The sequence below is a fragment of the Roseburia sp. CLA-AA-H209 genome, assembly GCF_020687575.1.
GTDB lineage: Bacteria > Bacillota > Clostridia > Lachnospirales > Lachnospiraceae > Roseburia_C > Roseburia_C amylophila.
Genome location: NZ_JAJEQU010000005.1, coordinates 57672 through 111751, shown reverse-complemented (window position 1 = coordinate 111751; position 54080 = coordinate 57672). Strand labels below are relative to the sequence as shown.

Below are 54080 nucleotides of genomic sequence, written 5' to 3'. Positions count from 1 at the left end.
CGGAAATAAGTATGAAGTCTTTGACGAGCCGCCGAAGAAAGGCAAGGACTATAACGATTACCTCTGCATACAGCTTGGAATCTACAAATCCAAAGAAAGGAGCTATGAGCGTTGAATGTACGAATTTATCAGATCAATATGAAGCGTGACGCCAACAATGTCGCCTTTATGAATTACGAGAGCCTTCCAAAATTTCAGGGCAGCTCAGAAATCGACAGCAGCCTCTATGATAAGGTGTTCGAGGGAGAAGTAAACTGCTTCACGCTGGAAAAACTCTATGAGATTTTCAATCTTAAACACCCCGCAGGATATAAAGGGCGGTCGATGTCCGTATCCGATGTGGTGGAGATCATTGACGGGAATACCGGAAAAAGCTACTTCCACTTTTGCGACAGCTTCGGTTTTCAGAAGGTCGATTTTGATCCGGAAAAGACGCAGGTCAGCGACCGCTTCCTATCGCTTGCCGAGCAGGAGAAAATCTCTGTCCTGCTCGTTCCGGTCGGCAAATCTCCGATTGTGAAAGAGATACCGAACACCTATGAAGCGATGAAAGAACTGGTCGGCGGGGGCGGTTTAGACGAGTATATGCCCTTTGAAGATGACGCCGCTATCGTCTGCAACCGTGACGGGAAGCAGGAAAAGCTGCCGATGAATCGGGCGGTCTACCAGCCGCCGAAGCGCACACAGATGAGTTACAGCGACCTGAAATCCCTTTTTCGGGAAGCGGAAAACAACAGACAGCACCTTACCGCACATATCGTTTTTACCGCCGATACCTTCAAAAAACCGTACAGCGAATTTGAACGGACTTATGAAGTAAGCTCGGACAACAAGGCATTCCAGTCCCGTATGGGCGGCTATTCCATCTACGGCGCTTCTTTGGACGGTGTTGATCCGTGCCTGAGAATGGAGGGATTGATGGCGGACGAAATGGGCGGTAAGGACGGTTGGAAAATTGAAAAATGCTTCTTAATGGAAGATTCAAGAGAGGTCGCCGACATCATTCACGGCGATTTTTTTATTGCCCGTTCCAATGTCGTCGATGAGAAATACAGCAGCTTATCGAGCGAACAACTACTGAAATACAAACGGCTTTTTCGGTATCCTGAGCGATTCCACGAAACCGCACACGGGATTGAGATCGAGCCGTTTAAGCCCAACAGGGCGGACAAAGAACGATAAATATCAGGAAAAACGGGGCAGCCCGACAGGTCTGCGTTAGCTTAGCGAGCAGACTGTTTTTACTCCTATCGGGCAAAAACAGTAAAAGCTCGTTAGGGGCTGCCCCTAATACCCCAATACAGGAAAGGATTTTGACTATGCACGAATTTCTATTCTTTATGATAGGCTTCCTGCTCGGTGGCGTTATCGGCGTAATGATTATGTGTCTTATGCAGATCAACCGAATCAGCCGCACACCAAATATCCGAAAGGAGGACGAGGAACTGTGAAACGAACAGTCAAAAAACAGTTTTGGTTTTCAAAGGCGGAAGCACAGGACTTGCAGAAGAAAGCAAAGAAAGCCTGCCTGACCGAAGCGGCGCTGATTCGACTGCTGCTTCGTGGCTATGAGCCGAGAGAAAAACCGGACGAGAGATTTTATGACGCTATGCGGGAGCTTTCCGCTATCGGCAACAACATCAATCAGCTCGCCATTAAAGCGAACGCCCTCGGCTTTGTGGATTCGCAAATGCTGAAGAACGAGGCGCTGAGGTGGCACAAGTTTCAGGCGGCGATTGAGCGTGAATTTCTGCGCCCTGAAAAAAGCGGATTGAAATGGCAGTAACAAAGCTTTGGAAGGTAAGCGTCCGGCTCGGTCAGGTACTGGACTATACGACCAATCCTGAAAAGACCGCCAACCCCGAATATTCTGCCGAAGATTATCAGGCGCTCAAAGATGTGCTTGCCTATGCGAAGGACGAGGAGAAAACGGAACACGAGTTTTTCTGTGACGGGATCAACTGCAATGTGGCGATGGCTCGTGACCAGTTCATTACCGTCAAGGAACAGTTCGGCAAGACGGACGGGATTCAGGCGTATCACGGGTATCTAAGCTTTAAGGAAAACGAGGTCACGCCCGAACAGGCGCAGCAGATCGGAATGGAGTTTGCAAGAAAGATGTGGGGCAAGCGGTTTCAGGTGGTCGTTACTACCCATCTGAACACGAAACATCTCCACTGCCATTTTGTCATCAACTCCGTTTCCTTTGCCGATGGGAAGCGGCTGAAAGACAAAGAAAAGTCTTGGTACTACTTCCGCCATATCGCCGATGAGATCTGCTTGGAACATAAGCTGTCCATTGTAGAAAAGCCGGAGCTGCACAGATCGCCCGCCTATCTTACGATGAAGGACGAGGCGGGTATGCCTACCCGATACAACAACGCAAAAAAAGCGATTGACGAGGCGATTGCGATGAGCCGCAACCTGCGGCAGTTCCAATATGAACTGGGCGTGATGGGCTACCACTCAAATTTCAGTCCCAACCGCAAGTATGCGACGGTTACACCCAAGGGCAGCGAAAAGCCGATACGGACTTACCGGCTCGGCGAGGAATACACCAAAGAGAAAATCCTTGAAAGGCTGATTGCTAATCGGGATAATATTGTGTTCAAGCCGTTCCAGCCAAAGACCTATATTGTCCGGCAGTACCGCCTGCCCACAAGAGAAAGCAAAATCCAAAAGGTCGGCGGTCTGTATGGCTTGTATCTCTACTACTGCTATCGGCTCGGCTACCTTCCGAAGCACAATCAGAAACAACAGAATACGGCGAGGCTTCACTATCTTCTCAAAGACGATCTGATGAAGATGGACGAACTCACCAAACAGGTAACGCTGCTCGGCAAGCACCAGATCGGTACGGACGAGCAGCTTTTTTCATATAAGCGGTCGGTTGAGGACGAAATCAAAACCCTTACCGCCGACAGAACACATCTCCGAAATGAAATACGAAAGGTAGATATATCAGATGAACGGCTGTCGGCGGCAAAGATGAAAATTTCAGCTATCTCCGAACGCTTGAAAGAGCTTCGCAAAGAAGTAAAGCTCTGCGACGGGATTGCGAAGCGGTCAGGCGTAATTGCCGATACCCTTTCGCAAGTGAAAGCAGAGGAAGAAAAATCTCAAAGAAAGGAGTCCCGAAACTATGAACAACGGCGGTGACGCAGCAGAACAAATCGTCAGGCTGTCGCTTGAAGGATTTGAAGTGGCTGTCCGGCTCACAGGCTCGGCGGCGAAGAATATCGCTATTCTGTTAGCTTCCGTGCTGAAGCAGGAGATCAGCCAGTCGAATAAGACACGGGGGAAAGCACGGCTTACCAATATGATTAAGTCCGGCAAGGAACTGAAGGTCTTTTCGTTCCAGCAGAAAGACCTGCCGAAGTTTACCGAACAGGCAAAACGATACGGCGTCCTTTACTGCGTTCTGCGTGATAAAAATACCAAGAGCGATACGGCGATGGTCGATATTATCGCCCGTGCGGAGGACGCTGCGAAAATCCAGCGTATTTCCGACCGCTTTGAACTTGGTAAAGTCGATAAGGCTTCCATTGTTTCCGAAGCGGAAAAAGATGTGGCAGACCGTGAAGCGGTTGCCAATGAAGTGCCTACGAAATCAAGGGGCGAGATCATCGTGGAGGAAGCGATGGGAAAGCCAATGCAGAAGGAGGGAAATTCCCACCAAAACCCCTCGGTCGCAAAGACGGACAAAAGCCCTCTGTCCGAGCGAGACTTAGAAACGACAGGTACGCACACTGATAAGGGTGTCGCAAAGGCAGCGGATAAGAAGCCTTCGGTCAAGGAAAAGCTCGACCGATACAAGGCGGCTGCCAAAGCGGAAAAGGAAGCAGAGCGTACTGTGCCGGAGGCTTCCAAAGAGAAGCCGAAAACCCCTGAAGCCAATCGGCAAACCGTTCACAGGCAGCCGAAGAAATCCAAGAAGTCGAAAGAGAGGTGAGCGAAATGGATCAACTAAAGGAACACCCGCAGATCGTGGAACTTTTAGACACGCTCGATAAAAACGGCTTGATGAAAGAGAAAAACGAGGTGCAGTCGCTGGTAAGTTATATCGGCGGTATGGAAGAAACGCTGACAGGAATGCTCGGCGAGCTTCAGGATATGCGCCGTGAAATCAATCTGATCCACAACAACACGCTGCGGAGCAAGTGCCATACCCTTGTGGAAAAAACGGAGAGCAAAATCCGTCAGGGATTTTCCGCAGTCAAAAAGATGAAGGATAATCTGATCCAGTCAGCCGGAAACGCTGTGCGGGCGTTCCGGGAAAAAGGCAGGGAAGCCATTGCTGAGTCGGTCAGGGCAATGAAAATCCCCGAAGCGCTGGATAAGCTGTCCTCGATGTTCGGTAAACTGTCAAAGGATATGGCGCAGGATACAAGAAAACTGTCCGCTATGCAGACGGAGCTTCAGGGCGCAAAGGGGCATTTGAAAAATATGGGGCTGCTGTTTATGGGAAAAGCCGCAAAGGAAGCGGAACATTCCAAGAGTGATAAAGGCGTATTATCAAGGTTGTCCCGTTTATTTGAAAAAGCGCAGAAAGGATTTGCGTCTTTGGAGCAAAAGGCGATGGATACGGCGGATAAGCTCAGAGTTTCCCGTGTGAAATCGTCTGTAAAAGAAAATCTCAGCAGATATAGGGCGGCGGCGAAAGCAGAAAAAGGAACAGAGCGCAGCGAGCCGACCGCTTCCAAAGAAGAAAACCGCACAGCACAGGCGTTGGGGCAGATTAGCGTCCCGCACCCGCAAAAATCAAATCTATCAAAAGAGAGGTAAAAAGATATGACCAACGATTTTAAGAATAAGCAAAGCAGCGGCGCAAGACCGCCGAGACTTTCGCCGGAGGAATACGCCGCCAAGAAAAAGGCGGAGAAAGAAGCCATTTATCAACTGCTCGACAATACCGCTTCGGAAGTGGTGCAGTCGCCGGAAAAATTCAAAGCCTACCTTGATGTGCAGAGCCGTATGGACAGGTACACAGCGAACAATGCGTTGCTGATGTATAAGCAATTCCCGCAGGCAAGTCAAATCAAGGAATTTGGCGATTGGACGGCGGACGGTGTAAAGGTCAATAAAGGCTCCAAGACCTTTATTATCCTTGATCCCTACGAGTACACCAAGAAGGACGGGACAATCGGCATTGATTTCAATTTGAAAAGAGTGCTGGATGTTTCACAGACCAACGGCAAGCGCCCTGCCGCCCCGACCGCTAACCGTGATCCGAGAAAGTTGGTGGCGGTTATGCTCGACAGCGCCCCAATCAATATTGAAAGCACCAATGAGCTGCCTTATCCCGATATGGGCGCTTTCTATAAAAATGAAGATCAGACGCTTTATGTGAAGCGGGACATCGGCGACAGCGTTGCCCTCTGCCAGTGCGTCGCTCAGGAACTCGGTCACGCCGAGCTTTCTATGAACAGCGAGGTATACAGCCGCAGGGATATGGGATTTCAGGCGGTGTGCATTGGGTATATGCTCTGCAAGAAATACGGAGTCGATACGCAGAATTTCGCTATCGACCGTATCCCCGACGAACTGAAAAACAAAGAGCCGAAAGAAATTAAAGCTGAACTCGGCAAGACGCAGAAGGCGTTTAAGGAAATTACCGCCCGTGTTTCCGACGAGCTGTACCGCCAGCGGGCGGAGCGCTCAAAGGAACAGGAGAGATAACCGGAGGTAGCTGCGATGAAAGAAGAACTCTACCATATCGCTTTGGACGATTATGAACACGGCGTTGTGATCCGTTCCCTGAACGATAAAAAGACCGACCTCAAAAAAGAGGGCAAGTCCACCGACGCCGTAGACGATCTGATTATTAAAATCGGTCACGCCCCAAGACGCAAGTTCAAAGTGGTAGAAAAGGAATCCTGCCGTGAATCGAGATAGCAACAAGCAGTCTGCGATTATCCTTGCGGTTATTGGGATTCTTCCCGTTGTGTGGCTCGGCTTATTGATAGCGCCGTCCGTCAAGGGCGGTCTGCCGGAGATACTGCCGAGCCTTTTGACGGCATTCAATGATCCGTTCCATATCGAGCTTTGCGGGGACAGCTTAAAAACTGTCCTCGTTTTGCTTTTGCTCTACGGAATGGGGATTGGAATTTATTTGTCCACACGGAGGAACTACCGCAGGCGTGAGGAACACGGCTCAGCGAAATGGGGCAGCGCAAAAGCCATTGATAAAAAGTACCGTCAAAGCCCGCCCTCGGAAAATAAGCTGATGACGCAGAATGTCCGAATCGGACTCAATGCGAAAAAGCACCGGAGGAATCTGAATACTCTGGTGTGCGGCGGCTCCGGCGCAGGCAAGACAAGATTCTATTGCAAGCCGAATTTAATGCAGACAAGCAATTCCTCTCAGGTAATTTTAGATCCAAAAGGGGAAATTCTGCGTGATGTCGGCAATCTGCTTGAAAAAGCAGGCTATGAGATCAAGGTGCTGGACTTGATTTCAATGGAGAAAAGCCATTGCTACAACCCGTTTGTCTATCTCAGGAACGACAACGATATTCAGCGCCTTGTGACCAATCTTTTTAAGAGTACCACCCCGAAAGGCTCACAGTCCAACGATCCTTTTTGGGATACTGCGGCGAGTATGCTTTTACTCGCCCTTATTTTTTATTTGCACTACGAAGCGCCGGAGGAGGAACAGAATTTTGCGATGGTAATGGAAATGCTCAGGGCGGCGGCGATTGAGGACGAGGAGGACAACCGCCCTTCTCCCCTCGACAATCTGTTTGCCGATTTGGAAATGGATAATCCCGACCATATTGCATTGAAATACTATCGTTCCTACCACTCCGGCTCGGCAAAGACCTTGAAATCCATTCAGATTACCCTTGCCGCAAGATTGGAGAAATTCAATCTTGAAAGCTTAGCGGCGCTGACTTCCGCTGATGAGCTTGACCTTGCTTCAATGGGCGAGAAGAAAACGGCGCTGTTTGCGCTGATACCGGATAATGATTCGAGCTTCAATTTCCTCGTCAGTATCCTCTACACACAGCTTTTCCAGCAGCTTTTTTACTCCGCCGACCATATCCACGGCGGCAGTCTGCCGATACCTGTCCATTTTTTGATGGACGAATTTGCGAATGTTTCGCTGCCTGACGATTTTGACAAGATACTTTCCGTTATGCGTTCAAGAGGCGTATCAGTATCCATTATCCTGCAAAATCTGGCACAGCTCAAAGCCCTTTTTGAAAAGCAATGGGAATCCATCGTAGGCAACTGCGATGAATTTCTCTATCTCGGCGGCAATGAGCAGAGTACGCACAAGTATGTGTCCGAGCTTTTAGGCAAGGAAACGATTGATACGAACACCTACGGGAAAAGCGAGGGGCGGAGCGGAAACTACTCGACCAATTATCAGATTTCCGGTCGTGAGCTGCTTACCCCTGATGAAGTGAGAATGCTCGACAACCGCTACGCTATTTTGTTTATCCGTGGCGAGCTTCCGGTAATGGATTTGAAGTACGACATTTTGAAGCACCCGAATGTGGCGTATACCGCAGACGGGAAAGGCGGCGTGTATCAGCACGGCGAAGTCACAAAAAATGTGGCGACCATTGAAACCCTGTATGTTGATCTCGACAGCGTTCCCGAAATGGAGCTTTCGGAAACGACTTACGAGCTGTTGTCCGATGAGGACTTTGAGAACTTATCAAATTGATTGGAGGAAAACAGAATGAATATTTTTCATAAGACGCAGAAGAAAGAAACCCGCAAACTGCCGATGACCGGAAAGGTAAAGAAAGGCTTTCGTTATTACTGTGCGGCGGTTTTAAGCCTGACTGCTGTTTTTGCGATGTCTACAACGGCTTTCGCCGCAGGCGATCCGCTTACCGTTGTCAACAACCTGTCCGATTTCATCTTCGGCTTTATCCGTGCGATTGGTCTGATCCTGCTCGGTTTTGGTATCGTTCAGGTAGGACTTTCCCTGAAATCCCACGATCCTTCGCAGCGTGCAAACGGATTTCTGACGCTGGCGGGCGGTATCATTATCGTTTTTGCGAAAGAAATCCTCACTCTGATTACGGGCTAATCCTTTACGCAAACGACGCTCAGGGGCGTTCCTGAAAAACAATTCAGGGACGCCCCATTTTTCTTTTTAAGGAGGTGCTACGAAATTGAGTGATAACTGGGTAGTTCAGAATCTCCAGAATGCCCTCGAAACTTGGAATGAAAAACTCGCTGAGATATGGCAGCTCATCACAACTACGCCGCAGAGCTTCAAAGGCGGTGGGATATGGGCGGTCATTGTCAATATCAACGGCGCTGTGCAGGCGATTGGTCTTGCGCTTTTGGTGCTGTTTTTTGTGGTCGGTATGGTACGCACCTGCGGCAGCTTCAGTGATGTCAAGAAACCGGAACACGCTGTCAAGCTCTTTATCCGATTTGCGCTTGCAAAGGCGGGTATCACTTACGGTATGGAGCTAATGCTTGCCCTGTTCAATATCGTGCAGGGTACAATCGGCACGATTATGACCGCCGCAGGCTTTACTTCCGCACAGCAGACCACTCTGCCGCAGGAAATGATTGACACCATAGAAAGCTGCGGCTTTTTCGAGAGTATCCCGTTATGGGCGGTTACGCTCATCGGCGGCTTGTTTATCACAGTAATGTCATTCCTGCTCATAATGACGGTGTACGGGAGATTTTTTAAGTTATATATGTATACGGCGCTCGCCCCGATTCCGCTTTCCACTTTTGCGGGAGAGCCGAGTCAGAATGTGGGGAAATCATTTATCAAAAGCTACTGCGCCGTATGTTTGGAAGGTGCAGTGATTGTTTTAGCCTGCATTATCTTCTCGCTGTTCGCTTCTTCCCCGCCTGTGGTCGATCCCAATGCGGCGGCAGTCACGCAGGTTTGGTCATATATCGGCGAGCTGCTCTTTAATATGCTCGTTTTGGTCGGCTCGGTGCGGATGTCTGACCGGATAATCCGTGAGATGATGGGACTGTAAGGAGAACAGAATGAAACGAATATACAACAAATTCAAGGGCTACACCCTTGCGGACTGCGATTGCAGATATTGCCTGTATTACGGAGGGCGGCGAAAAGGCAAAGTTATCTGTCTTGCAGACGAGTGCGTCTGCGCCGATGAAATCCGGCAGGCACAAAAACGAAAAGAAAGGAGTTCCTAAATGGAAGTCAAAATCAACAGAGAAATCAGGAATTACACGGAAGCGATGTTTTTCGGACTGTCACTGCGGCAGTTCATTTTTTCTGCCTGCGCCTGCGTGGTGGCGGTGGGTATCTATTTTCTGCTCAAGCCCTATGTCGGCACGGAAACCGTATCGTGGATGTGCATTTTGGGAGCCGCACCCTTTGCGGCTCTTGGTTTTGTTAAATACAACGGAATGACCGCCGAGAAATTTATCTATGCGTGGATCAAGTCGGAGTTTTTAATGCCGAAAAAGCTCACTTTCCGTTCAACGAATACCTACTACGAGCTGTTCAAGCCGAGTATCGAAGCAAAAGCAAAGGAGGCTATGAAATCGAATGATTAAAACACTTACCAATCTCCGCAAGCAGGAAAAGGAAAAGTTTGTCGTGCCGAAGGGCGTTCAGGATGTGATCCCCATTACCGCCATTTATGACGACGGTATTTTTCAGATCGGGAAAGACAAGTTTTCCAAGACCTATAAATTTTCAGATATTAACTACGCTGTTGCCAGCCGTGAGGACAAGGAAGCGATGTTCCTTGAATACTCGGAGCTGCTCAATTCCCTCGACTCCGGCGCAACGACAAAAATCACGATCAACAACCGCCGCTTAAACCGATTGGACTTTGAGAACAACATCCTTATCCCGATGAAAGGCGACAGCCTTGATGAATACCGTGAGGAGTATAACAAAATCCTTTTGGAAAAAGCCACAGGCGCAAACGCTATCGTGCAGGATAAGTATATGACGATTTCCGTCAACAAGAAGAATATTGAGGACGCAAGGAATTATTTTGCCCGTGTGGGCGCTGACCTGATCGCCCACTTCGGCAGGCTCGGCAGCAAGTGCTTGGAGCTGGAAACCGATGAAAGGCTGCGTATCTTCCACGACTTTTACCGTGTGGGCGAGGAATCCTCTTTCCACTTTGATATAAAGGAAACCCGCAAAAAGGGACACAGCTTCAAGGACTATATCTGCCCTGATTCAATGGAATTTGAAAAGGACTACTTCAAAATGGGCGACCGTTATGGGAGAGTCCTTTTTTTGCGTGAGTACGCATCCTATATCAAGGACAGTATGGTGGCGGAGCTGACCGATCTCAACCGCAATCTGATGATGTCGATTGATGTTGTACCCGTGCCGACTGATGAAGCGGTACGGGAAGCGGAAAATCGTCTGCTTGGTGTGGAAACGAATATTACCAACTGGCAGAGGCGGCAGAACTCCAATAATAACTTTTCGGCGACCGTTCCCTATGATATGGAACAGCAGAAAAAGGAAATGAAGGAATTTCTCGATGATTTAACGACGAGAGATCAGAGAATGATGTTCGCCGTGATTACCTTTGTGCATACGGCGGATTCCAAAGAACAGCTTGATAACGACACGGAAGCGCTGCTTACCACGGCGAGAAAGCACCTTTGTCAGTTCGGCGTGTTGAAATTCCAGCAGGTGGACGGGCTGAATACGGTTATGCCGTTTGGCGTGCGGAAGATTGATACCTTCCGTACCCTCACAACCGAAAGTCTCGCCGTGTTTATCCCGTTTCGGGTGCAGGATATTTTTCACGAGAACGGTATCTACTACGGGCAGAATGTTATCAGCAAGAATATGATTATTGCCGACCGCAAACAGCTTTTGAACGGTAATTCCTTTATCCTCGGCGTATCCGGCGGCGGCAAGTCCTTTGCTGCAAAGGGAGAAATCGAGAATGTAATCCTTTCTTCGGAATCAGATGTTATCATCATTGATCCGGAGCGAGAATATTCACAGCTTGTTAAGGCGCTCGGCGGCGAGGTAATCCATATTTCCGCCACTTCGCAAAATCACATCAACGCTATGGATATGACGAAGGAGTACGGCGACGGGGCGAATCCGGTTATTTTGAAGTCGGAGTTTATTATGTCCCTGTGCGAGCAGCTCATCGGCGGCAGCAACCTCGGCGCAAAGCAGAAGTCCATTATCGACCGCTGCACCGCCAGCGTGTACCGCACCTATCAGCAGAATAACTATCAGGGCGAAGTGCCGACCTTGCAGGATTTCAGGGCGGAGCTTCTGAAACAGGACGAGCCGGAGGCGAAGGAAATCGCCCTTGCCATCGAGCTGTTTACAAGCGGCAGCTTGAACACCTTTGCGAAGCATACGAATGTGGATACCAATAACCGTCTGATCTGCTATGACATTTTAGACCTCGGCAAACAGCTTATGCCTATCGGTATGCTGGTCGTTCTCGACTCTATCTTAAACCGCATTACGCAGAACAGGGCGAAAGGCAGAAATACCTTCATCTTTATTGATGAGATTTATCTGCTGTTCCAGCACGAGTATTCCGCTAACTTCCTTTTTACCCTTTGGAAGCGTGTGCGTAAATACGGTGCTTATGCGACGGGTATTACGCAGAATGTGGACGACCTTTTGCAGAGCCATACGGCAAGGACAATGCTCGCAAACTCTGAGTTTATCATTATGCTCAATCAGGCTTCCACGGACAGGCTGGAGCTGGCGAAGCTCTTAAATATCTCCGACCTTCAGATGTCGTATATTACGAATGTGGAAGCCGGACACGGGCTTATCAAGGTGGGCAGTTCCCTTGTGCCGTTCGCAAATAAATTCCCGAAAAATACGAAGCTGTATAAGCTGATGACAACAAAACCGGGCGAGAGCGCATAAGCTCCCGCCCCTTGTTTCAGAAAGGATATGGCAATGAGAAAAAAGATTTGTATTGCGTTGATGACGGCGTTTACCGTCCTGCTCGGCGTCAGCAGTTATTTCATTATTGACCATTACAGGGAGGCGGAACATCAGGAACAGCTGTACGATTCCCTCGTACAGCTCGTAGAGGACAGCGAAACCGAGCCTGCCGAGCCGATCATCTATTCGGAAGATAAGACGATACTGCCGGAGCTTACCGAGTTGTACCGTCAAAACAATGATTTGGTCGGTTGGATTTGCGTGGAGGATACGAACATCAATTATCCAGTTATGCAGACGGTGGATAACCCGAACTACTATCTAAAGCGTGGATTTGATAAAGAATACAGTTCTTACGGCTGCCCGTATGTGCAGGAGGATTGTGATGTCCTAAAGCCTTCGGACAATTTAGTGATCTACGGTCATCATATGAACAACGGCTCGATGTTCGCCGACTTTGAAAAATTCAAGGACGAGGATTTCTGGCGGGGACATAAAACGATTGCCTTTAACACCCTGACAGAGAAAAATGAGTATGAAATCCTTGCGGTTTTCAAAACCGTTGTCTACACCGACAGCCCTGAAGCCTTCAAATATTACCGCTTTACGGACGCTCAGTCGCCGGAGGAGTTTGACGCTTATATTGATAAGTGCAAAGAGCTTTCCCTTTACGACACGGGCGTATCGGCGGAGTACGGCGACAAGCTGATCACGCTTTCCACCTGTGAATACTCCCGTACAAACGGAAGGATTGTCGTTGTGGCGAAAAAAGTAACAGAAAGCAGTGGTGCAAATGCTCCCGCAAATGACGGGGCGGCAGAGATACCGAGCTAATGCCCTGATAAAGAAGCTGTGCGCTAATTATGATGACGGGAACTGCCTGCTTCTTGATGAAGGGGAAGGCTGCGTCTGCGTACAGAGTATATCCTACTCGTTTTTATGCAGGTATTTCCGCAATGCGGTACTTCCGGCAGATCCGGCGCTGGAAGCGGAGATACTTGGAACGCACCCTGACAGGTGCGTTTCCTGCGGCGCTCCGATTATCAAGCGTGGCAACAGGAAAAAGTATTGTGAGAAATGCGCCGGTATCGCATACAAAAGGCAGCAGGCAGAGTACGCAAGGAAAAAGCGCACAGAATCGAAAAATAGAGGGTAAAAAGTCCTTGATTTAAGCGGCTTTTCAGCCCTCGTACTTTGAGGGGCAAGGTGTTGATACCTTTTCCCCTCTTTTTTTACTTCAAAGCGTCCACAGGCGCTTGGAAAGGAGGTTTTCTATGCCGGATATTAAGACAAGGGATATAGCGAAAGGCACGATCAAAACGATTGACAAATCGGCGGTTGCCGCCGAGCGTATGAAATCCACCTTTATCCAGACTAAAGAAAAAGCGGAACACTCCGTTGATGTCCCTGAAAGCAGTGCGGAGGAATACGCTTCCAACCGTTTGGAAAGCGGTACCGACCGAGTTTCCCACGAAGCCGTACACCAATTTGACAAGCAGGGGCGCAAGGGCGTTCAGGCGACAAAGCAGAATATCGTCAAGGCAAAGGACGGTATTCAGAAATTCAAGGAAAAGCGGGCGGCGCAGTCGCTTCAAAAACAGGCGCAGGCGGCAACTCCACGAAAAGGCGTCGGTCAGGGTATCAAGGCGGTGGAACAGCCGAAGAAGGCAGTAAAAGAGTCTGTCCGTTCCGCAGGAAAAAAGACGATTAAGACGGTTGGGAAAGGCTCGGCGAAAACAGCGCAGAAAACGGTAAAAACCGCAGAGCGCACCGCTAAAACGACCGTCAAGACAGCACAGCGTACCGCAAAGGCGGCGCAGAAAACAGCGCAGGCTACGGTCAAGGCTTCTCAAAGGGCAGTTCAGGCGGCACGGGCGGCGGCTCGTGCCGCCGTTATTACGGCGAAAGCAATCGCAAAAGCGATAGCGCTTGCGGTCAAGGCGATTATCGCCGGAACAAAAGCGTTGATCGCCGCAATCGCCGCAGGCGGCTGGATAGCGGTTTTGGTCATTATTGTGATTTGCCTGATCGGTATGCTTCTCGGATCAGTGTTCGGTATCTTTTTCTCAGGCGAGGATTCCGGCACGGGTATGAGTATGCAGACCGTTGTGCAGGAAATCAATACCGAATACAATACCAAACTGCAAGAGGAGAAAAGCTCGGTATCCTATGATGTCCTTGAAATGAGCGGTAGCCGTGCCGTTTGGAAAGAGGTGCTTGCGGTATACTCGGTCAAGGTCAACACCGATCCGGATAATCCCCAAGAGGTCGCAACGATGGACGAATCGAAAAAGCAGCTTCTCACGGACATCTTTTGGGAGATGAACGAAATAAGCTCCAGCACCGACACCAAAACCGAGACGGTCATTACCGAAACCGATGACGGTCACGGAAATATCGTGGAGACGGAAAGCACGGTCACGCAAACCTATCTGTATATCACGGTCAGCCATAAGACCGCCGATGAGATGGCGGCGCAGTATGGATTTAACGAGGAACAGAAAGAGTATCTTGCAGAGCTGCTTGCCGATGAAAACAATTCGCTGTGGTCGCAGGTGCTTTACGGGATTACGGGGACAGACGATCAGATCGTAACCGTTGCGCTTTCCCAAATCGGAACAATGGGCGGCGATCCGTACTGGTCTTGGTACGGTTTTAATTCCCGTGTAGAGTGGTGCGCTTGCTTCGTTTCGTGGTGCGCTAATGAATGCGGGTATATTGACGCTGGTGTAATTCCGAAATACGCAGGCTGCGTCAACGGCGTACAATGGTTTAAGGACAGAGGGCAATGGCTGGATAACAGCGCCGAGCCTACGCCGGGTATGATTATCTTCTTCGATTGGGCGGACGAAAGCGGTCAGGACGGATTATCCGACCATACGGGTATCGTCCAAAAAGTAGAAAACGGCAGAGTTTACACGGTCGAGGGCAACTCCGGGGATTCTGTTCGTCAGAATAGTTATCCGGTTGGGTATTACGAAATACTCGGCTACGGTGCACCTGCCTATTGATCGGAGGGCAAAAACGAGCCGCTTGCTTAAATGCAGGCGGCTTAATTACATAAAAATTCGCAAAAAGGTATTGACAAATAGAATCTCAGTGGGTATACTTTGCTTGTAAGATAGTTAGTTACTCAACTAACAGACAAACAAGCAGGTGTAGGAGGTGCTATGATTGAATGTAAATCCGAATATAGATAAACCGATCTTTCTTCAGATCGCAGAGCAGCTTGAAGATTCTATATTTACTGGTGCTTTTCCTGAAGAAACACAAATCCCATCGACAAATGAAATTTCTGCGCTGCTCAGTATCAATCCACATACTGTTCTAAAAGGAATGAATGTGCTGGTTGACGGGGGAATCATCTACAAGAAAAGAGGTCTTGGAATGTTTGTGAAAGAAGGTGCAGTCGAAAAAATTCGACAAAAACGGCAAAGTCAGTTTTATGAGCAGTATGTTTCGACTTTAATAAGCGAAGCATTGAAGCTGCAAATGTCTAAAGAGGATATTATTTCTTTGATAGAAAGGGGTTATGACAATGAATGCCATTCAAATTAAAAATATAACGAAACGCTATAAAGATGTCACAGCGCTTGACGATATTTCTTTTTCCTTTGAGTTCGGGAGAATATATGGGTTTTTAGGAAGAAACGGGGCAGGAAAATCTACCCTTATCAATATTATCGCAAACCGGATTTTTGCAGATCAGGGCGAAGTCCTGATTGATGGTATTCCTGCAAAAGAAAATATGGGTGTCCACGAAAAGATTTTTTGCATGAGTGAAGCGGATTTATATGACAGAGATTTGAAGGTTAAGGATCATTTCAAGTGGACAAATCGTTTTTATAACGATTTTGATCTGGATAAAGCCTTTGAACTTTCCAAAAAGTTCAATCTTGATATTAACAAAAGGTTTAAGGCGTTATCGAAAGGGTATCAGTCCATTTTCAAGCTGATTATTGCGCTATCACTGAATGTTCCGTATGTAATCTTTGATGAGCCGGTTCTGGGGCTTGACGCAAACCACAGGGAACTGTTTTACAGCCTGCTCCTTAAAGAATTTGAGAACAATGAGCGGACGCTTATTATTGCGACACATCTGATAGAGGAAGTTTCCAATATTATTGAGGAAGTTGTCTTGATTGATAAAGGGAAAATTCTTCTTCAGGAAACGGTTGAGGAACTGCTTGAAAAAGGATATAGCATTTCCGGGGTGGCTCAGGAAGTTGACCATTATTGTGAAGGCAAGAATGTCATCGGATATGACGAGTTGGGCGGCTTGAAAATTGCCTATGTATTAGGAGAAAAAACGGCTTTACCTCAAGGAAGCAATCTGCAAGTTACGGCAATGAATTTGCAAAAACTGTTTGTCAAGATGACAGAGAAAGGTGGCGGCGAAAATGAGTAAATTAAAATCTGCGGTTTTATATGAATACTTAACTAAAGTAAAGGCAATAGGAATTTTCTATTTGATCCAATATTTGATAGTGGCTCTCATTTTTACGATTGTTGCAATTTGTACTAAAGGAAATGAAACTGGCTCAAATACTTTAGAGTTCAGTTCTGTTGTTTTTGTCAGTGTTATAGGCGTATTAGGCTACAAAGAAGATTTCAAGGCGTTGCTCCAAAATGGATATACCCGAAAATATATTTTTGGGGCGACTGTTTGTATGTTTACATTGCTGGCGGGTACAATGGCACTTATTGATACCATAATCGGTAACTCTCTTCATTTCTTCAACAGTAACTATTTTACCTTATACAGTAGCCTTTATGGATTCGGAAATATTTTTATAAACTGGTTATGGCTTACTGCTTTATATTTGATGTTTTGCAGTCTTTTCTATTTAGCGATTTTAGTCATCAACAGAGTTGGAAAAACAATTTCTCTTTTGATCGGAGTTGGAATATCTGGAATCATTCTTCTTGTTATGGCGTTGTTCCAGTTTGTATTCTCAGATGAAATTGTAAGCAAGGCTATGGAATTGACGATGAGAGCAGTAGGATTTATGAGCGATGGTACAATAAATCAGTTTTTCCCAATTCTATCATTTCTCATAATCGGAGCTCTTTTTGGAATTGGCTCATATGCTGTAATCCGCCGTACAGAATTAAAATAAAACTATACCCAAAATAATACGGTGCTACCCACTTGGGTAACACCGTATATTTTTTCCGCTTTTATTGATTTTTATATTTATCCATTTCAACTAACATCTTATATAGATGTTCTTGCTCGGATTTACTTTTTGCTGCGACCAGCTCGTAACATTTCATAGGATAGCTGTCGGTGCTGCTTTCGCCTATCTTCTCAAAAAGCTGAGCAAGCGAGACATTCATAGCTGAAGCAATCTTTTCGATACTTTCAAGAGTGGCGTTCTTTTCCCCTCGTTCCACTTGCCCGATATAAGTAGGGTGGCAACCGGATAACTCAGCAAGCTTCTCTTGGCTCAATCCCTTATCAATTCTATAATTGCGGACACGCTGTCCGATTGTTTTTGCAATTTCACTCATAGTTCCAGCCTCCATTCATAGTCTATAAATATTGTTTCCGTAGTTCCACAGACTATTGATATTTATTGTTGACTTTGATATACTATGAGTATTATAATTAGATTTTTTGTGCTTTTAGGCTTTGAACTGGCTGGTGAACTTTAATGAGGGGAAAAACGGCTTGCTTTACCGGACATAGAAAAATACCGCCGGAGAGCATACCGGAACTCTCTCAGCGGTTAAAAAACACCTTGCTTCGACTGATAGAAGAAGGATATATGTACTTTGGCGCAGGCGGAGCATTGGGCTTTGATACGCTGGCTGCTCAATGCGTTTTATCCTTGAGAAAGCGATATTCGCATATCAAGCTGATTTTAGTCCTTCCATGTACCACACAGACAAAAGGCTGGAGCAAAGATGATATAGCGGTTTATGAGGAGATCAAAAGTCAGGCGGATAAGGTAGTATATACTTCTCACGACTATTTTCGGGGCTGTATGTTCAAAAGAAACCGCCATTTGGTAAATGGCAGCAGCGTCTGCATAGCCTATTTAACACAGGAGAAAGGCGGGACTGCATATACGGTAAATTATGCTCGGCAAAACAATGTGCAAGTGATAAACTTAGCTGCTCAATAGATGTGAAGAATGGGAAGATTGAAAAAAGTTCATCTCCGAATGGAAAGTATACTTGACATTTGCGCCCTCTTTGCTATAATAGAGATATGGAAAGCTGGCTTTCCATAGAAAGGAGGCGCACCGTGAAAAACCGTTTAGAGGAAATCCGGAAAGAACGGGGAATCAAGCAGGAAGAACTGGCTGCCGCACTGGAAGTATCCCGGCAGACCATCGGCTCGTTGGAAAACGGACGATACAATCCTTCAGTTACATTGGCGTTTAAGCTTGCACGGTATTTTAATATGAGCATTGAAGATATTTTCATTTACGAGGAGGGAAAGCAATGAAGAAGAAAACCGGAATATATCTTGTAATCGGCATAGTCGGCATTGCTTTGGCTCTGAGCGCAAGGTTTCTTTTACAGGACTGTTTGAGCGATTCGCAAAGCGGCGCAATGATCGGCATAGGTGCCGGATTGTTCGGCTATGGGATTGCGAAATGGTGCGTCGCTCTGTGGGGCGCAAAAAATCCCGATTGAGATTTCACCTGTTTTAAGAAATTTAATAACTGTTATATTTTATTATTAAATTCTTCGCACCCCCTTGAAAACACTGGATTTGTCGCAGGTGAGCTTTCCCTTATTATTTCCCTTGTGTTATATCGTCCCATCAGTGTTTATGCACTCTGATAAGGGCAAATACAAGGGCAAGAAAAATCTATAAGACAGTATAACACAAAATAAAAGTGACATGGTGAACTGATTGAAATGCTTCTTAATTTTTGCTACTACTGATTGATTAAATGATAAGGAGATGGGATACGATGAGAACAATATTTGCAGAATACAATCCACAGTGCAACAGCATTGATGTATATACTAATACGGGCTATATACTCCGTATTGATTGTTGGGAAGCAGAAAAAAATTTAAGAACCACACCTGGATCTGATTGTGCTTTGACATCGCTTGCAATCGATGAGCCATTAGAATATGCAAGGTTATATCTTGATGGGAATTTACAGATGTGGGTAGATGCTGAAGATTCATTAGAGTTATGATTATTCCAATCAAAATCTACTAGAATTTATTAAAAATTAGCTTCATAATTTTAAAAGGACAGCCCTATTGCTATGAGGCTGTCCTTAAAAATACAATAGATAAACCTAGATTATTCTTGCTACTATCTGATTGTTAAATTTTCTGTATTCCATATTGCAAATCTCCCTTTTCGCAATATTTTATTAGTATGAATGCCAGAATCGCTGAAAAAACACGTGCCAATACCGTACTCCACCATATCATAATCTGTCCACCAAATAAAGGTGGTAAAACAAGCATAAATATCAGCATCAATACTGGTTCAATGAATGTAAGAATGTATGACAATCCACTTTTTTCAGTAGCATAAAATCCAGCTGTCGCTATTCTGGTAATCGCAACAAATGGTAATGACACTAAAAATATAGGTACAATTTTAGAAATCTCAATACTTACTTCATAAGAAGCTCCGAAAACCCCTCCAATATTTGCTCTGTTTACATACATGATAATTCCACCACAAACAGCAAGAATTATTGCAAAAATGTATGCCATTCTCTGAACTCCTCTCAGGCTTTCTTGATCCTTCTCACCATAAAAACGGCTCATTAAAGGTTGACTTCCATCACCTACGCCCTGCAATATGAGATATATGATACAGATAATATAGGATACACATGCATAAGTTGCAATAGCTTTTTCTCCCCCATAAGAAGCGGAGAATCGGTTTATAAACACCAATGAAATATTAGGAGTCAATGCTAGCCCAAATGGTGCAAGACCTACTCTGAATATAGCGCCACACATTTCTTTTACATTTTTTAAGGATACATACACATAAAACTTTTTATTATATAATGCGTATATGATTGCAATTGCTGCAGTCACACCCTGTCCGGCTATTGTAGCTGTGGCTGCACCTTTCATGCCCATTTCATATATCCATACAAAGATAAAATCCAGAACAATATTGGTTATGAATCCACCAACCATCGCAAACATTGACCAGAAAGAGTTTCCATAATTTCTAATGAATGGCATCATTCCAGTTCCAAGAATCTGCAATATTGCTCCAAGTGCTATAATTTTGATATAATCTGTCGCATTTGTTAATATAATTCCATCTGCTCCAAGCAATCCTAAAATTTTAGACGAAAAGGAGTAAATAATTATGGTACTGATAACACTTACTATTACAAGAAGCCACCAGCTTGTAGCAATAAATTCTTCTGCCCGTTTTCCTTTCTTTTCTGCTGCATTAATTGAGTAATAAACAGCTCCTCCCATACCAATTCCTGTTCCAAGAGCCTGAATCAAAGCCACAATCGGATATGCAATATTAATAGCCGAAAGTCCAGCATCTCCTATGGTATTGCCTACAAAATATCCATCCACTATCGCATATATTCCTGATAATGCAAATGCTATAATAGATGGAATAACATATTTAAAAAATAATGATTTATGATTCATTTTTCTTACAATCTCCTTCCTTGAAAAGTCTGATAAACAGCTCTGTATTATCATTAAGACTTTCTATATTCTCTAATCCCATTTTTTCGATTACATATATTTCTTTTGAGTGCAGTTTTTCTATGATATCTTTCGTATATTCCATTCCTGATTCTGTGAGGCATATCAGCTTATTTCTCTTGTCTGAATCATCAGATACCATATTGATGTATCCTTTTTTCTGAAAATCTTTTAGTATCGTATTTACCGTTTGCTTAGGTATATTCCATTTTTCACTTATCATTTTCTGCGTGCATCTTCCATTACTTTCATAAAATGAATACAAAGCAAAAACTCCATTTGAAGACAGTCCCTGATCCTTTGACCATTCCTCATACATTGCTGTACATTCTTTCCATAAAGCATAATATCGTTGCAACTGTATTATCATATTATTATCTTTTCTCATCTTTTTTCTCCTTAAATTAGTACGAATCCGGACTTTTATAGTATAGTCCGAGTTCGTACTAATTGTCAAGATTTATTTATATACTTTTTCTTTATATAAACAATCAATAGTCCCTTACTAAGGACAGGAAGATTATGAAATTTCCCTGTCCTCTTTTAATAATATCCTCGTTCTTCCATCCAGTCTTTCACATAACATCTGATTCCAATATAAATAATATGCGACAGTAATAGCAATACAATAAGATTTATCGGATTAGCGTTTTTAATCCATTCTCCAAAGTAAATTACAACAGCTGTACTCGTTATCGCTACCACGATACTGATGATATCCCAACAATATTTCCGGTAGATTTTTCCTACCTGATAACCAATCCCGATTATCAGCCACCCGGTTATTACGAATAAAATTGCCATGACAGTACCGGCAATCAGCCAGTACACAATCCCGGAAAGAATACTGTTAGGTATTCCACTGCTTAACTGTCCGAAAGAGTCTGCACCTGTCACAAACTCCCGAAATAAACTTCCCATTCCTTTTCCTAACGCACCGAAAAAGACGATACAGTCGTTAAGGAAAACCGGCGAAAGAATCGCAGTAAACAGTGTTGTTGTTATGCTGTACCATGCCAGTAGAAACAAGATACTTTCATAACCAATCGTCATATTTTTATATTTCTTTTCTAACTGGCTTTTACGGCTATCGCATTTTTCTTTTGCTTTCCGGTAAGCAGTACGGTCACATTTTTCACATTTCTCATAAGGCACTTTTTTCTCAACAGCTACCTCTACCGTCTTTTGGTGTGTCTGTGCATAAAGTTTTTCCTGCTCTGCTTTTTCATACTTAAATTTCCATGCCACGGCTTCTGCGTCGGCTCTTTTCCTGCTGTCTGTCTCGCTGGTCAATCGTTCCTCTGTTTGCCTTAATCTTGTCCGCAATGCTTCGATATTCTCGGCTCTGTTTTCGCTGTTCAATTTCTCGTTCAAGGTCAGCGATTCGCTTAGCTGCCTGTTTAGTTCCTGGATTGTCTGGTCTTTCTGATCCAGTTCGTCCTGCATCTGTTCGGTCATCAGCAGAAGTTCTTCCACCTGCCCGACGTTCTCTAAGTTTCTGCATTCGCTCATCGATCTCCCTCGCTTTCTCTATCTGCTGTTTAAGGTCAGCAATTCGCTGTTCTGTTTCTGCAATAAGCTGTTCTCGTTGTTCAGCTTCTGCGTTAATTCCTGCCATTGCTGATTCTCGTTTTCCAACTGTTCGATTCTGGTTTTCTGTTGCTCGATCTGTGAGAGCAGTTCTTCTGTATCTGGCAAAAGATTTAGCAGCCTGGATAATTCGCTGTTTAAGCTTTTTAAACTCTGGTTCTGCTCCTGAAAAGACAGGAGCTGCCTGTCCCGTTCCTGCAATTCCTGTACCATCTCTGCCATAAGATTCTGCTGTTCCTCGATCTGGTTTATCATTGTCTCCATCATGGGAATGACTTCCCGGCTTTCTTCTAATGTCACGCAATCGCTCCTTCCATTGTGTTAATGCACTGGATACTTTTCCAAAAGAAATCTGTATTTTATCCAGCAGTGCATTTTGTCTTTTTATGATCTGGTTTTCCTCTACTTTCCATGAAGTAGAGGATGTCTGTCCGTTTTGAAATTTCTCGTCAATTTTTCTGGCATCTGCGCCCTCATGGATCGTCGGTATCTCTAATTTTCCCTGCCTTGCATAAGAACGGTGGTCAATGTGATTTTCCGTTTTCAAATGTGCATTACAGACGTTTGCCCATTCGCTCCGCCATAGCTCACAATTTTTCGGATTGTTCCACCCGGTAGCATCGGTTAATACACGTTTCCACTGTTTGCGGTTCCTTGTCCCGACTTTCTGGACTCCATTTTCATCAAGTACGGGGATTCGGATTCCATGACGGTCAGGGTTCTTTTTATCCTGCCACCAGTCCGGATGGGATTCATCCACCACAATATTTCCATTTTCATCTCTGACAAACTCCCAATCCTTGATTTCTTTGTTCCCCCATGAGTGGTCTGGATTGAATGGTCGCATCGTCACAAGTAAATGCACATGGGGATTTCCATCTCCTTTATCGTGGATACTCCAGTCCGCACACATTCCCTTATCTACAAAGGTCTTTTGAATATATTCAGTTGTATAATCAATCTGTTCCTGTCGGCTCCATTCTTTCGGAAGCGAAAATTCAAATGACCTGCCGAGTTGTGCATCCGAGGTCTTCTCAATCTTCAAAACTTCATTCCATAAACGCTGTTTCTGAAAAGTAAGTTTAAATTTTCCCAGTGCAGCATCTTTGTTATCTGCTCTTTTATATCGGGCAGATTTCTGAAACCGTCTGATATTTTCAGCAGGTACGTTCAGCCATTCCTGTGGTGCATTTTCACACATCAACAGGCTGGTATAAACGACTTCTTTTTTGGCAGTGTAGTAGCTGATCCTGCCTGTTTCTTCATTTTTCATCACATCACCATTGAGATACGCAGATGCTGATATGATGGATTTCCCTTTGCTGCGTCCAACAATCTTTACTGTATAATGAAAAATCGCCATGCTCCGTTTCCCCCTTTCTGCCGTATCCGGCTTTGATTTCCGGCAGGTAACGTTTTCCCAAAAAGAAAATGGTATCTGCCGGAACGCCCTCTGCGTAAGAGTGCCCTGTGCATAACAGCCTGCATGGAATGCGCCCCTCTGGCGAAGAGTGCCTCCTGCGGCATGAGCAGGTCTGGCTGAAAGCCCCGCCGACGGAACGAGCCCGGCAAGCATAAGCGCAGACCGGTTGCCACCTGTGGCAAACTTATACGGACGACCTCTGGTTGTCCATAAGTGCGCCCTTCATGAAAAAGCAATGAAGGGAATGGAAAATCCACTCCCTCCGGCATTACACTTCCTCCGTATTCGCAACTGGCTCTTTCTGCATTGCCTTTGAGAAGAATTTCCCATTTGCTTCCTGCCTTTTTAAGAAGCCGATCAGCTTTGGGATATCATCTTCCTCAATCGCAGAACCCAGCACCGATTCCACCGCACCACCAATCTGGCAGAGCCTGTGTGTCCGCTTTTTAGTTTCCACATCTTTCTGACGTTTCTTCAGTTCCCGTTTCTGTGCTGCATACTGTTTTGCTTTCTCAAGGCTTTCCTGTTCTTTCTTTTCCAACTGGAGCATACGCTCCTCATAACTCTTTGTTGATCTTGCCATAAATATCATCGTCCTTTCTTTTTCTTCCAAACATAAGTTTCCTGTTGTCTGTCAGACGAAGTACATGGTATAATCTGTTTGCGTGTAGGTATATCATGACTCCGGTCTGATAGAACCTTTGGCGGTTTCTTCGGGAACCGCTTTTTTAAGTTGAACCGTTTCTTGTGACTGCTTTCACATTTCCCTTATCCCTCAAGTCTCTGCCCTCGTTGGCTTCCATAAAAAGTTCCAGCATATCCGTTTTGATCAGGACTTTTCTCCCAACCTTTAATACCGGAAGTTTCTTCCATTCCACCAGTTTTCTCAGGGTGTTCCTGCCGATTCCCGTATAATCAGCAGCTTCTTCAATAGATAAGGCAATCTTTCTTTGTGTCATATGACCACCTCCTTTTAAATTGCATTATGCAATTTCATTTGTGCTGTCAGTATAGCGTGTTTATATTGCTTTGTCAAGCATTATGAAATTTCATTCGTTTTCTATAAATTGCATATTGCAATATATTTTGTTGCGTGGTATAGTAATGACATACCGAAAAAGGAGGCACATCAGCATGAAAGATAAAGAACTACGCAAGCTGATCGGCAGCAGGGCAAAACAGCGCCGTCTCGAATTAAATCTGACACAGCCTTATGTCGCAGAGAAGATGGGAGTTACCGCTTCCACAATCCTGCGTTATGAGAATGGTTCGATTGACAATACCAAAAAGATGGTACTGGAAGGTCTTTCGGAAGCACTTCATGTATCGATTGAATGGCTCAAAGGGGAAACCGATGAATATGAAACTGATATTACGGATAAGAAGGAATTGCAGATTCGTGATGTGATGGGCGATATTCTCAAACAGTTACCTCTTGATCTTAATAAAACAGAAGACGCTTTTTCTAAAGACTTACTGCTGTTAATGTTAAAGCAATATGAACTGTTTCTGGATTCGTTTCAGTTCGCCTGTAAAAATTACAAAGGCAGTACCAAAGATGCGGACATTGCCAAAGTAATGGGATTCGAATCGAAAGATGAATATAATGAGATTATGTTTCTCAGAGAGATCACACATACTGTCAACGCATTTAACGATATGGCAGATGTGATAAGGCTCTATTCAAAGAAACCGGAAGCAGCCGAACAAAGACTTGCCAATCTTTTATCCGAAGTTATGTATGAGGATTCTGAATCGGTATAGTAAGACAACCGGAGTTGTGATATACTTACACGCAAGAAGCATTTCAACAGTTCCGATTGTCTGATATCGAAAGGAGAAATACAATTATGGCAAAAGGATCTGTTAGAAAAAAAGGAAAAAAATGGTACTATCGCTTCTATGTAGAAGATGCAAGCGGTAAAATGGTTCAGAAAGAATATGCTGGAACCGAAAGTAAAAGTGAGACGGAAAAACTTCTCCGCAAAGCACTGGAAGATTACGAAAATAAGAAGTTTGTCGCAAAGGCAGACAGCCTTACGGTAGGAGAGCTTCTGGATATGTGGGCGGAAGAAGAACTGAAAACCGGGACACTCAGCAACGGCACAGTGGAAAATTATCTTGGTGCAATCCGCTGTATCAAAAAACACCCGATTGCAGACCGCAAACTGAAAACAGTTACTGCCGAACATTTACAGGCATTTCTTGATCTGCTTACATTCGGTGGTGAGTTTCCAGACGGGAAAGTAAGAAAGGGATACAGCAAAGATTATATCCATTCTTTTTCCGCAGTGTTACAGCAGTCATTCCGTTTTGCAGTATTTCCAAAACAACTAATCAGTTTCAATCCGATGCAATATATCAAACTGAAACGACAGGCAGAGGAAGTTGACCTCTTTTCCGATGATGAAGTGGAAGAAGGCACACAACCGATTTCGCATGATGATTACGAGCAACTTATCAAGTATCTGGAAAAGAAAAACCCACCTGCCATTCTACCGATTCAGATTGCGTATTATGCCGGGCTCCGTATCGGAGAAACCTGTGGTCTTACATGGCAGGACATTAACCTTGAGGAACAATGCCTGACCATAAAACGCAGTATCCGCTACGACGGCATGAAACACAAAAACATTATTGGACCAACGAAGCGGAAAAAAGTTAGGATTGTTGATTTTGGCGATACCCTGACTGAAATACTGAAAGCTGCCAGAAAGGAACAACTCAAAAACCGGATGCAGTATGGCGAATTATATCACCGCAATTACTACAAAGAAGTTCATGTGAAAAACAGAGTCTATTATGAATACTATCACCTTGACGGAACGCAGGAAGTCCCGGCAGATTACAAAGAAATCTCCTTTGTCTGCTTAAGACCGGATGGCTCTTTGGAACTGCCGAGTACACTCAGCATTGTATGCAGATCAGTGTCAAAGAAACTGGAAGGATTTGAAGATTTCCATTTCCACCAGTTACGTCACACCTACACCAGCAATCTGCTTTCCAATGGGGCTGCACCGAAAGATGTACAGGAACTGTTAGGACACTCTGATGTCAGTACCACAATGAATATTTACGCTCACTCAACAAGAAAAGCAAAACGGGATTCCGCAAGACTTCTTGATAAAGTAGTGAGCAATGCTTAACTAAAAATTTCCCTTATTTCCCTTGCGGATTCCGCATAAGGGCAAAGATAAGGGAAAATACATATCATTTCACTATCTAAGAGGCTGTAAGCCTTGAAAAATAAGGAAAGTTCAGGAAATCTCTCCACAAATTCCGATTTGATGAAAATCAATGAGATTGAAGAAAAAGATGAGCGCAATCAGCTCATTCGCAGCAAAGCGCAGGCAATATCCGGAGAGATACTGCACTGGCTGCTGATGGCAGGTGCTTGGGTATGTATTTTTTTCGACGCACCCATATGGACTGTTCTTACTCTTGTAGGCGCTTTCCTGCTGAAAACAATCCTTGACTTTATTTTGATGGCATATTACCAGCATAAGATGTGACGGAGGATATTATGAAATTTGTGATTGAACACTTGTCAAAGAGCTTTGAGAAAAAGGAAGTTCTCAGAGATATTGATTTTACTTTTGATGAAGGGAAAATTTATGGGCTGCTCGGCAGAAACGGCGCTGGAAAAACAACGCTGTTTAACTGTTTGAACAGGGATTTGAAGGCGGACAGCGGCAATTTCTATATAGAAGATGAAAACGGCGTCCGCCGTGAGGTGTCCGCAGAGGACATCGGATATGTACTCTCTACCCCGACCGTGCCGGAGTTTCTTACAGGCAGGGAGTTTTTGAAATTCTTTATGGACATCAACGAGAAGTCTATCAAAAATCCGAAAAGCATTGACGAGTATTTCGATTATATGAGTATTGAGCCGGAGGACAGGGATAAACTGCTCAAGGACTACTCCCACGGTATGAAAAACAAAATGCAAATGCTCATCAATATCATCGCTCAGCCGAATATCCTGCTGCTCGACGAGCCTTTGACATCCCTTGATGTGGTTGTGGCGGAAGAAATGAAACAACTGCTCCGTTCACTGAAACAAGACCGCATTACCATTTTCTCCACTCATATTATGGATTTGGCGCTTGACCTCTGCGATGAGATTGTGCTGCTTAATCACGGCGAACTGGAGGTCGTGGAGAAAACCGATCTGGACAGCAGGGAATTTAAGGATTAAATCATTGCGGCACTCAGGGAGGAAGGAAATGAATAAGACGCTTAAAATATCTTTTTCCCTGAAAAATACATACCGTGTCAACGGTGTCTTGTTTTCCTTAAAGCAGATACCGCTCGTAAAGCGGCTGCTTCCGGCAACGCTGTATCAGGTAAAGGGGCTGAAAATCTTTGCAAACATTTTGTCCGTGCTGTGGGAAATCGTTTCTGTATTCCTCGGCAAGTTCCTTTACTTTATCACGATGGTATGCGGTATCGGTATCCTTTATAACGGACTGCCGGAGAATGAGGTGTTCCTGCATATCCTGCTGATTCTCACGGTAATCGGCAGCTTTGTAAACACACACCTTTTCAATCCGACAAAGGATAAATATTATGCGATGATCCTGATGAAAATGGACGCACGAGAATATACGCTTGTAAACTATTTCTACTCCATCCTGAAGGTCGTTGTGGGCTTTTTGCCCTTTACGATTCTGTTCGGTATGGACAGAGGCGTACCTTTGTGGTTTTGTCTGCTCCTGCCCCTTTGCATAGCGGGTATGAAGCTGTTTGCGGCGGCTGTTACCCTGTGGGATTATGAGAAAAGGGGATTTGGCTACAACGAAAATAAGCTGTCCAAATATGTGTGGTGCTGTATCGCCCTGCTTTTAGCCGCAGCCTATGCTCCGCCCGCCTTTGGTTTTGCTTTGCCTGCGGTCGTACCAATGGTTATATTTTTAGCGTGTATTCCCCTTGGTATGGCAAGTATCACAAGGCTCACTACCTTCCGTGATTATTACGCAATCAACAAGGAATTATTAGCCGGATTGACCAATCAGATGGACAGCACGGCACAGACAAAGCTTATCAAACAGGCAAATGAAAAGAAAATATCCGCAGATACTTCCATTAGCAGCAACCGCAAGGGCTTCGAGTATCTGAATGAGCTGTTTATCAAAAGGCATAAAAAGATACTCTGGAACTCGACAAAGAAGATTTCCTATGTGTGCGCTTTCCTTGTCGCCGCCGTGCTGGCAGGCGTCTATCTGCTGCCCGAAGAAAAAACCGTCATTAACGAAATCGTGATGACTTGGCTTCCGTACTTTGTATTTATAATGTACGCTATCAACCGTGGCACGAACTTTACACAGGCGCTTTTTATGAACTGCGATCACAGCCTGCTGACCTATTCGTTTTATAAGCAGCCAAGCTTTATCCTGCGGCTGTTTCAGATTCGCCTGCGTGAGATTATGAAAATCAACGCTGTTCCGGCGCTCGTGATCGGTATCGGACTGGCGCTGATCCTGTTTGCCACCGGAGGGACGGACAATCCGCTGAACTATGTAGTGCTGGTTGTTTCCATCCTGTGTATGAGCCTGTTTTTCTCGATTCATTACCTGACGATTTACTATCTGCTCCAGCCTTACAATGCAGGGACGGAGCTGAAAAGCGGCACATATCGGATTGTTTTGTCAGTAACCTATGTCGTCTGTTTTGCTCTTATGCGGCTGCGTATGCCGATTATGATATTTGGAATAATGACGATTGTTTTCTGTGTGCTTTACAGTATTGTCGCCAGCATTTTGGTATACCGCTTTGCGCCGAAAACCTTTAGGCTGAGAACATAACGGGGCGGTTTTACCGCCGGAAATCCATAAAAAGAAACGGAGGATTTATTTATGAGAAAGTGTCTCAGATGTGGAACGGAAATGAAAGAAAACTGCGCCATCAAGGTAGAAGGCGCAGGATACGGAATTGTAATGTCATCGGACGAAAATAAGCTGTTCGGCGGCAGAATCGGCAAGCCGAAGGTAGCAATCTGTCCCAAGTGCGGCGAAGTCTCCATCTATGTGGAAGATGTAGAGAAGCTGTGACGGTAAATGGAGGCGGTATGAAATGAAAAAGATTTTATCTGTGTTTTTGATGTCATTCATCGTATTCGCTCTCTCTGCTTGCAATGCTGATGTCGTGAAGATGGAAGATTATGAGTGGAAAATGAGAACGGTTATGAGCAATGATACGGAAGCTGCCCAATATCAGGATGAACTCGTGGTTGCCGTAGGAGAAGCTGACGAGCTGTATCCTGACGCTGAAATCGTGGATATGACTTTGACTGCTAAAGATGGAGAAATCACGATAACGGATACCACAAACGGCAAGACATATAACGGCACTTATGAGGTAATGCAGAAAACGCCGAAGGGAACGGACTATGAGATTATCATTGATGGAGTGACCGGCTATGCTACCGTAGCTCCTACGGAATACTATGATGGCTCAGAGATTCCAACACTACCAATCAATATAGATGGCTATTCCTTATACTTTATCCCAAATGAGTCGTAATCTACTCAGGTTAGAGAAAGGCATAATGATGAAGATCGAGATTGAAAAGGATTTTCCCCAGTATTTTAAGCCAGCCTATCCGGAAGAATTTGAGCTGTTCTCTCACTTTGAAGTAACAGCAGGAATACCGACCGTTCTCTTTGCTGTCACGACTTGGAAAGAGAACGGGAAACCGAATGTGTGCTTTCATTCGTGGAGCTGCTTTCACGGAGATAAGACCGCTTTTTTCGCTGTGATGGGCAACCTGTATCAGCATACCCACACCTATGCCAATATCCAAAGAGAAAAATGCTTTTGCATTAATTTTCTCCCGATAAGCTGTTATGACAGGTTGGTAAATACCATTCATCAGAATGAATGGGACGATGACGAATTTGCAGCAGGAGGCTTTACTGTTTCCAACGCCAAAACCATTCACGCACCTGTAATCAATGAAGCGTTTCTCACGATGGAATGTACCCTGAAAGATATACAGGATTTAAGCGGTGCAGGTATTACGGCTATGGTCATCGGACAGGTACAGCACATCTCTGTGGAAGAAGCGTATGCACAAGGGTATGAATTAAGATATGGCAAGGACGGATTTATGCTGCTCGTGCCTGCGCCGCAAGACCTTGTTACCGGAGAGCCAAATCAGTCGGCGATTGCCACCGTGCATATTGAGAAATACGACTGATTTAAGGAGAGAGCAAAAATGGCGGTTTCAAATATAAAAGCGCTGATCCCCGGCGAACTTCAAAAAGTGTGGGAGCTGGTGTTGAATACGGAGAATTACGCTGCTTGGAGAAGCGACTTGAGTAAAACAGAAGCGATAAGCGACAAGCAATTTATCGAATATACCAAAAACGGCTACCCTACGACCTTTACCGTGACGCTTGTTAAGCCATACAGACGATGGGAATTTGATATGGAAAACAGCAATATGACAGGTCATTGGACTGGCATTTTCACTGCCAAAGGCGATGAAACAGAGATAGATTTTACGGAACAAGTGAAAGCGAAGAAATGGCTGCTGAAGCCTTTTGTGAAATCGTATTTGAGAAAGCAGCAGACACAGTTTGTTGCGGATATAATGAAAAATTTTTCATAAAGACTTATATATAGGAAGGCGGTTTGTTATGAAGAAGTATGAGTATATGACAGTTGATTTAAGCGCAGAGCCATCATTTAATGTTCATATTAAGCTGGATCGGTATATTGAGAAGCTCAATGAATATGGAAAACAGGGCTGGCGTTTGATTTCCGGAACTGATGACTGGAAGTATTCGATCTTTGAGCGTGAAATTGATGATGAAGAATAAAAGACAGGAGGCGTATAACCTATGAAAGATATGATCGGATACTGCGGATTGGACTGCGAAAAATGCGACGCATACACAGCAACCATCAATGACGATCAGGTTTTGCGGGAGAAAACGGCGAAACTGTGGGCAGAGTTAAACAACGCCCCCATTCTGCCGGAACATATTAACTGCGAGGGCTGCCGTATGAACGGAGCGAAAACGGTATTTTGCGATAGTCTGTGTGGGATTCGGAAGTGTGCGTTAAATAAAGGCGTTTCCACTTGCGGCGACTGTCCGAAATTAGAAAACTGCCCGACTGTTGGAGCGATCCTCGAAAACAATCCGGTGGCTTTGGAGAATTTGAAAGGATAGAATACATAGAGTATCAAATTGGAATTTGTGGTGATGAGGAAATGACAGAAGAAACTAAATTAAGAATAATGAATGAACTGCAACAGCATGGATATGCCATAAACAATATCAATGATTTGTTTAATATATCTCATAAAGATAGAAAACTTATTCCTTATTTGTTAGAATTGCTCGACTACTTATCTGATGAAAGAGATAAAGAATTTGTTGTACGTTGTTTAGGGGTAAAGGGATTTACAGAAGCAATACCGAAGTTGTTAACAGAGTTTAAAAGTGCAAAGAATAATTATTACCGTTGGGCGATTGCAAATTCAATCAATATTATACACAGTATGACAATAGAAAAAGAGCTGATCGAGTTGTCATCAAGCAAAAAATATGGTACTGGACGGCAAATGTTAGTGCTTTCTTTGGGAGAATATAAGTCGGATTTATCATTAAACTGTTTGGTCAGTCTCTTAAATGACGAAGAAGTAAGAGGTCACGCTTTACAGGCATTAGGAAAATGCGGAAATCCTGAAGTATTATCAGATATTGAAATGTACTGTAATTCTGAGAATAATTGGATAAAGAAGGTAGCAATCAATGCAGCTAAAAAAATCAAAAGAAAATATCTATAAATCCTAAGTTGTCGAGCTTGAAAAGGAGCGAATGAAATGGCTTTTGACTACAAGAAAGAATATAAAGAATTTTATATGCCGAAGAACAAGCCCGGTATTATAGAGATTCCGAAAATGAACTACATCGCAGTCCGGGGAAAAGGCAATCCCAATGAGGAAAACGGGGAATATAAAAGCTCCATCGGCTTGTTATATGGAATTGCCTTTACCATAAAGATGAGCTACAAGGGAACTCATAAGATCGAGGGCTTCTTTGAGTATGTCGTGCCGCCCCTTGAAGGGCTTTGGTGGCAAGAAAACACACAGGGACTTGATTACGCCAGAAAAGAAGATATGCACTTTATCTCTATGATCCGACTGCCAGATTTCGTAACGAAGGAAGATTTTGAGTGGGCAGTTCAGGAAGCAACAAAAAAGAAAAAGCAGGATTTTTCTAAAGTTGAGTTTTTCCCCTATGACGAGGGGTTATGCGTTCAGTGTATGCACATCGGCTCGTATGACGCTGAGCCAGCCACCGTTGATTTAATGCACGACTATATGAAAGCAAATGGGTACGAACTGGATATTACGGATACAAGATACCATCACGAAATCTATCTGAGCGATCCGAGAAAATGTGATGTGAGCAGACTGAAAACGGTCGTGCGCCACCCGATCCGGAAAGCGGAGTAATCGGAGGTTAGTATGCCAAAAGAAGTCGAGCCCAAAAATACGACAAGGGCTGCGGCGTATGCGCTTTGGATGAAAGCGCCCAATCCAATGGTCACTTTTTTCAAGACCTTTGATGTGACCAATCTGATCAAGGTCAGCAGGAAAAGAAATCTGAAATTTAATATGTTGCTCGATTACTGTATCGGCAGAGCTGCCGCAGGGGTAAAGGAATTTTACATCCTTCCGGTTGGCGATAAGCTCATACAGTATGACACCATAGCAGTCAATACCATCGTGAAAAACAAAGAGGGCGAAGTCAGCTCCTGCGACCTTTCCTATAAAGCCGAGTTAAATCAATTCAACGAGGAGTATCTGAAATATACGACACAGGTCGCCGCAAGGTGTCAGGACAGGGACTTATCCGAAAACAGTATGGTCATCGGCACTTCCGCCATCATAGATACGGAAATCGACGGAGCTGTTGGTATGAACAGCGGCATTTTCAACAATCCCTTTATTATTTGGGGCAGATACAAAAAGAAATGGCTTCGGTATTACCTGTCTCTCTCTTTCCAGTTCCATCACACGCAGATGGACGGCGCTCACGCAGGCACATTTTTGAAGAACTTGCAAGATGAAATCAATCTGCTGAAGTAAAAAACCGTAGGGCTTTCATTGAAGCTCTACGGTTTTTAACATTTATTGAGTATGACTATCCTTTGGAATAGGGAAAGAAATTGTAACGGCAAATCCACCTTGTTTGCCGTGATCGAAAGACACTGTACCATTATGGGCGGAAACGATCTGTCCGACAATCAAAAGCCCTAAGCCGTGCCGTGGCTCGGTTGTCCCGCTGTCACTCATCATATAGTGGGGCGTAGTCCTGAGTTTCTCTAACTTTTCATCGGTAACGCCGACGCCGTTATCTTCTACGACGATTTTATATTCTGTATCGCTTTTTCGGACGCATACTGAAATCGTACAGCCATCAGGATTGTGCGTTTGAGAATTTGTAATCAGATTTCCGATTGCCCGCCGCAACAACTCTTTATCTCCATTTATGACACAGGCAGTCAATGCTTCATCTGTATTCCATTCTATCGGATACTTTTCTTCCATATCTAAATTGATAAAGTCAACAACGCTTTGTCTTGCGATTGCTACGAGATTGACAGGCTCTGGATGGATCGGCTGCATATTATATTCTAACTTCGAGGCAAGATTCAGGTCATTGATGAGATTTTTCATTTTTGTACTTTGCTGACGGATAATCCGTGCCTTTTTCCTTTCGCTTTCCGGTAGGCTTTCATTGTCCTCAATCTGTCCGGCATATCCCATTACCATAGAAAGTGGTGTGCGAATATCGTGAGAGACTCCGGAAATCCAGTTTGCTCTTGCTGTTTCCTTTCTTTGCAGGTTTCGCTTCTGTTTTTGGAGAATATCCGATGTTTGATTGATTTTAGCGGCAAGGTCGGATAAAAGTCCTTTTTCCTTGACATAAACAGGCTCACCTGAAGGTAGCGCCTGTATGCCGTTTGTAATCGGTTTAACGGATTTCAGCAGCTTGGAATTGGCGATCATATAAATCAGGAAAATCAAAAAAACATTCACACCGATTACAATCAGGACAGTATACGGGGCGTTTTTGATGAAATCATAATCCCAACTCGGAGACATATGTTTCCAATATCGGTCTTTCGGATAGCCGACAACGACCAATCCATTTTCGCATTCTCCCGTATAGGTCGGGTATCCATCAATATATCCTCGTGTCAGACTTGCAATGTCGGAGATCGTATAGTGCAGAGGAACGGTATCCGGCAGATTTTCCGTGTGCCATTTTACCTCTAATGTGTCATTATCTATATAGATTGCCCACGCATTCTCCCCGCTTAACCGCTCCGTCATATCGCCGGATAAGATATATCCCGTTTCTGTTTTCTGTAAAGCTTCAGCAGTTTCTTTTGCAGTCGTCCACGGTCTGCCATTTGCCGTTTGACTTGCGGAAATAGCAGCAAGAATAATAATGTTAAGGACGATGACCAAGACTGTGCTTAACAGCAATATGCCTACAAACCGCCGAATGAGTTTCGTAATATCTTTCATATCATTTCCCCGTTAATACTAACTTGTAGCCTAAGCCTTTTACCGTAATGAGGGATACCGGCTTTGACGGGTTAGCTTCAATTTTTTCTCGGATTCTGCGGATATGCGCCATCAGCGAGTTTTCATATCCGTATGGATTATCTCCCCACGCAGCTTCGCAGAGCTGATCGATGGTTACAATTCTTCCCGCATTGCGGTAGAGCGCCAGCAGTATATCGTGTTCTTTTGCAGTCAGCGGGAAATGTTTATTTTCTTTTATCACTTCGGCACGGTCAAAGTCAATTTGGCTTCCGGCAAGTTGGACGATAGGATCTTCGCCTTTGTAGTACCGCCGCAGAATGATTCCGATACGCAGGGATAATTCTTTTGGCAGGAACGGCTTTACCATATAATCATCTGCACCAAGTCCCAATCCTTTCAGCTTGTCCTCATCTTCTCCACGGGCAGTTAAAAAGAGAACTGGGACTTCGGTAAAAGTCCGCATTTGTTCAAACAGAGAAAAGCCGTTCCCATCGGGCAGCATTACATCGAGAATGGCAAGATCAGGCTCCCAATCCCTGCATATTTTCAGAGCTTCGGCTACTGTTCCAGCAGTCTTGATTGTTTTGAAACCGTCCTGCTCTAAAATAGATGTTACCATTTCACGCAGATCAGCCTCATCATCTACGATGAGGATTTTTTTGTATTTTAAGTAATCATAGTCCATAATGCAATTCTCCTTTTTCTATATTATAGCATATCATTCCTGCATTTTCGCAGTGCAGTTCAAATGTAAGGTAAATGTAAGATAGAGAGAAGGTTGACACAAGGTTGCGCCTTTATACTAAAGACAACAAAGGAAAGGAGATTTCACAATATGAATATAATCGAAACTCAAAATCTGACGAAAACCTACGGCGATTTCACGGCAGTATCCCATCTGAATCTCCATATTCGCAAAGGAAGTGTTTATGGATTTTTAGGTCCGAACGGAGCGGGAAAATCCACAACGATGAAAATGTTTCTCGGTTTGACGCAGCCGACAGAAGGAAGCTTTCATATTGACGGAAAAACATACCCTTCAGACCGAGTTCCCATTTTGAAGGAAGTTGGCTCATTTATAGAAGCACCCGCCTTTTACGGGAATCTGAGCGGAGAGGAAAACCTTGAAATTATACGGAAAATTCTTGGGCTTCCAAAAAGCAGTGTCGATGACGCTCTGGAGCTTGTCGGCTTAACTGAATTTAGAAAAAGACTGGCAAAGAAATATTCTCTTGGTATGAAGCAGCGTTTAGGTTTGGCAGGCGCTTTGATCGGCAGACCGCCGATCCTGATTCTCGACGAGCCGACCAATGGACTCGATCCGGTGGGTATTCACGAGATACGCACCCTGATTCGTTCCCTGCCGCAGAAATATGACTGCACGGTATTGGTTTCTTCTCACTTGCTTCCTGAAGTAGAACTTATGGCTGACGATATTGGTATTCTGAATCACGGTCATCTGCTGTTTGAAGGAACAAAGGAAGAATTGAAAACAAGCGCTCGTGCCGCCGGATTTCCAACGGATAATCTGGAAGATACTTTCCTTGCTATGATTGATGAAGATAATCGCAGGAGAGGAGGTACGGTATGAGTCTCTTAATAGAATCCAAAAAGCTGAAGCGCACAGGCTATCTTCCTGCTTTTTTGGCAGGTGGCTTTCTTGCAGCAGCTTTTCCGGTTGTCTATATGATGGTAAAAGCAGAGGAAATGACTGCACTCGCAGGCAATCCGATTAACATACTGATGTCTGCGAACTGGCAGATGATGGCGATGTTGAATATTCTCATTTCCATTTGCGGCGCTTGTATGATGTACCACACGGAATATGCCGATAACGGTATGCAGAAAATGTCGGTGCTGCCCATTCGTCAAGGTAGTATGTTCTTTGGAAAATTTCTAATTGCCGCTTTGGTATTATCCGCAATGGTGGTCATAGAAATGGCAGTCTTAGTCGGCTGTGCAAAGTATTGGTTTCCAAGTTATGTGTTTGACCTGACCGAAATATTGAAAACCGCAGGTTTCCAAATTATAGTTACGCTGCCGACTGTAATGCTTATGCTGGTTATTGCGTCTGCCTGTAAGAATATGTGGGTATCCCTTGGTATTGGCGTGATTTTAGTATTTACGCTTTCCATTCTTCCGCAGGATAATATTGTGTTGAGCCTGTTCCCGTTTGCTTCCCCGTATCAAATGCTCTCTGCGGCAGTGGAAAATAGCCGCACAGCCTTATTTTTAGCTGTTTGCGGGATTGAAACGGTCGTGTTCGGTATTGCAGAAGTCCTTTATCTTCAAGTAAGGAGGTGTTTTGAATGAATTTCTTATCATTAGTCGGAGTGGAACTCAAAAAAATCCGCCGCTCCAAAATCTTATTGATCTTGCTGATCCCTGTCATTATGATGTGGATTCCAAGCATTATCAATGCGGATATGAACTTCGACCTGAGAGGAATCCCGATTACGCCGGAAAACAACTTTTTCATTCAGGGCTTTATGGGTATGGTTTGGTTTATGATCCCGGCGTCGCTGGTCATCTGTACGGTACTGCTGAATCAAACGGAACGCTCCAATAAAGGGATTTTGAAAATGCTGTCCCTGCCGATTAGCACAACGAAACTATGTCTTGCTAAATTCACAGTCCTGATTTTGTTGGCGGCATTTCAGATGGTTATGTCCATAGGAGCGTACTATATCTGTGCGGCAATCGTTACCCATACGCAGGATTATAATTTTATCCTTGAGCCATTATATGTCTGCAAAAATGTATGTAGTATCTATGCCGCTGCAATTCCAATGGCTGCTGTATACCTTGCGGTTTCCACTTTAATTCAATCTCCCATTTTTTCGGTCGGTATCGGTCTGGCTTCGATTGTACCTTCCGTGCTTATGATAAACACAAAAATCTGGTTTGCCTACCCGATGAGCTACCCGTTCTATCTGATAATGGTGGCGTATGGGAGAGCTGCTGAAGGTGTTTATGAAACACAAATCGCTTGGCTTCCGTGGCTGCCTGTTGCAGTCGGAATCACTATTTTGGCACTTGTCGTATCCTGTATGCGATACGGCGCATCTGAAAGGAGATAACTACAATGAAAAACAAAATTTTAACTGCGATTTCTACCATTATGCTCTTTGTCCCGTGGACGATCCTGCCACTGCGTACCTTTGATTGGGCGCTGGAATCCCCGGTAGCGGAGATTATGGTTTACAGTTACGCCGCCTTTATGATTTTTTCAGGTATCTTTTCCATTCTCAGCTATACCAAAGGAAAAGTAAAATCCAAACTTATGCAGGTATGTGTCGTGATTAACAGTATTTATGCGGTTGGCGCAATCGCAATTATCGGTATGAATATTGTAACGAGGATTGGCGGGTGATGATATGAAAAAAATAAAAATTCTGACTGCCGCTTTGCTTTCCTTATGTTTGGCTTTTGCTGTTACAGGGTGCAGCGGCGACAACCTGAAAGATAGTGTTATAAACGGCTTTAATGATATGCTCCAGCATTTCAGCAAATATGCCCTTACGGACGAAAAAGATTTGCAGGGCGATAAGACCAAAGGGGAAGATACCTATACCGGCTCCTATACAGCAGATTATGAGGATTTCAATGATAAAGAATACATCTTTGGAGGTACTGCGTTAGAACGGGATAAAGGAAGTGAGCTTAATGTAACTTACGAGTTGACGGTTGATTCCGGCACGGCGAAGCTTTACTGGCTTGATAAGGGCGAAGAAAAAATGATTGCCGATACAAGTAAAAACGGAACATATTCCGTTACCCTTGATGAAGGCGACAACTACCTTACTTTAGAAGGTAATGATTTTTGCGGCTCATTACAGGTGGTTGTGGAATGATTGCAAAAGCAAGAACAAATCCGCTAAATCTTTGTGCTATGCCTAATACTTTGGAATGTTCGATAAACCGCTAATTCACTCTTGTTCAGATAAAGCAGAGCTGGATTTAATTCGCCATCTACTTTGCCATTGTCGCCATTTAACTCGCCATTTAATTTGCCATTCCGTATTGTCGCATTGAGCATAAAAGCGTTATCAATTTTATTTCCCCATTTTTTAGCATAACATTGAGTAGTGAAAAGAATGAAAACCGCAGGACTTCGATATATAGCTCTGCGGCTTTCAGCTTTTCGATATTTTAGTCTCTTTTGATATGCTTTTGTATATCTTCCACAGACGGGAGCTGTTTGCTCAAAGCTTCAGGAAGCTCACTTGTAACTTTGTATTCGCTGACACCGATTGGCTTTGACATATCTTTTAAGGCATATTCAGCGACTAATGCGTTTTTGCTTTTGCACAGCAACAGACCGATAGAAGGATTGTCATTATCCTTTTTCAAAATCCCGTCAACGGCTGAGAGATAAAAGTTAAGCTGTCCAGCATATTCCGGCTTGAATTCTCCGGTTTTCAGCTCAATCACAACATAGCAGCGAAGATTAAGGTTGTAGAACAGAAGATCAATGTAAAAATCATCGCCGCCGACATTGAGATGATATTGATTGCCGAGAAACGCAAATCCCGTTCCCAACTCTAAAAGCAGCTTCGTTACATCCTGAACAAGAGCCTGCTCTATATCCCGTTCTACCATATCTTCCTTGAAAGGGATAAAATCAAAAATGTATGGATCTTTCATTGTTTGTACGGCAAGCTCACTCTGCGGCGAAGCAAGTCGGCTTTCAAAGTTTGAAATTTTATCAGCAATAGCCTGCCGTTCATACAAGCCGCTTTCAATCTGATGAATCAAGACATTATGCGACCAGCCATTTTCTGCGGTCTTTCGTATATACCACTCTCTTTGCTTTTCTCCTTTAACCTTATCCAAGATTGCAACATTGTGTGACCACGGAATTTGTGCAGACACCGTCTGCACAAATTGCTCATCAGGATAAGTGCTTGCAAATTTTGACATATATTTAAGGTTGCGAACAGAATAGCCCTTTGCGTTCGGGAACGAGAGCTTAATATCAGCCGCCAGATTTTCAATAAATTTATTGCCCCAAGATTTATGCTCGTTTATGATTTTTCCGATATTGTAATACAGCATAATCAGCTCTTTATTTACACTTAAAGTAGCTTTGTACTGCGCCTGCTGAATTTCCTGTTTGATAGTTTGCACCAAATCAAGATACTCGTTATTATTCATCAACATCTTTATACCCTCCAGTTATCTATTTCAAAAATTGATTGCGGTATTCCTGATGACGGAAACGATAGCCCTGTGCGATCAGCGTGTCCGTTTTCAATGCGACCAAGTTTATATCTGAGTGCATTGCCCGTGCGATCTGCTGAATATCATACCCATTTTCGATATATTCCAGTATTTCATCATCGGGCAGGGAAATTTGGGAAGCAAAGATGTTTGCCTCGTATTCCATTCGGCTTTGCCGCATATCGAAAATGTTAAATTCCTTGAAGCCGCCAGCCTTGACCGCTTCTTCTCTATGTAATGCGTCGTGTCCGATCTCGTGCAGCATTACGATACGCTCCATTACAGGGTGCAGATCGTCTTTTATAAAGATAAAGCGGTTACGCATTAAAACCTTGTATGCCCCTCGCTGCTTCTTGAACGATAACGGGATAACTTCTATCCCCAGTTCTCGTGCGATTTTATGTGGATCGTTTGTGCCAAGCTCATTTGTCAGCCGATTCGCCTTTCTGACAATCTCCAAAGTCTGAATATCCAAGAGCAAACACCCCCATTCTACTGTCGGTAAGTATATCTTATCAAATGCACTGTCCGAAAAAGAGGACATCAAGCGCTATTTTCTATATTTTTTGGGAGTGTACTTTTTATTCTTCTCTTTGGCGATCCAGTACGCTTCCTGAATGCCTTTCATCATCTCGTCCAAATCCTCATCTGCAAGTTCGCCGCCTGCAAAAAGTCCTGTAACTTCTGCCATAAGCTCCTTTGCCTGTCTTGCGCCATTGCGTCCATATTTAGATTCGGCGTTCAGCAAAAATTCCTCATCATCTGTAAGCAGATAGTTGACATCGACCTTCAGGACTTCCGCCATCTTATAATAGGTTTCCCTTTTTTTCGGATAGCGGGTGCCAGCCTCATAATTCGATACTGTCCGCAGAGAAACGCCGATTGCTTTTGCAAACTCATCTTGCTTTAAGCCTGCTTTCGTGCGGGCTTCTTTTACCTTTTCACAGAATTTCATTTCATCTGACCTCCAAATTATTCGACCTGATTTGAAAATATCTTGCGTATCTGTATTGACAAGCGCAAGTAAATTTCGTATAATGTCAATACGCAAGTAAGTTGCGTATACATAATACCTTAACTTGCGTATTTTGTCAAGGGAGTTCAGCAAATTAGCTTGAACTTTTATCTACCAACAAATGATACCCGTTTTAAGGATTGAGGCGAACAGATGGGACGGAAAGATACACTCGCTGCGAAAAGCATTCGGAAAATGTATGAGCAGCTTAATTTGAATCAATCGGATATATTCTCGAAAACAAAATTGCTTCTTGGCGTATACCGTGATGTGGTCTGGATTACGCTGAGCGAGTCTGCCCGTGTGAATGAGGAGCTGGCATATTACGGAGAAGAACTGGACAGCGCCCTTGTCTATTTGGAGCTGTTTGCGCCGGATACCGAGAAGCAGGAGTTTGAGAGCCGTATCAGCGCTTTGTTTGAGAACAAGTGGATGGTTGACCTGATTGATACCGCTATGGCGAAAATATATGACTACCATAACAACGGCAGGCTGTACCACGAAATCATATCGAAAAGCTACCTGACAGCATTTCGGTATACGGAGAGCGAACTGCTCGATCTCTTGAATATGGAGCGCAGTACCTTTTACGACCGGAAACGGGAAGCGATTTTGCTTCTCGGCGTATCCCTGTGGGGATATGCGATTCCGTGCTTCAAAGGAATCTTTAATATGAAGGGAGCTGATGAAAGCGGCGATATTCCCGATTTTTTCAAATAAAGGCTTGTCCGACTAAAGTCCGACGAAATCCCTACTGAATGTCCGACCTTGCGTATGCTACACTGTGTATGCTGCCCGAAGAACGGCTTTCGTTTACAGAACGAGGTTGAAAACGAAATGGCAGAAAATTGGCACAGTTTTGCCGATGATACGGAAAAGCAAATCTGTTACAATTAGTATGCCTAAAGCTTTGAGAATTTTTCTTGATTTTTAAATGCTGGTTGAATATCTTTTAGGCGGCAATACAGCAGCTTAGGCAAAACGAATTGAATATGTGTTTTGAAGAAGCAGTTATAGCTTTCAGCCTTCGGGCGTGAATGTTATAGCTGCTTTTTTGTGCAGCCCTTTTCGCTTTTGTCAGGCGGAAAGGGAGCTTTATGTCTATTGCAGTATGGCAGGCGTTTATATGTAGGTATCCGTGATCTCCGGAGTTTTTGATTGTGACCTTATATATCAAAAATTCCAAATTTAAGGAGATTACGGAAATGAAAAAACTTACAGTAAGCGAGCAGGAAGAATTATTTGCACAGGATTGTAAACTCATTAACCTTCGGTATGAGTATAGTGGTTTCACTGGGACGGAAAAATGGGCGATTGTAACGGAACTGTCCGAAGAAGCATTGTGGGATAAGTACCCTGATGTCATCAGCAGGTATATGCCGTTTATCCTTCTGTCAATGGCTCAGGGGGAAGTGATTAGTGAATCACATAGAAATAATGATAAATATGAAAAGCGCAGCAAAAGGACAATAGATGTGTACGGATACGAAGATGATATTTTTGAGCAGTTCCATCCGAAATCTATCGCACCGTTTATTGATCCGTTTGATAAAGCGGAGGAGGAACAGATCGAGGAAGAAAAAGAAAAGCTGCGGCAGTTAGAACTTTCTAAGGTAAGGCAAGCGTTAAGTATGCTGCAACCTGTTCAAAGGGAGCGCCTTCTTAAATCCGTCTTGCTTGGGATTAGTTCAAGAAAAATTGCAAAAGAGGAGGGCATAAATTATAGCTCCGTAGACAAGTCAATCGCTGCCGCAATAAAAAATTTCAAAAAATTTTATGAAAATCTCTGATTTTGGGTGTGCATTTCGCACCCCTTTGTCCAAATGAGTGAAGGGGTATTTCTATTCCGGATATGAAATGCGCTTTCAAAACTCAATGAACAGAGAGGTTATACATAGAATGAAGAAAACAGAAATCAGGCGTGGAGATATATTTTCCTACGATTTTGGCACAAGAATCGGCTCTATCCAATCAGGTGTAAGACCTGTGCTGGTAATTCAGGCAGACAATTTCAATGCGAATGCGCCTACTGTTATTGTTGCGTCCATTACGAGTGTAATAAAAAAGAGGTATTTGCCGTCCCACATTATTTTAGGCGAGGATTTTGGTCTGACGAAGCCTTCAATGGTGTTGCTTGAGCAAATACAGACTGTGAATAAAGATGATTTGACAGAGTATATTGGCTTTGTTGATGATGAGCGCCTTTGGAGACAGATTAACGCAGCCTTGAAAAAAACATTCGGTCTATGGCTTTACAACACTGACAGGATCGGCGACATTCGCTGCCTGTGTCCTAAATGCTTAAACGACTATTTTTGCAATCCGAACTATGTTGTCAGACGCCTTGATCCTTTCGCTAAAAGTAAAGGCACTTGTGATAAGTGCAATGATAGAGGTTGGGATTATATCGTTTATGACAAACGCACCTCTTTCAAAGGGAAAGGGGTATAGGGATGTCGCAAAACAGGGAAAGGAAACGGAAGTTTGACATTCCTATATGGTGTAAGGCAAATCTGTCGATTGAAGAAGCCGCAGCCTATTCCGGTATCGGAATGGCGAAACTTTATGAGATGACAGAAAGTGAGGATTGCCCATTTGTCTTATGGATAGGTAGCCGGAGAATGATTAAGCGAAAAGTTTTTGATGAGTATATAGAGCGGCAATACTCAATTTAATGAAAAAGTCAAGCCTGCGATGAGCCGATTCGCATAATTGGCTTATCGCAGGACATTGGCTATGCTGTAACTACCAAAAGCAAGGAGGTACAGCAATATGCTCAACAAAAAGAACGATCCGGATATGTCGAGAGTCCCGTTGTGGAAGAAAATGAATTTGACGGTGGAAGAAGCCGCCGAATACTCAGGAATAGGCGTATCTAAAATTAAAGAAATTTCAAATCAAAAAAACTGTCCCTTTGTCCTATGGAATGGAACAAAGCGGTTGATTAAAAGAAAACAATTCGAGGATTATCTCGAAACACAATATTCCGTCTGAGAGGAGGACAAGCTAATGGATAATAAACTGACTGAAACAGGCAGTTCCAACAGGCGTGTAGCTACTGTTCCAATTTGGGTAAAACCTTATTTGACGATAGAAGAAGCGGCAGAGTATACGGGAATAGGCAGGGATAAGCTTTATGAAATGACGAGCCTTGCCGATTGTCCGTTTGTGCTGTGGGTAGGCAATCGGAGAATGATTAAGCGCAGGATTTTTGATGAATACATTGAGCAAATGTATTCAATATGATGGAGGTTGTATGGACGAAAAAATTTTAGCTTACAGAAGTGAACTCCAAAAGAGGTCGGAAAACATACCATTTTGGACGAGAACGATTTTAACCGTTGAGGAAGCTGCCGCATACACCGGAATCGGAAGGGCAAAAATCCGTCAAATCATTTCACAAGGGAATTGCCCTTTCACGGTAAATAACGGCACACAAATCTGTGTGATCCGAGAAGCGTTCATTGATTATCTTGATAAGCAGTTTCGCATATAGGAGGAGAGAGAATTATGCCGAGAACAAAAAGAAAAGACAAGTCGAGAGCCGTGCTTCGGACAGGCGAATCACAAAGGGCTGACGGAACTTATCAATTCCGGTGGACTGACAGTAATCATAAGAGGTTTTGCGTATATGCCAAGACGCTTGATGAATTGCGCTATAAGGAAGAACAGATTAAAAAGGATAAGAGCGATGGCATTAAAACCGAAGCCCGATATACGACGGTCAACGAGGTCTATGAGCTTTGGAAGGAGCTGAAGCGAGGGCTGAAGAACAACACCTTTGAGAATTATAAATATATGTATGAAACCTTTGTCCGTCATCAAATAGGCTCAAAGACAGTTTCATCGTTGAAAAAAACAGACATAAAGAGGTTTTATAATTACCTTACAGACGAGCGCCAGTTAAAACCTTCGACCATTGACAGTATCCATACGGTTTTACATCAGATTTTGGATATGGCTGTTGACGATGATTACATAAGGAATAATCCGTCAGATAATGTACTTAGAGAGTTGAAGCAAGCACATTGCTTTAAGACAGAAAAGCGCAGAGCTTTAACCCGTCCCGAACAGGAGTTGCTTTTAAGCTATTTGAAAAATACTCCCACCGCACAATATTGGTATCCAATCTTTGCGGTTTTGGTAGGAACAGGGCTTCGAGTCGGAGAACTTACCGGATTAAGATGGTGTGATGTCGATCTGGAGAACGGTGTTATTGATGTAAATCATACTTTGGTTTACTATGACCACCGCACCGATGGAAGCAAAAAAGGCTGCTATTTTAATGTCAATACGCCGAAAACTCCGGCTGGAAAAAGAAAAGTGCCAATGCTCAGTTTTGTGAAAGAGGCAATTATAATGGAAAAGGAAAGGCAGGAGCTGCTCGATCTTCATTGTACCGCTACCATTGACGGATACACAGATTTCATTTTTATCAATCGCTTCGGAAATCCGCAACATCAGGGAACACTGAATAAAGCAATCCGCCGCATAATTCGTGACTGTAACGATGAGCAGTTTTTGAAGAACGAAAATCCCGAAGTGCTACTTCCGCATTTTAGCTGCCATTCATTAAGACATACATTTACAACGAGAATGTGCGAAGCGGGCGTGAATGTTAAGGTGATTCAAGACACGCTTGGTCATAAGGATATTTCAACAACGCTCAATATCTATACCGATGTGACGAAGGAGCTTAGGCAGTCTGAGTTTGAAGGTCTTGACTCATATTTCAAAAGCGAGTATAATGAAGTGTCTAACGAATAAGTGGCATTTCTTGAGCGAGGATAAAAGCTTCTACACCATTTACACCAATTTATACTCCAATCCCCCGAAAAACTACACGAATTTATAGGGATATGGCGATTCAGGAAGAAACCCCGTTTAGACCTGTTATGAGATATGAGGAGGTTTAGGAGAGATTGAAAAGATGGTTGCTTTCGTCCCGACAATGAAGTCATTGGATAAAAAAGACCAATAAAATCAAGGGTTTGCGGACTTCCAACTTGTATGGTACGACAGGAGTACGACAAAATAACCTATCTTAAAGGGTTAAAACAAACGATTTTAAATTAAAATCGAGTCAGTTCAAGTTCATATTTTGTACTATAAGGACATTTTTCTAAAAGAAATTTTAGAGGAATGTCCTTTTTTGTTATGGTCAACGGAACAAAATAAGAAAATGGAGGAAGTCAGTATGAACAGTACAGCGTTAGGAGCAGAAAAAGAAAATATTAACTTTATCAGTGAAGCACATGAGAAATTCTACTATGAAAAAATTCAGAAAGTTAGAGAAGCAGATGTATATCACAAGGCACTTTGCTATTGCATTGGAATGAACGAAGATACACGAAGAAATGTGGATAGAATTTATAATTTCAAGACTGGATGTGTAAAACCGGAGTGCCTGCATGAAGGCTGGCAGACCAGTGGAAGTGCAAAGGTTGTCAGAATGGCATTTAATCTGTATTGCAATGGTACACCGAGCGTGGATGATGAACAGGACACAGAGGAGCAGGTGGATGAGTGCCGGAGATATTCAGTAGAGGATTTGTTCTGCTGTTGCTATGCACCATATTTCTGGCAGGCAATACAGATTCGCTATCCGGAGTATGCCACATACAATAAAAATTTGTATGCAATGTTTGGAGGAAATGATTGATGTTAAAGATTCGGTTGATGGGAACAAAAAATGATATTACATGGTTCAAAAAAATCATGCAGAGACACCCAAAGGTAGAGGTTCTGGAAATGTCAGACCTCTATCCCAACAAGGGAACAGATAAATATTACAGATCGTATGTAGAAGTAAAAAAGAGCAATGTAAAAGAATAATAGTAGAATTTGGAGGAATTTCATCATGTGTAAAGTTATAGTAATCGGAAACCAGAAAGGTGGAGTTGGAAAGACCACCACAACAAGTAATCTAGGTATTGGACTTGCAAAAAAGGGGAAAAAGGTGCTTCTGATAGATGCGGATGCACAGGGAAGCCTGACAGCAAGTTTAGGCTTTCAGGAGCCGGATAAACTGGATGTATCTCTTGCAACCATTATGGCGAATATCATCAATGAAGAAGATATGGAGCCGGATTATGGCATCCTAAAGCATGACGAGGGTGTAGACCTTATGCCCGGCAATATAGAGTTGTCGGGATTGGAAGTATCACTGGTAAATGTCATGAGCAGGGAGCTTGTGCTTCGGACTTATATAGAACAGCAGAAAGAAAGGTATGATTACATTCTGATTGATTGTATGCCTTCCCTTGGCATGATTACCATAAATGCCTTTGCAAGTGCCGACAGCATCCTTATTCCGGTGCAGGCAGCATATCTGCCAGTAAAAGGTCTGGAACAGCTTATAAAGACCATAGGAAAGGTAAAAAGGCAGATCAATCCAAAATTGGAGATTGAAGGTATTCTGCTTACTATGGTTGATAACAGAACGAATTATGCAAAAGACATCAGTGCATTGGTTGTGGAGAATTATGGTAGCAAGGTAAGAATATTTGAAAACAGTATTCCGATGTCGGTAAGAGCTGCGGAGATTTCTGCTGAAGGTGTCAGCATTTATGAGCATGATCCAAATGGAAAAGTAGCGAGTGCCTATCAGTCATTGACAGAGGAGGTGCTTGCAGATGAATAAAACAGGAAGTGCCGCAAAGGTAAAACTGAACAGCTTCGATGATTTATTCGGAGATGGACAGCCACAGGCAGGAATAGAGCAGGTACAGGAAATTGCATTATCAGAACTGCATGAGTTCAAAGGTCACCCATTTAAGGTACTGGACGATGAAAAGATGCAGGAGACGGTGGAGAGTGTCAGAGAGCATGGCGTGCTGATGCCGGGTATTGCAAGACCAAGAGCTGAGGGCGGCTATGAAATTATTGCAGGACATCGCAGGAGACATGCGTGTGAACTGGTAGGACTTGAAACAATGCCGATGTTTATCCGTAATTATACGGATGATGAAGCCACGATTATTATGGTGGACAGCAATATCCAAAGAGAAGATATTCTTCCAAGCGAAAAAGCAAAGGCATACCGCATGAAATATGATGCTATGAAGCATCAGGGAAGCAGAACAGGCGGACTTACTTTGGAAGAACTTGGAGAAGCCGCAGGAGAAAGTGCAAAAACAGTTCAAAGATATATATGGATTTCACGCTTATCGGAACCATTGCTTGATATGGTTGATGCAGGGAAAATAGGCATTATGCAGGCTGTTGACCTTTCATTTTTATCCGAGGATGCACAGCAATGGGTATTGGTTGCCATACAGGACACCAATGCTGTCATAAGCAAACAGCAGAGTGCCATGCTAAAGGAGAGTGACAAAAAGGGAGAACTGACTTTTCCAATGGTGCGTATGCTTCTGGAGAAAGAAAAGCCAGTAGAGCGTAAGGTTGTTATAAAAACGGAACGCATTAACAGTTATTTTCCGGATACATACAGCACAGATGATATAGAAAAAATAATATTTCAGCTATTAGATAACTGGAAGAATACACAGTAGGAAGGAGGAGACGAGAATGGGAGAAATTTTGCAGCTAGATTATTATTACGGAATAGAAGCGGAACAGTTCTCATTCTATCGTGTTCCACGCCTGCTGATAAAGGACGAGAGATTTAAGAAGCTGTCCAGTGATGCTAAATTGTTGTATGGACTTATGCTTGATCGTATGTCGCTGTCTATGAAGAATGAATGGTTTGACGATGAAAATCGTGCATACATCATTTATACCATAGACAGCATTATGGAGGATTTGGGATGCGCTAAGGAAAAAGCTGTTAAGGTATTGGCAGAGCTTGATTCTGTAAAAGGAATTGGTCTGGTAGAAAAGGTTCGCAGAGGACTTGGAAAACCGGATATAATTTATGTGAAAAATTTTGCTTCTATTACTGAACAGATGGACGAAAAAGAGCCAGCAAATGCTGATAAAATCACAGAAGTCGGAAAATCGAACTTCAAGAAGTCAGAAAATCGAACTTCTGGAAGTCAGAAAACCGAACCACAAGAAGTCAGAAAATCGAACTTCCGGAAGTCAGAAAATCAAACCTCTGGAAGTTCGGAAATCAAACCTCAAGAAGTCGGAGAATCGAACCCTAATTATACTAACTATAATCAGACTTATATGAATCAGACTAATTATAACCAGACTGAGTTGAGTTATACCAATCCAATCAATCAATCTGTGACAGAAAAGCCACAAGCTGATGTGATGGATGCGATGGATGATGCACAGTCTTACATAGAACTGATTAAAGAGAATATCAGTTATGATCATCACATGAAGTATGATGGCTATGGGGAAAAGGAACTTTATGACGAATTGTTTGGGATAATCTGTGAAGTGGTATGCGTAAAAAGAAAATCAATCCGGGTTGCAGGAGAGGACTATCCGTATGAACTCGTAAAATCTAGATTTTTGAAACTGAATAGCAGTCATCTTGAGTATGTGATTGGTTGCATGAAAGAGACAATAACGAAGATAACCAATATCAAGTCGTATATGATAACAGCGCTTTATAATGCACCAGCCACGATAAATCATTTCTATCAGCAGGAAGTGCAGCATGATATGTATGGAGGAGGATGGCATGAAAAGGGTATTGTTTAAGGTGATTTTGCCGATGGCATTTATTGTGATCTGGTTGGATATGTGTTACTGGATATGTCTGGGAGAAAACGGTATGAACTGGTTTCAGTTCTGGATTATGGGTGGCTTTCCCTTCGGCATACAAAGGATGCTTGTATTGCTGATACCTCGTAATTTTGGAATAGCCGGGAGCATAGGAGTGTTGGCATTAGACGCAATCATCGGTGGCATGATCGGAGTGATTGCCCTTGCAATAAAAATTATTGCAATCATTAGGGAAGTAATCAATATCATAATGGAACTTGCAGGAAAGAGAATTTCTTGTTGAATAGGAGCAGGTATGAAATGAAAGTTTTTATACCTGCTTATTTTATAACTTCTGATCACAGCGTCCAGAAGTGGAAAGGAACTGATATGGAATCAATGAGAGACACCAAGCGTATCATGGAGCGTGAAATCAAAAAAGGAAGCACACCATTATCTTTTGAACAAATGGAGATTGATACAAATAATTATCAAGAGATTACTTCTGTGGAGAAACTGACACAGGTATTGCAGTACCTTCACAGGGTAGGCAATTACAAGTCTTTAGCGGGAAAAACGGTGATCAATAATGTTTACACTTTTATGCGTGGAAGAACACCGGATTTTACCAGAGCAAGAAGTATATTTGACCGGGAAAAGATATATCATCAGATGCTTCGGCAGGAAAAGAAGATGAAGCCAGTTTATGACGGAGATTGTTATATCGAAACAGCAAAGTGCTATTTTTCATTGCCGGAGGAATGGGAAAAGCATAAAATGATGTATCTGAATAATGATGCGTTTGGTTTTATCCTGTCGAATAAGTATATTTTGGGATTGTATAAATATTGCAGGGAAGCAAGGCGGGATATTGCAATGGAAGCTAATGAAATACCAGAGAATACAAATACAATTATTCAGCGGCTTATAAATATGGATAATCTGGAAGTGTTGTCACATTGTTTGCTGCTTGATGATGTATGGATAGAAAATAATCTGATTGGTGCAAAGATGTACACGATTTTCAAATTAGGAAATTCTTCTCAAAGCACAGCTTTTCTGCTATAATGGGCATTAGCTTATTATGTCTGGAGGAAATGAATATGTGCGATGAAAATATGAATTTAGAAGAACAGGTTACTGAGCCTGTTGAGCCAAAGGTGGAAACAGAACCATTATTTGAGGAAATGGTGGATTTTGATACATTCAGCAAGTCAGATTTCCGTGTTGTAAAAGTAAAAGAATGTAGTGCTGTGAAGAAAAGCAAAAAGCTGTTACATTTTGTTTTAGATGATGGCACAGGAACAGACAGAATTATTCTCTCTGGAATCCATGCATATTATGAACCGGAGGAACTGGTCGGAAAGACATTACTTGCAATTACAAATTTACCACCTAGAAGTATGATGGGAATTGATTCCTGTGGTATGCTTTTATCCGCTGTTCATACAGTAAATGGAGAGGAAAAGCTGAATTTAGTTATGCTGGATGATGCAATTCCGGCAGGTGCAAAGCTCTACTAATTAAAAAGAATATAGAAAAATATACAGCGTTAAGGCAGATATGAGATCGAAAGGTTTTGTATCTGCTTTTTTTATTGCAACAACTTCTGGTCACGGCGTCCAGAAGTGGAAAGGAAAAGGAAATGAACAGAAAAGATGTGAAGAAATTATTGCTTGCTGTTATTGCTGTGGTAATTGTGGCAAAAATAGCAAGAGACATTATGAAAGCGAGAAAGCAGAAAGAAAATATTCCTGCTGATATATTCGAGGATTTTTATGAGGAAGAAATGAACTGGTGGGATAAAGACCTTGAGGAAGGGGAGGAGCAGTAAGTATGGCAATGAAAACACAGCTTCACAGGCTGTTGGTTCCACCCTAAATCAAGTTGGTGCAGATAAGGAAGGAGGTACACCGTGCAGGAGGAAACAACACAGAAAACCATTGCTCTTGCAATCAAGACTTCCAAACTGACCGCAAGCGTGTTACAGAAGGCGATGAAGATGTATCTGGAACACCAGAAGCATAAGGAGCCTTCCCATGGGAAAATCCCGGTAAAAAAGCTGGTCGGTCAGGGAGAGGGTGCAAAGTCCATTGAGGTTACGGATAGCAATATTAAATCCTTTGAGCGTGTTGCAAGGAAATACAATGTCGATTTCGCAGTAAAAAAGGATAAGACCATGGAACCACCCAAGTATCTTGTATTTTTCAAGGGCAAGGATGCCGATGTGATTGCACAGGCATTCAAGGAATTTGTCAAAGTTAATGAGAAAAAACAGCAGCGTCCGTCACTCAGACAGAAACTGAAAGGACTTCAGAAGATTGTTGCACAGAATAAAAATAAGGAGCGCAGCAGAGAGAAAAATAAGGACAAGGGACAGAGCTTATAAGCAAGGTCATTGACGGGATTGTGAAAGATTTGCAGTCAATTCCGAAAACTCTCAAAGAAAAAACAAAAGGGGTAAATAAAAAGCAGCTTGCCCTGAAATGTGCTCCCTATGTGATCTTCGGGTATGTTCTGAATAAGGTTTCATGGCTGTATGGACAGCAGGCAGGTGATAACACCTTACAGAAGGTGTTGGACACAATCAATGGGATTGGAGGTGCGTTCCATAATCCGCTACCAAGTTTTCTGCCGAGGGATTTACTGGTAGGAGTGGGTTGCGGAATTGGATTTCGTATGGTAGTTTATTATAAAGCGAAAAATGCAAAGAAATTCCGGCAGGGAGTGGAGTACGGTTCAGCAAGGTGGGGAACCGCCAAGGATATTGAACCGTATGTTGATCCTGTATTCGAGAACAACGTATTATTAACTGCAACGGAGAGACTTATGATGTCGGGCAGACCAAAACAGCCAAAGTATGCGAGAAATAAAAACATACTTGTAATCGGTGGTTCCGGTTCCGGCAAGACCAGATTTTTTGTTAAGCCGAACCTCATGCAGATGCACAGTTCCTACGTTGTGACTGATCCCAAAGGCACAGTCCTCGTGGAATGTGGCAAAATGCTGTCTAAGAATGATTACCGGATTAAGGTGCTTAATACCATTAACTTTGCAAAATCAATGCATTACAACCCTTTCGCTTACATCCGGAGCGAAAAGGACATTCTGAAACTCGTAAACACAATCATTGTAAATACCAAAGGGGAAGGACAGCAAGCCTCTGAGGATTTCTGGGTGAAAGCCGAAAAGCTCTATTACACGGCACTGATCGCATATATCTGGTACGAAGCACCGGAGGAAGAACAGAATTTTTCCATGCTGATTGATCTGGTGGATGCCAGTGAAGCAAGGGAAGATGATGAAAATTTCAAAAATGCGGTTGACCTGCTGTTTGAGGAGCTGGAGCAGAAGAACCCAAACCATTTTGCGGTAAGGCAGTATAAGAAATATAAACTTGCCGCAGGTGTTGTATGCTCTAAAAGACTTCTTAATCAAGCGGTTGGGAAGTCTCTTAGAACACACAACCTAAAACCGAAGAAAGGAGCGCAAGCTATGAGAAAAAACGAGAAAATCACAGCTCTGTACGAACGACTGAGCCGTGATGACTTTGGCAAAGATGATGACCAACAGCGTGAGAGCAATTCCATTTCCAATCAAAAGGCTATGTTGGAGGAGTTCGCCGCACGGCAGGGCTTTACAAACATTGTCCATTTCACGGACGATGGCATTAGTGGTACTTGCTTTGATCGTCCCGGATTTTTGGCAATGATGAAAGAGGTTGAAGCCGGGAATGTGGAGTATCTGTGTATCAAGGACATGAGCCGCATGGGTCGTGACTATCTGAAAGTCGGTCAGATTATGGAAATCCTGCGTCAGCGTGGCGTTCGCCTTATCGCCATCAATGACGGCGTGGACAGTGCCAGAGGGGACGATGATTTTACCCCTTTCCGCAACATTATGAACGAGTATTATGCCAGAGACACCAGCCGTAAAATCCGTTCCACTTTCCAGTCAAAAGGCAAGTCCGGCAAGCACCTCACAGGCACGGTCATTTACGGCTATCTCTGGAACGAAGCCAGAGACCAATGGTTGGTTGACCCCGAAGCCGCTGATGTGGTCAAGCGCATCTTTGCCATGACGATTG

75 protein-coding genes (2 of these 75 cut by a window edge) are annotated in these 54080 nt (G+C 43.6%); 63 read left to right on the top strand and 12 right to left on the bottom strand.

Translation table 11 applies throughout. The features are described from left to right. The 21 genes from LKD41_RS06545 to LKD41_RS06445 form a co-directional block, all read left to right on the top strand. Positions 1 to 115, top strand: partial view of a DUF3991 and TOPRIM domain-containing protein gene (locus tag LKD41_RS06545; RefSeq protein ID WP_173728706.1) — the 3' end only. Its footprint begins 854 nt before the window's first position; the window shows 115 of its 969 coding nt (coding positions 855-969); its start codon lies beyond the left edge, outside the window; its stop codon occupies positions 113 to 115. Further along, positions 112 to 1182: a YodL domain-containing protein gene (locus LKD41_RS06540; RefSeq protein WP_227700744.1), complete on the top strand. Its 1071-nt coding sequence runs from the start codon at positions 112 to 114 to the stop codon at positions 1180 to 1182. Before LKD41_RS06545 ends, LKD41_RS06540 begins: the two co-directional genes overlap by 4 nt. 137 nt (positions 1183 to 1319) lie before the next feature. After that, the gene (locus LKD41_RS06535) at positions 1320 to 1451 is read left to right on the top strand and encodes a DUF3789 domain-containing protein (RefSeq protein ID WP_082425124.1); all 132 of its coding nucleotides are present in this window, start codon (positions 1320 to 1322) and stop codon (positions 1449 to 1451) included. Then, entirely contained in the window at positions 1448 to 1786 is a 339-nt protein-coding gene (locus LKD41_RS06530) for a plasmid mobilization protein (RefSeq protein WP_055194935.1), read from the top strand. Before LKD41_RS06535 ends, LKD41_RS06530 begins: the two co-directional genes overlap by 4 nt. Continuing rightward, entirely contained in the window at positions 1777 to 3159 is a 1383-nt protein-coding gene (locus LKD41_RS06525; RefSeq protein WP_173728708.1) for a relaxase/mobilization nuclease domain-containing protein, read from the top strand. The genes LKD41_RS06530 and LKD41_RS06525 overlap by 10 nt, the downstream gene beginning before the upstream one ends. Further along, positions 3143 to 3952, top strand: a complete 810-nt coding sequence (locus LKD41_RS06520) for a PcfB family protein (protein ID WP_173728710.1) — start codon at positions 3143 to 3145, stop codon at positions 3950 to 3952. Before LKD41_RS06525 ends, LKD41_RS06520 begins: the two co-directional genes overlap by 17 nt. A 5-nt stretch (positions 3953 to 3957) precedes the next feature. Next, positions 3958 to 4785 carry a DUF6674 family protein gene (locus LKD41_RS06515; protein WP_227700743.1) on the top strand — a complete coding sequence of 276 codons (828 nt, stop codon included), beginning with the start codon at positions 3958 to 3960 and terminating at the stop codon, positions 4783 to 4785. 6 nt (positions 4786 to 4791) lie between these two features. Next, the gene (locus tag LKD41_RS06510; RefSeq protein ID WP_173728714.1) at positions 4792 to 5679 is read left to right on the top strand and encodes an LtrC-like protein; all 888 of its coding nucleotides are present in this window, start codon (positions 4792 to 4794) and stop codon (positions 5677 to 5679) included. A 15-nt stretch (positions 5680 to 5694) separates the two neighbouring features. Further along, positions 5695 to 5895, top strand: a complete 201-nt coding sequence (locus tag LKD41_RS06505; RefSeq protein ID WP_022278669.1) for a hypothetical protein — start codon at positions 5695 to 5697, stop codon at positions 5893 to 5895. Further along, entirely contained in the window at positions 5882 to 7675 is a 1794-nt protein-coding gene (locus LKD41_RS06500; protein WP_022278668.1) for a VirD4-like conjugal transfer protein, CD1115 family, read from the top strand. Before LKD41_RS06505 ends, LKD41_RS06500 begins: the two co-directional genes overlap by 14 nt. A 15-nt stretch (positions 7676 to 7690) precedes the next feature. Beyond that, positions 7691 to 8047 carry a TrbC/VirB2 family protein gene (locus LKD41_RS06495; RefSeq protein WP_173728716.1) on the top strand — a complete coding sequence of 119 codons (357 nt, stop codon included), beginning with the start codon at positions 7691 to 7693 and terminating at the stop codon, positions 8045 to 8047. 85 nt (positions 8048 to 8132) lie between these two features. Continuing rightward, on the top strand, positions 8133 to 8969 hold the full coding sequence (locus LKD41_RS06490; protein ID WP_055194923.1) for a hypothetical protein: 837 nt from the start codon (positions 8133 to 8135) through the stop codon (positions 8967 to 8969). Positions 8970 to 8979: 10 nt separating this feature from the next. Then, positions 8980 to 9150, top strand: a complete 171-nt coding sequence (locus LKD41_RS06485) for a hypothetical protein (RefSeq protein ID WP_173728718.1) — start codon at positions 8980 to 8982, stop codon at positions 9148 to 9150. Next, a complete protein-coding gene (locus LKD41_RS06480; RefSeq protein WP_055194921.1) occupies positions 9151 to 9516 on the top strand; it encodes a PrgI family protein in 366 nt (121 codons plus the stop codon). Next, positions 9509 to 11842: a VirB4-like conjugal transfer ATPase, CD1110 family gene (locus LKD41_RS06475; RefSeq protein ID WP_173728720.1), complete on the top strand. Its 2334-nt coding sequence runs from the start codon at positions 9509 to 9511 to the stop codon at positions 11840 to 11842. Before LKD41_RS06480 ends, LKD41_RS06475 begins: the two co-directional genes overlap by 8 nt. 33 nt (positions 11843 to 11875) lie before the next feature. Next, positions 11876 to 12697, top strand: coding sequence for a class B sortase (srtB, locus tag LKD41_RS06470; RefSeq protein ID WP_022278663.1), 822 nt, complete (start codon positions 11876 to 11878; stop codon positions 12695 to 12697). Continuing rightward, positions 12657 to 13019: a cysteine-rich VLP domain-containing protein gene (locus LKD41_RS06465; RefSeq protein ID WP_244093018.1), complete on the top strand. Its 363-nt coding sequence runs from the start codon at positions 12657 to 12659 to the stop codon at positions 13017 to 13019. Before srtB ends, LKD41_RS06465 begins: the two co-directional genes overlap by 41 nt. A gap of 118 nt (positions 13020 to 13137) precedes the next feature. Next, positions 13138 to 14874, top strand: a complete 1737-nt coding sequence (locus tag LKD41_RS06460; protein WP_173728724.1) for a CHAP domain-containing protein — start codon at positions 13138 to 13140, stop codon at positions 14872 to 14874. A gap of 163 nt (positions 14875 to 15037) precedes the next feature. After that, complete coding sequence (locus LKD41_RS06455) at positions 15038 to 15421, top strand: GntR family transcriptional regulator (protein WP_155219444.1); 384 nt, start codon at positions 15038 to 15040, stop codon at positions 15419 to 15421. After that, the gene (locus LKD41_RS06450) at positions 15402 to 16271 is read left to right on the top strand and encodes an ABC transporter ATP-binding protein (protein WP_173728726.1); all 870 of its coding nucleotides are present in this window, start codon (positions 15402 to 15404) and stop codon (positions 16269 to 16271) included. The genes LKD41_RS06455 and LKD41_RS06450 overlap by 20 nt, the downstream gene beginning before the upstream one ends. Then, positions 16264 to 16983 carry a hypothetical protein gene (locus LKD41_RS06445; protein ID WP_173728728.1) on the top strand — a complete coding sequence of 240 codons (720 nt, stop codon included), beginning with the start codon at positions 16264 to 16266 and terminating at the stop codon, positions 16981 to 16983. Before LKD41_RS06450 ends, LKD41_RS06445 begins: the two co-directional genes overlap by 8 nt. Positions 16984 to 17044: 61 nt before the next feature. On the opposite strand, the gene LKD41_RS06440 is transcribed toward LKD41_RS06445, so the two are convergent. Continuing rightward, complete coding sequence (locus tag LKD41_RS06440) at positions 17045 to 17377, bottom strand: helix-turn-helix domain-containing protein (RefSeq protein ID WP_021950633.1); 333 nt, start codon at positions 17375 to 17377, stop codon at positions 17045 to 17047. A 143-nt stretch (positions 17378 to 17520) separates the two neighbouring features. Here LKD41_RS06440 and LKD41_RS06435 point away from each other — a divergent pair, with 143 nt between their 5' ends. The 4 genes from LKD41_RS06435 (at position 17521) to LKD41_RS06420 (ending at position 19032) form a co-directional block, all read left to right on the top strand. After that, positions 17521 to 17994, top strand: a complete 474-nt coding sequence (locus LKD41_RS06435; RefSeq protein WP_015518001.1) for an SLOG family protein — start codon at positions 17521 to 17523, stop codon at positions 17992 to 17994. A 122-nt stretch (positions 17995 to 18116) separates the two neighbouring features. Then, positions 18117 to 18320 (top strand): helix-turn-helix transcriptional regulator, encoded by a 204-nt coding sequence (locus LKD41_RS06430; RefSeq protein WP_227700742.1) that lies wholly within the window; start codon positions 18117 to 18119, stop codon positions 18318 to 18320. After that, positions 18317 to 18511 carry a hypothetical protein gene (locus LKD41_RS06425; RefSeq protein ID WP_227700741.1) on the top strand — a complete coding sequence of 65 codons (195 nt, stop codon included), beginning with the start codon at positions 18317 to 18319 and terminating at the stop codon, positions 18509 to 18511. Before LKD41_RS06430 ends, LKD41_RS06425 begins: the two co-directional genes overlap by 4 nt. A 284-nt stretch (positions 18512 to 18795) precedes the next feature. Continuing rightward, entirely contained in the window at positions 18796 to 19032 is a 237-nt protein-coding gene (locus LKD41_RS06420; RefSeq protein ID WP_002578301.1) for a DUF6061 family protein, read from the top strand. Between the two features lie 133 nt (positions 19033 to 19165). On the opposite strand, the gene LKD41_RS06415 is transcribed toward LKD41_RS06420, so the two are convergent. The 6 genes from LKD41_RS06415 to LKD41_RS06390 all read right to left on the bottom strand — a co-directional run bounded on the left by LKD41_RS06415 (position 19166) and on the right by LKD41_RS06390 (position 24517). Further along, on the bottom strand, positions 19166 to 20485 hold the full coding sequence (locus tag LKD41_RS06415) for an MATE family efflux transporter (RefSeq protein ID WP_109214827.1): 1320 nt from the start codon (positions 20483 to 20485) through the stop codon (positions 19166 to 19168). Then, a complete protein-coding gene (locus tag LKD41_RS06410) occupies positions 20475 to 20933 on the bottom strand; it encodes a MarR family transcriptional regulator (RefSeq protein ID WP_108817235.1) in 459 nt (152 codons plus the stop codon). Before LKD41_RS06410 ends, LKD41_RS06415 begins: the two co-directional genes overlap by 11 nt. A 155-nt stretch (positions 20934 to 21088) precedes the next feature. Beyond that, positions 21089 to 21838: a DUF6040 family protein gene (locus LKD41_RS06405; RefSeq protein WP_009243742.1), complete on the bottom strand. Its 750-nt coding sequence runs from the start codon at positions 21836 to 21838 to the stop codon at positions 21089 to 21091. Continuing rightward, positions 21777 to 23498: a MobA/MobL family protein gene (locus LKD41_RS06400; protein WP_009243741.1), complete on the bottom strand. Its 1722-nt coding sequence runs from the start codon at positions 23496 to 23498 to the stop codon at positions 21777 to 21779. Before LKD41_RS06400 ends, LKD41_RS06405 begins: the two co-directional genes overlap by 62 nt. A gap of 328 nt (positions 23499 to 23826) precedes the next feature. Beyond that, a complete protein-coding gene (locus tag LKD41_RS06395; protein WP_002578306.1) occupies positions 23827 to 24141 on the bottom strand; it encodes a DUF3847 domain-containing protein in 315 nt (104 codons plus the stop codon). A 145-nt stretch (positions 24142 to 24286) separates the two neighbouring features. Then, complete coding sequence (locus tag LKD41_RS06390) at positions 24287 to 24517, bottom strand: helix-turn-helix domain-containing protein (protein WP_002578307.1); 231 nt, start codon at positions 24515 to 24517, stop codon at positions 24287 to 24289. Positions 24518 to 24692: 175 nt separating this feature from the next. Here LKD41_RS06390 and LKD41_RS06385 point away from each other — a divergent pair, with 175 nt between their 5' ends. From LKD41_RS06385 to LKD41_RS06320, 14 genes are all read left to right on the top strand, one after another. Further along, complete coding sequence (locus LKD41_RS06385; protein ID WP_117347817.1) at positions 24693 to 25322, top strand: helix-turn-helix domain-containing protein; 630 nt, start codon at positions 24693 to 24695, stop codon at positions 25320 to 25322. Between the two features lie 86 nt (positions 25323 to 25408). Further along, entirely contained in the window at positions 25409 to 26704 is a 1296-nt protein-coding gene (locus LKD41_RS06380) for a tyrosine-type recombinase/integrase (protein ID WP_117347818.1), read from the top strand. A gap of 93 nt (positions 26705 to 26797) precedes the next feature. Next, complete coding sequence (locus LKD41_RS06375; RefSeq protein WP_227700740.1) at positions 26798 to 27070, top strand: hypothetical protein; 273 nt, start codon at positions 26798 to 26800, stop codon at positions 27068 to 27070. 11 nt (positions 27071 to 27081) lie between these two features. After that, positions 27082 to 27756 (top strand): ABC transporter ATP-binding protein, encoded by a 675-nt coding sequence (locus LKD41_RS06370; RefSeq protein WP_227700739.1) that lies wholly within the window; start codon positions 27082 to 27084, stop codon positions 27754 to 27756. Between the two features lie 28 nt (positions 27757 to 27784). After that, positions 27785 to 29362, top strand: coding sequence for a hypothetical protein (locus LKD41_RS06365; RefSeq protein ID WP_173729004.1), 1578 nt, complete (start codon positions 27785 to 27787; stop codon positions 29360 to 29362). A gap of 51 nt (positions 29363 to 29413) precedes the next feature. Next, positions 29414 to 29608 carry a nucleic acid-binding protein gene (locus tag LKD41_RS06360; protein ID WP_173729005.1) on the top strand — a complete coding sequence of 65 codons (195 nt, stop codon included), beginning with the start codon at positions 29414 to 29416 and terminating at the stop codon, positions 29606 to 29608. A gap of 22 nt (positions 29609 to 29630) precedes the next feature. Then, entirely contained in the window at positions 29631 to 30080 is a 450-nt protein-coding gene (locus LKD41_RS06355) for a hypothetical protein (RefSeq protein WP_227700738.1), read from the top strand. Between the two features lie 28 nt (positions 30081 to 30108). After that, on the top strand, positions 30109 to 30756 hold the full coding sequence (locus LKD41_RS06350) for a flavin reductase family protein (RefSeq protein WP_173729021.1): 648 nt from the start codon (positions 30109 to 30111) through the stop codon (positions 30754 to 30756). 18 nt (positions 30757 to 30774) lie between these two features. Continuing rightward, positions 30775 to 31170, top strand: coding sequence for an SRPBCC family protein (locus LKD41_RS06345; RefSeq protein WP_015518008.1), 396 nt, complete (start codon positions 30775 to 30777; stop codon positions 31168 to 31170). A 28-nt stretch (positions 31171 to 31198) separates the two neighbouring features. Further along, positions 31199 to 31381 (top strand): DUF4177 domain-containing protein, encoded by a 183-nt coding sequence (locus LKD41_RS06340; protein ID WP_015518009.1) that lies wholly within the window; start codon positions 31199 to 31201, stop codon positions 31379 to 31381. Between the two features lie 21 nt (positions 31382 to 31402). Further along, positions 31403 to 31735, top strand: coding sequence for a DUF3795 domain-containing protein (locus LKD41_RS06335; RefSeq protein ID WP_173729007.1), 333 nt, complete (start codon positions 31403 to 31405; stop codon positions 31733 to 31735). Between the two features lie 41 nt (positions 31736 to 31776). Continuing rightward, positions 31777 to 32355: a HEAT repeat domain-containing protein gene (locus LKD41_RS06330; protein WP_173729008.1), complete on the top strand. Its 579-nt coding sequence runs from the start codon at positions 31777 to 31779 to the stop codon at positions 32353 to 32355. Positions 32356 to 32391: 36 nt separating this feature from the next. Further along, positions 32392 to 33027 (top strand): GyrI-like domain-containing protein, encoded by a 636-nt coding sequence (locus LKD41_RS06325; protein ID WP_173729009.1) that lies wholly within the window; start codon positions 32392 to 32394, stop codon positions 33025 to 33027. 12 nt (positions 33028 to 33039) lie between these two features. Beyond that, positions 33040 to 33663 carry a CatA-like O-acetyltransferase, family 2 gene (locus tag LKD41_RS06320; RefSeq protein WP_173729010.1) on the top strand — a complete coding sequence of 208 codons (624 nt, stop codon included), beginning with the start codon at positions 33040 to 33042 and terminating at the stop codon, positions 33661 to 33663. 42 nt (positions 33664 to 33705) lie between these two features. Here LKD41_RS06320 and LKD41_RS06315 read toward each other — a convergent pair whose 3' ends face one another. Both LKD41_RS06315 and LKD41_RS06310 read right to left on the bottom strand, forming a co-directional pair. After that, complete coding sequence (locus tag LKD41_RS06315) at positions 33706 to 35112, bottom strand: sensor histidine kinase (RefSeq protein ID WP_055194903.1); 1407 nt, start codon at positions 35110 to 35112, stop codon at positions 33706 to 33708. 1 nt (position 35113) lies between these two features. Continuing rightward, on the bottom strand, positions 35114 to 35818 hold the full coding sequence (locus tag LKD41_RS06310; protein WP_055194901.1) for a response regulator transcription factor: 705 nt from the start codon (positions 35816 to 35818) through the stop codon (positions 35114 to 35116). 150 nt (positions 35819 to 35968) lie between these two features. Here LKD41_RS06310 and LKD41_RS06305 point away from each other — a divergent pair, with 150 nt between their 5' ends. Genes LKD41_RS06305 through LKD41_RS06285 form a run of 5 tightly spaced genes read left to right on the top strand, consistent with a single transcriptional unit; the run spans position 35969 to position 38987 of the window. Then, positions 35969 to 36724, top strand: a complete 756-nt coding sequence (locus LKD41_RS06305; protein WP_055194899.1) for an ABC transporter ATP-binding protein — start codon at positions 35969 to 35971, stop codon at positions 36722 to 36724. Further along, positions 36721 to 37446, top strand: a complete 726-nt coding sequence (locus LKD41_RS06300) for an ABC transporter permease (protein ID WP_055056851.1) — start codon at positions 36721 to 36723, stop codon at positions 37444 to 37446. Before LKD41_RS06305 ends, LKD41_RS06300 begins: the two co-directional genes overlap by 4 nt. Continuing rightward, positions 37443 to 38213, top strand: coding sequence for an ABC transporter permease (locus LKD41_RS06295; RefSeq protein WP_055056852.1), 771 nt, complete (start codon positions 37443 to 37445; stop codon positions 38211 to 38213). The genes LKD41_RS06300 and LKD41_RS06295 overlap by 4 nt, the downstream gene beginning before the upstream one ends. 5 nt (positions 38214 to 38218) lie before the next feature. Further along, complete coding sequence (locus LKD41_RS06290; RefSeq protein WP_055056853.1) at positions 38219 to 38506, top strand: hypothetical protein; 288 nt, start codon at positions 38219 to 38221, stop codon at positions 38504 to 38506. Positions 38507 to 38510: 4 nt separating this feature from the next. Then, positions 38511 to 38987 carry a hypothetical protein gene (locus LKD41_RS06285; protein WP_227700736.1) on the top strand — a complete coding sequence of 159 codons (477 nt, stop codon included), beginning with the start codon at positions 38511 to 38513 and terminating at the stop codon, positions 38985 to 38987. Positions 38988 to 39285: 298 nt separating this feature from the next. Here LKD41_RS06285 and LKD41_RS06280 read toward each other — a convergent pair whose 3' ends face one another. The 3 genes from LKD41_RS06280 to LKD41_RS06270 form a co-directional block, all read right to left on the bottom strand. Next, a complete protein-coding gene (locus tag LKD41_RS06280) occupies positions 39286 to 40290 on the bottom strand; it encodes a PDDEXK nuclease domain-containing protein (RefSeq protein WP_055056866.1) in 1005 nt (334 codons plus the stop codon). Between the two features lie 25 nt (positions 40291 to 40315). Beyond that, a complete protein-coding gene (locus tag LKD41_RS06275; RefSeq protein WP_227700735.1) occupies positions 40316 to 40831 on the bottom strand; it encodes an ImmA/IrrE family metallo-endopeptidase in 516 nt (171 codons plus the stop codon). A gap of 75 nt (positions 40832 to 40906) precedes the next feature. Next, positions 40907 to 41311 (bottom strand): helix-turn-helix domain-containing protein, encoded by a 405-nt coding sequence (locus LKD41_RS06270; RefSeq protein WP_015518025.1) that lies wholly within the window; start codon positions 41309 to 41311, stop codon positions 40907 to 40909. Between the two features lie 213 nt (positions 41312 to 41524). On the opposite strand from LKD41_RS06270, the gene LKD41_RS06265 reads away from it, so the two are divergent. The 19 genes from LKD41_RS06265 to LKD41_RS15955 all read left to right on the top strand — a co-directional run. Continuing rightward, positions 41525 to 42091: a hypothetical protein gene (locus LKD41_RS06265; RefSeq protein WP_227700734.1), complete on the top strand. Its 567-nt coding sequence runs from the start codon at positions 41525 to 41527 to the stop codon at positions 42089 to 42091. A 485-nt stretch (positions 42092 to 42576) separates the two neighbouring features. After that, positions 42577 to 43161, top strand: coding sequence for a sigma factor-like helix-turn-helix DNA-binding protein (locus LKD41_RS06260; RefSeq protein WP_227700733.1), 585 nt, complete (start codon positions 42577 to 42579; stop codon positions 43159 to 43161). A 109-nt stretch (positions 43162 to 43270) separates the two neighbouring features. After that, positions 43271 to 43822 carry a type II toxin-antitoxin system PemK/MazF family toxin gene (locus LKD41_RS06255; protein WP_227700732.1) on the top strand — a complete coding sequence of 184 codons (552 nt, stop codon included), beginning with the start codon at positions 43271 to 43273 and terminating at the stop codon, positions 43820 to 43822. 2 nt (positions 43823 to 43824) lie between these two features. Beyond that, positions 43825 to 44046: an excisionase gene (locus LKD41_RS06250; RefSeq protein WP_015518028.1), complete on the top strand. Its 222-nt coding sequence runs from the start codon at positions 43825 to 43827 to the stop codon at positions 44044 to 44046. 97 nt (positions 44047 to 44143) lie between these two features. Then, complete coding sequence (locus LKD41_RS06245) at positions 44144 to 44365, top strand: excisionase (RefSeq protein WP_015518029.1); 222 nt, start codon at positions 44144 to 44146, stop codon at positions 44363 to 44365. Between the two features lie 15 nt (positions 44366 to 44380). After that, on the top strand, positions 44381 to 44617 hold the full coding sequence (locus LKD41_RS06240) for an excisionase (protein WP_227700731.1): 237 nt from the start codon (positions 44381 to 44383) through the stop codon (positions 44615 to 44617). A gap of 10 nt (positions 44618 to 44627) precedes the next feature. Beyond that, on the top strand, positions 44628 to 44867 hold the full coding sequence (locus LKD41_RS06235; protein WP_227700730.1) for an excisionase: 240 nt from the start codon (positions 44628 to 44630) through the stop codon (positions 44865 to 44867). A gap of 14 nt (positions 44868 to 44881) precedes the next feature. After that, a complete protein-coding gene (locus LKD41_RS06230) occupies positions 44882 to 46138 on the top strand; it encodes a tyrosine-type recombinase/integrase (RefSeq protein WP_227700729.1) in 1257 nt (418 codons plus the stop codon). Between the two features lie 430 nt (positions 46139 to 46568). Further along, positions 46569 to 47033, top strand: coding sequence for a DUF6075 family protein (locus LKD41_RS06225; protein WP_044999289.1), 465 nt, complete (start codon positions 46569 to 46571; stop codon positions 47031 to 47033). Next, complete coding sequence (locus LKD41_RS06220) at positions 47033 to 47206, top strand: hypothetical protein (protein WP_006858014.1); 174 nt, start codon at positions 47033 to 47035, stop codon at positions 47204 to 47206. Before LKD41_RS06225 ends, LKD41_RS06220 begins: the two co-directional genes overlap by 1 nt. A gap of 25 nt (positions 47207 to 47231) precedes the next feature. After that, on the top strand, positions 47232 to 48014 hold the full coding sequence (locus tag LKD41_RS06215; protein WP_158436725.1) for a ParA family protein: 783 nt from the start codon (positions 47232 to 47234) through the stop codon (positions 48012 to 48014). After that, a complete protein-coding gene (locus tag LKD41_RS06210) occupies positions 48007 to 48885 on the top strand; it encodes a ParB/RepB/Spo0J family partition protein (protein WP_227700728.1) in 879 nt (292 codons plus the stop codon). Before LKD41_RS06215 ends, LKD41_RS06210 begins: the two co-directional genes overlap by 8 nt. A gap of 16 nt (positions 48886 to 48901) precedes the next feature. Further along, complete coding sequence (locus tag LKD41_RS06205; protein WP_227700727.1) at positions 48902 to 49990, top strand: DUF6017 domain-containing protein; 1089 nt, start codon at positions 48902 to 48904, stop codon at positions 49988 to 49990. Continuing rightward, positions 49971 to 50297 (top strand): DUF6050 family protein, encoded by a 327-nt coding sequence (locus LKD41_RS06200; RefSeq protein WP_227700726.1) that lies wholly within the window; start codon positions 49971 to 49973, stop codon positions 50295 to 50297. The genes LKD41_RS06205 and LKD41_RS06200 overlap by 20 nt, the downstream gene beginning before the upstream one ends. 17 nt (positions 50298 to 50314) lie before the next feature. Further along, on the top strand, positions 50315 to 51061 hold the full coding sequence (locus tag LKD41_RS06195) for a hypothetical protein (protein WP_227700725.1): 747 nt from the start codon (positions 50315 to 50317) through the stop codon (positions 51059 to 51061). Positions 51062 to 51096: 35 nt separating this feature from the next. Beyond that, positions 51097 to 51516: a methionyl-tRNA formyltransferase gene (locus tag LKD41_RS06190; RefSeq protein WP_085980127.1), complete on the top strand. Its 420-nt coding sequence runs from the start codon at positions 51097 to 51099 to the stop codon at positions 51514 to 51516. Between the two features lie 122 nt (positions 51517 to 51638). Further along, positions 51639 to 51827, top strand: coding sequence for a hypothetical protein (locus tag LKD41_RS06185; protein ID WP_044999310.1), 189 nt, complete (start codon positions 51639 to 51641; stop codon positions 51825 to 51827). 81 nt (positions 51828 to 51908) lie between these two features. Next, complete coding sequence (locus tag LKD41_RS06180) at positions 51909 to 52382, top strand: PcfB family protein (RefSeq protein WP_055261068.1); 474 nt, start codon at positions 51909 to 51911, stop codon at positions 52380 to 52382. 29 nt (positions 52383 to 52411) lie between these two features. Beyond that, a protein-coding gene (locus LKD41_RS15955) for a DUF4368 domain-containing protein (RefSeq protein WP_227700724.1) crosses the window boundary here: on the top strand, positions 52412 to 54080 show its 5' portion. It continues 1295 nt past the right edge of the window; the window shows 1669 of its 2964 coding nt (coding positions 1-1669); the start codon lies at positions 52412 to 52414; its stop codon lies off the right edge, out of view.

Coding starts and splice junctions, on each gene's coding strand:
- LKD41_RS06285 (WP_227700736.1), top strand. CDS start 38,511: ATGAAAAAAATAAAAATTCTGACTGCCGCTTTGCTTTCCTTATGTTTG.
- LKD41_RS06415 (WP_109214827.1), bottom strand. CDS start 20,485: ATGAATCATAAATCATTATTTTTTAAATATGTTATTCCATCTATTATA.
- LKD41_RS06350 (WP_173729021.1), top strand. CDS start 30,109: ATGAAGATCGAGATTGAAAAGGATTTTCCCCAGTATTTTAAGCCAGCC.
- LKD41_RS06210 (WP_227700728.1), top strand. CDS start 48,007: ATGAATAAAACAGGAAGTGCCGCAAAGGTAAAACTGAACAGCTTCGAT.
- LKD41_RS06265 (WP_227700734.1), top strand. CDS start 41,525: ATGGGACGGAAAGATACACTCGCTGCGAAAAGCATTCGGAAAATGTAT.
- LKD41_RS06435 (WP_015518001.1), top strand. CDS start 17,521: ATGAGGGGAAAAACGGCTTGCTTTACCGGACATAGAAAAATACCGCCG.
- LKD41_RS06390 (WP_002578307.1), bottom strand. CDS start 24,517: ATGACACAAAGAAAGATTGCCTTATCTATTGAAGAAGCTGCTGATTAT.
- LKD41_RS06195 (WP_227700725.1), top strand. CDS start 50,315: ATGAAAGTTTTTATACCTGCTTATTTTATAACTTCTGATCACAGCGTC.
- LKD41_RS06280 (WP_055056866.1), bottom strand. CDS start 40,290: ATGAATAATAACGAGTATCTTGATTTGGTGCAAACTATCAAACAGGAA.
- LKD41_RS06380 (WP_117347818.1), top strand. CDS start 25,409: ATGGCAAAAGGATCTGTTAGAAAAAAAGGAAAAAAATGGTACTATCGC.
- LKD41_RS06305 (WP_055194899.1), top strand. CDS start 35,969: ATGAATATAATCGAAACTCAAAATCTGACGAAAACCTACGGCGATTTC.
- LKD41_RS06310 (WP_055194901.1), bottom strand. CDS start 35,818: ATGGACTATGATTACTTAAAATACAAAAAAATCCTCATCGTAGATGAT.
- LKD41_RS06340 (WP_015518009.1), top strand. CDS start 31,199: ATGAAGAAGTATGAGTATATGACAGTTGATTTAAGCGCAGAGCCATCA.
- LKD41_RS06330 (WP_173729008.1), top strand. CDS start 31,777: ATGACAGAAGAAACTAAATTAAGAATAATGAATGAACTGCAACAGCAT.
- LKD41_RS06480 (WP_055194921.1), top strand. CDS start 9,151: ATGGAAGTCAAAATCAACAGAGAAATCAGGAATTACACGGAAGCGATG.
- LKD41_RS06475 (WP_173728720.1), top strand. CDS start 9,509: ATGATTAAAACACTTACCAATCTCCGCAAGCAGGAAAAGGAAAAGTTT.
- LKD41_RS06370 (WP_227700739.1), top strand. CDS start 27,082: ATGAAATTTGTGATTGAACACTTGTCAAAGAGCTTTGAGAAAAAGGAA.
- LKD41_RS06410 (WP_108817235.1), bottom strand. CDS start 20,933: ATGAGAAAAGATAATAATATGATAATACAGTTGCAACGATATTATGCT.
- LKD41_RS06360 (WP_173729005.1), top strand. CDS start 29,414: ATGAGAAAGTGTCTCAGATGTGGAACGGAAATGAAAGAAAACTGCGCC.
- LKD41_RS06320 (WP_173729010.1), top strand. CDS start 33,040: ATGCCAAAAGAAGTCGAGCCCAAAAATACGACAAGGGCTGCGGCGTAT.
- LKD41_RS06485 (WP_173728718.1), top strand. CDS start 8,980: ATGAAACGAATATACAACAAATTCAAGGGCTACACCCTTGCGGACTGC.
- LKD41_RS06220 (WP_006858014.1), top strand. CDS start 47,033: ATGTTAAAGATTCGGTTGATGGGAACAAAAAATGATATTACATGGTTC.
- LKD41_RS06420 (WP_002578301.1), top strand. CDS start 18,796: ATGAGAACAATATTTGCAGAATACAATCCACAGTGCAACAGCATTGAT.
- LKD41_RS06255 (WP_227700732.1), top strand. CDS start 43,271: ATGAAGAAAACAGAAATCAGGCGTGGAGATATATTTTCCTACGATTTT.
- LKD41_RS06335 (WP_173729007.1), top strand. CDS start 31,403: ATGAAAGATATGATCGGATACTGCGGATTGGACTGCGAAAAATGCGAC.
- LKD41_RS06240 (WP_227700731.1), top strand. CDS start 44,381: ATGGATAATAAACTGACTGAAACAGGCAGTTCCAACAGGCGTGTAGCT.
- LKD41_RS06465 (WP_244093018.1), top strand. CDS start 12,657: ATGCTCCCGCAAATGACGGGGCGGCAGAGATACCGAGCTAATGCCCTG.
- LKD41_RS06450 (WP_173728726.1), top strand. CDS start 15,402: ATGAATGCCATTCAAATTAAAAATATAACGAAACGCTATAAAGATGTC.
- LKD41_RS06290 (WP_055056853.1), top strand. CDS start 38,219: ATGAAAAACAAAATTTTAACTGCGATTTCTACCATTATGCTCTTTGTC.
- LKD41_RS06520 (WP_173728710.1), top strand. CDS start 3,143: ATGAACAACGGCGGTGACGCAGCAGAACAAATCGTCAGGCTGTCGCTT.
- LKD41_RS06315 (WP_055194903.1), bottom strand. CDS start 35,112: ATGAAAGATATTACGAAACTCATTCGGCGGTTTGTAGGCATATTGCTG.
- LKD41_RS06535 (WP_082425124.1), top strand. CDS start 1,320: ATGCACGAATTTCTATTCTTTATGATAGGCTTCCTGCTCGGTGGCGTT.
- LKD41_RS06525 (WP_173728708.1), top strand. CDS start 1,777: ATGGCAGTAACAAAGCTTTGGAAGGTAAGCGTCCGGCTCGGTCAGGTA.
- LKD41_RS06385 (WP_117347817.1), top strand. CDS start 24,693: ATGAAAGATAAAGAACTACGCAAGCTGATCGGCAGCAGGGCAAAACAG.
- LKD41_RS06495 (WP_173728716.1), top strand. CDS start 7,691: ATGAATATTTTTCATAAGACGCAGAAGAAAGAAACCCGCAAACTGCCG.
- LKD41_RS06355 (WP_227700738.1), top strand. CDS start 29,631: ATGAAAAAGATTTTATCTGTGTTTTTGATGTCATTCATCGTATTCGCT.
- LKD41_RS06225 (WP_044999289.1), top strand. CDS start 46,569: ATGAACAGTACAGCGTTAGGAGCAGAAAAAGAAAATATTAACTTTATC.
- LKD41_RS06440 (WP_021950633.1), bottom strand. CDS start 17,377: ATGAGTGAAATTGCAAAAACAATCGGACAGCGTGTCCGCAATTATAGA.
- LKD41_RS06260 (WP_227700733.1), top strand. CDS start 42,577: ATGAAAAAACTTACAGTAAGCGAGCAGGAAGAATTATTTGCACAGGAT.
- LKD41_RS06365 (WP_173729004.1), top strand. CDS start 27,785: ATGAATAAGACGCTTAAAATATCTTTTTCCCTGAAAAATACATACCGT.
- LKD41_RS06325 (WP_173729009.1), top strand. CDS start 32,392: ATGGCTTTTGACTACAAGAAAGAATATAAAGAATTTTATATGCCGAAG.
- LKD41_RS06215 (WP_158436725.1), top strand. CDS start 47,232: ATGTGTAAAGTTATAGTAATCGGAAACCAGAAAGGTGGAGTTGGAAAG.
- srtB (WP_022278663.1), top strand. CDS start 11,876: ATGAGAAAAAAGATTTGTATTGCGTTGATGACGGCGTTTACCGTCCTG.
- LKD41_RS06185 (WP_044999310.1), top strand. CDS start 51,639: ATGAACAGAAAAGATGTGAAGAAATTATTGCTTGCTGTTATTGCTGTG.
- LKD41_RS06250 (WP_015518028.1), top strand. CDS start 43,825: ATGTCGCAAAACAGGGAAAGGAAACGGAAGTTTGACATTCCTATATGG.
- LKD41_RS06395 (WP_002578306.1), bottom strand. CDS start 24,141: ATGGCAAGATCAACAAAGAGTTATGAGGAGCGTATGCTCCAGTTGGAA.
- LKD41_RS06235 (WP_227700730.1), top strand. CDS start 44,628: ATGGACGAAAAAATTTTAGCTTACAGAAGTGAACTCCAAAAGAGGTCG.
- LKD41_RS06460 (WP_173728724.1), top strand. CDS start 13,138: ATGCCGGATATTAAGACAAGGGATATAGCGAAAGGCACGATCAAAACG.
- LKD41_RS06205 (WP_227700727.1), top strand. CDS start 48,902: ATGGGAGAAATTTTGCAGCTAGATTATTATTACGGAATAGAAGCGGAA.
- LKD41_RS06425 (WP_227700741.1), top strand. CDS start 18,317: ATGAAGAAGAAAACCGGAATATATCTTGTAATCGGCATAGTCGGCATT.
- LKD41_RS06510 (WP_173728714.1), top strand. CDS start 4,792: ATGACCAACGATTTTAAGAATAAGCAAAGCAGCGGCGCAAGACCGCCG.
- LKD41_RS06190 (WP_085980127.1), top strand. CDS start 51,097: ATGTGCGATGAAAATATGAATTTAGAAGAACAGGTTACTGAGCCTGTT.
- LKD41_RS06400 (WP_009243741.1), bottom strand. CDS start 23,498: ATGGCGATTTTTCATTATACAGTAAAGATTGTTGGACGCAGCAAAGGG.
- LKD41_RS06200 (WP_227700726.1), top strand. CDS start 49,971: ATGAAAAGGGTATTGTTTAAGGTGATTTTGCCGATGGCATTTATTGTG.
- LKD41_RS06345 (WP_015518008.1), top strand. CDS start 30,775: ATGGCGGTTTCAAATATAAAAGCGCTGATCCCCGGCGAACTTCAAAAA.
- LKD41_RS06245 (WP_015518029.1), top strand. CDS start 44,144: ATGCTCAACAAAAAGAACGATCCGGATATGTCGAGAGTCCCGTTGTGG.
- LKD41_RS06505 (WP_022278669.1), top strand. CDS start 5,695: ATGAAAGAAGAACTCTACCATATCGCTTTGGACGATTATGAACACGGC.
- LKD41_RS06270 (WP_015518025.1), bottom strand. CDS start 41,311: ATGAAATTCTGTGAAAAGGTAAAAGAAGCCCGCACGAAAGCAGGCTTA.
- LKD41_RS06515 (WP_227700743.1), top strand. CDS start 3,958: ATGGATCAACTAAAGGAACACCCGCAGATCGTGGAACTTTTAGACACG.
- LKD41_RS06295 (WP_055056852.1), top strand. CDS start 37,443: ATGAATTTCTTATCATTAGTCGGAGTGGAACTCAAAAAAATCCGCCGC.
- LKD41_RS06445 (WP_173728728.1), top strand. CDS start 16,264: ATGAGTAAATTAAAATCTGCGGTTTTATATGAATACTTAACTAAAGTA.
- LKD41_RS06300 (WP_055056851.1), top strand. CDS start 36,721: ATGAGTCTCTTAATAGAATCCAAAAAGCTGAAGCGCACAGGCTATCTT.
- LKD41_RS06230 (WP_227700729.1), top strand. CDS start 44,882: ATGCCGAGAACAAAAAGAAAAGACAAGTCGAGAGCCGTGCTTCGGACA.